Raw genomic sequence first — 56,584 nt, 5'->3', positions numbered from 1 at the left:
CCGCAGATGTGCGAGGCTAGGCTTGGAAGCATTAGGTATAGTCAAACATCGATACCCTGATGTGAAAATTTATCTTTATGGGTCAGAGGAGAAAGATAATGTCTGGTTTGATCATGAGAATCTGGGGTTATTGGACTTAGAAAAATGCAATGAGCTCTATAATAAATGTAAAGTTGGTTTGTGCTTAAGCTCTTCCAATCCATCTCGAATACCCTTTGAGATGATGGCTTCTGGATTGCCAGTAGTTGAATTATGGCGTGATAATAATTTTTACGATCTACCTAATGGTGCAGTATCTTTAGCTAAACAAACACCAGAAAGCCTTGCAAAAGCAATTATCCAGATTTTGGTAAATGATGAACTGGGCGAAAGAATGTCCCGATTTGGTCTGGAATTCATGTCGCAGAGAGATCTAAAAATAGAAACCAATCAATTTTATAATGCTATAAACAACATACTCGTTGATGGTGAATATAAAGAACTGCAAATTTCTAAGATCTATAGCGGTGAAATTATAGAAGAAGAGTTTACCCGTGAGGCAACTCTTTCAGCATTACATATTGCTTCACCATCTCGATTAAAAAGAATTGCCATGTTGCTTCCGTTAGGCGTCAGAGAGCCTTTGAGAAAGGTTTATAGAATTATTAAAGGTATGTGATTAAATGTCCGTAAAAATTAAAACTGTTGATGTATGGGATACTTTGCTCAGAAGAAAATGTCATCCTGATGTCATTAAAATAGCTTCTGCCAGATATTTCTATTTCAAATACTATGATCTCCATAAACAATCAGATTTAAAACAGCTTTTCCTAAAGCGAGTCGATATTGAAAGGCAAATAGGGAAGCGTAATGTCGAGCAGGGGTTTGACGACGAATATCTTTTTGAAGATGTCATTTTTGAATGGTGCAGTTCTTTATTAGTTAATTGCTCACAAGAACAGGTTGCAGCCATTCGAGATGAGCTATGTGAGTATGAATTCAATTTAGAGATTGCATTAACGGAAGCAGATTCTGATATTGCCTCGTTACTTGAGGATAATCCCTCTGAAATGACATATTTTTTATCCGACTTTTATATGTCTGATGTACGATTGAAGAAACTGATAGACAAAAATGGGCTCGGTCATTTGGTTTCAGAAGGTTTTTCTTCCGCAGATATAAAATTAAATAAAAGGTCCGGCCGTCTCTTTGACTTTTTAAAAGAAAAATACCAAATTAATAGTAATGAATGGTTACATATAGGTGACAATGAATGGTCTGATAAAATTCAGCCTGAAAAGCGTGGCATCAAAACTATTCATTTTATGCCTGCAAAAGCTCATCAAACCAGACAAGAACATGAATTGCAATTTAACGATAGTAATATTCTTTATGAGAATATCCTTTTAAAGATAGAGTCTGAACTGACAAGCTTTGAAAAGGGTAGCTCGGATGATGTGTTTAAGCTTGGTGTTAAGTGTTCACCATTTATATTAGGTTACGTTCTCTTTATTCTTGAAAAGGCAATTGAAAACAAATGTGATAAAATCTTCTTTTTTACTAGGGAAGGTGAGTTTTTTATAAAAGCATTCAAAATAATCCTTGCTAAATTACAAGTGGATTTACCGGGTATTAAATTTCCGGAATATAACCTCCTCGAGGTTAGCCGATTAGCTACATTTTCAGCATCTGTTACTACGGTTAGTATCAATGAAATGATGCGAATATGGAATCTTTATAGTTCACAATCGATGAACGCTCTGTTCAAGACGCTGGACATTGAGCCTGACCTATTCAGGAATCTATTGAGTAAGTATTCCATACAGCCAGAAGAAATTATTCGTTATCCATGGCAGGATGAGAGAGTACAAAATTTATTTAAAGACAACGATTTTATTCAAATAGTAGCCAGCCATTGTTCAGATAAAAGGGAACAACTAATTTCATATTTGTCTTCCAAAGGCTTACGCAATGAGATGCAGAATGTTTGTGTCGTAGATGTTGGCTGGAGAGGGACTATTCAGGATAATATTGCTCTAGTTCTACCTAACGTTAATTTGCATGGTATATATTTAGGTTTGGCAAAGTTCTTAAATGACCAACCATCCAATAGCATCAAATACGCATATGGCCCCGATCTTAACATTTCTAATGAAATGCCACATTTCCTTGATTCAGTTGCACCAATAGAGATGATAACTAATTCACCTTCAGGTAGCGTTATTGGTTATAAATCTAAAGATGGAGTAACTGAAGCTATCAGGAAGGTTGACAATGAGGAAAATAAGGCTTGGGAAAACTTTACTGAAAGTTTCCAGCTCGGTATTCTCTCATCTCTCGAACACTGGAAAGAAGCTGTTGCTATAAATGTTATCACCAGTAAAGATCTAAGACCTTTAGCTATGAAAATCTGGGAAGATCTTATTACTGGTACAAGCGATAAGCTTAATGACACGTTCAGTAATCTTACTCATAACGAAACTTTTGGTCTCGGCGGTTATGTTAACAAGAAGCTTGCGCCTTCAGTTTCTGATATTGCCAGAGCTGTATTTAACTGGCAAAAAAGGCGCGAGCTAATTAGTTTTATTATTGCAAATCAATGGAGTGATGGGGTCAGGAAGAGAAAAGATTTATCTTTTTTAAATCGAAATTTTCTTGCTCTTATTATTGATATAGCAATGATTTATAAACGGCATTTTATGCGTAGATAATATATGTCGATGCAGGTGATGTTTTTTTGTGCTCTTAGAAATCCTTTCATTGAGGTTTTTATATCTTAATGTTAGAAAAGGTATATCAGTTTCCATTAGACAGGAGTATGTAATGTCCAAGCAACAGATCGGCGTTGTAGGTATGGCAGTGATGGGCCGCAATTTGGCTCTTAACATTGAGAGCCGCGGTTACACTGTTTCCATTTTCAACCGTTCTCGTGAAAAAACGGATGAAGTGATTGCTGAGAATCCAGGCAAGAAACTGGCCCCTTTTTATACTGTTGAAGAGTTTGTTGAATCCCTGGAAAAACCACGTCGTATCCTGCTGATGGTGCAGGCCGGTGAAGCAACAGATAAGACGATCGCTTCCCTGACGCCACATCTTGATAAAGGCGACATCCTGATTGACGGTGGTAACACCTTCTACAAAGACACGATTCGTCGTAACAAAGAACTGTCCGATCAGGGCTTCAACTTCATCGGTACCGGCGTTTCCGGCGGTGAAGAGGGCGCACTGAAAGGCCCATCCATCATGCCTGGCGGCCAGAAAGAAGCCTATGAGCTGGTTGCTCCGATCCTCGATCAGATCGCCGCACGTGCTGAAGACGGTGAAGCCTGCGTTACCTACATCGGTCCGGACGGCGCGGGTCACTACGTCAAGATGGTGCACAACGGGATTGAATACGGCGATATGCAACTGATTGCAGAAGCCTACGCTTTACTGAAAGGTGCGCTGGGTCTGAACAATGAAGAGCTGGCCAAAACGTTCACCGACTGGAACAACGGTGAGCTGAGCAGCTATCTGATTGACATCACTAAAGATATCTTCACCAAAAAAGATGAAGAGGGTAATTATCTGGTCGATGTCATCCTGGATGAAGCCGCCAACAAAGGTACCGGTAAATGGACCAGCCAGAGTTCGCTGGACCTCGGTGAGCCGCTATCGCTGATCACAGAATCCGTATTTGCCCGTTACCTCTCTTCTCTGAAATCGCAGCGTGTAGCCGCGTCTAAAGTGCTGAGCGGCCCTCAGGCACAGGCCTTTAGCGGCGACAAAGCGGAATTTATTGAGAAAGTCCGCCGCGCGCTGTACCTCGGCAAGATTGTCTCTTATGCGCAGGGCTTCTCGCAGCTGCGTGCGGCTTCTGAAGAGAACAAATGGGATCTGCACTACGGTGAAATCGCCAAGATCTTCCGCGCCGGCTGCATTATCCGCGCCCAGTTCCTGCAGAAGATTACCGATGCCTATGCCAAAGACGCCAACATTGCGAACCTGCTGCTGGATCCTTACTTCAAGAACATTGCAGACGAATACCAGCAGGCACTGCGTGATGTCGTGTCTTACGCTATTCAGAATGGTATCCCAACGCCAACCTTCTCTGCCGCTATCGCTTACTACGACAGCTATCGCTCAGAAGTGCTGCCTGCCAACCTGATTCAGGCGCAGCGTGACTACTTCGGTGCGCATACGTACAAGCGCATTGATAAAGACGGTGTGTTCCACACTGAGTGGCTGGACTAAGTGTAAAAAGGCTTCCTTCGGGAAGCCTTTTTTCTTACATCACCAGCAACTCACCCTTACGCCCCGCGTTCTCTCCCGCCAGTCGCACCACCAGCATCCCGGCCGTGACAAACTTAGTCAGGTTTCTGGCGTACAGCACCCCGCCATACTCAGCCACCAGCGGCGTAACGTAGTCCGTAATCGGATCGACGACTTCGGCGACCACTTCACCGGCATTAATCCACTCTCCTAACGCCCTGCGGTTGAACAGTAAGCCGGAATAGGGCGCATGAATATATTCGCAGCCCGAGAGCGCCGTTGGCGGATGGATCAGGGCAGGAGATTCACCCACTTCACCGGCCACGTAGCCGCCTTCAATCAGCGCGTTGATAATATTGTCGGCATCTTTCTCTGCCTGTTCAGGTGAAACGTCCGCCACACCGCGCAACTCCAGCGTCACCGGCAGCAGGCCGCGCGGCATTGGGTAGTCCTTGCCAAAACGCTCAGCCAGCGTCAGCCAGGGTTCGCAGCACGCTTCGTCGAAAGGCTCGCCGCCGGAGATTTGAGCCAGCAGCTGCACTTCACTGCCCAGCCAGCGCGCCAGCGGTTCAATGTCGGGCCACGCGTGCGGCGTGGTATAGAGATGTGGCAGCGCATCCCAGTCGCAGTGCAGGTCAATCATCAGGTCCGCCTGGCTGGCCATGCGCATCAGGGTGAAGCGCTGGGCTTCCAGTTCGCTCCGGGCGATGGTATCGCGATAGTAGCGATCGATGGCGTCACGGATCAGGCGTCTGTTTTCATATTCGCTCTGCGTCAGCGAGCCTGCCAGCTCGGCGGCCAGTTTGTCACCCAGCGCCGGGAAGCGGCGGTTGAAGTCCTGACCAGAGAGAGTATGAAAACGTCCCAGATGCGTACCGTGCCAGTGCTGGCCCAGCGCTAACGGATTGGCAACCGGCACCAGTGTCACCTTGGATTTGAGCCGGCCGGCGGATTCCAGCGCCAGCAGTTTCTGCTTCAGATACCAGGCCACCGCCATACCCGGCAGCTCATCGCCGTGCAGGCCCGCCTGGATGTAGACGCGCTGTTGAGAATCAGAACCAAAATGAAAGCTGACGATTTCGCGCTGGGTGCCTAGCGTGGCACTCAGCAGGGGATGATGTTGTTGTTGCATAACGCTGTCCTTGTCCTGTAGTACGGCACACGTTTTGTCGTGCCTGACGTGATGAAGAAAATTATAGTTGTCGTCAAAAAAAGAGCGACTTAACGATAAATACTCTCTCTCAAAGACCTGAAACGCATGCTGCGTGCCTGCTATCGGCGCAGCCTGGAGCACGCGATAAAGCGCGCCGCGCGGCAACAGACGCTATGCCAGTTCAGCGCGGGTCTGAACGGCATAACGTCCCTGAATCACTCACTGCCGGATGGAAATATCCGTGGCGAAGTATTTTTTCTGCAACTGATCGAAGGTGCCATTCTTTTTGATTTCTGCGAAGGCGTTATCCAGCGCGGTTTTCAGTTCGGTATCGCCTTTACGCAGTCCGATGGCGGTGCCGGGGCCGATAATCGGGTCCTGAACAATCGGGCCAGCCAGCTCAAACGCTTTGCCCTGCGGATGCTGCAGGAAGCCGATAGCAGCCTGCGCGGCATCGGTAAACACGGCGTCAAGACGGCCGGAAACCAGATCGCTCTCCACCTGTGCCTGGTCACCGTATGGCACCACGTTCACGCCGTGCGGCTGCCATTTCGCCAGCGCATAGCGCTCCTGCACCGTGCCCTGTTCCACGCCCACGGTTTTGCCTTTCAGCGATTCCGCAGTTGGCAGCAGGCCGGAACCCTTACGCGCAATCAGCTGCGTATGAGTGTCGTACAGCGGTACGGTGAAGTCGATCTGCTTCAGGCGCTCTTCGGTGATGCCCATGTCAGAAAGGATGGCGTCGAATTTACGCGCTTTCAGCGCCGGGATCATGCCGTCAAACTGGCTCTCCACCCAGACGCAGCGGGCCTGCATTTGTGCGCACAGCGCGTTGCCAAGGTCGATATCAAACCCCACCAGCTGGCCCTGCGGCGTTTTGGATTCAAAAGGGGGATAAGTGGGATCGACGGCAAAGCGCACCTGATCAATCTTTGCCTGTGCAGCAAAGGCGCAGCCAGCCAGCAAGGCCAGCGCCAGCGTGTGGCGCAGGCGGGTAGTCAACGGGGAAAGTGCCATAGTCTCGGTCTTCTTTTGTCATGATGTTGAATTCCGAGAGTACCGCTCAGTCTGGCGCAAGGCAATTAGAGGATTATTTTCATCACGTTACCATTATGCAGCCGCTGATAATCCGCCACGTTGAGCACCACCGATCGTTCCAGCAGCCCGGCATTAAAGGCGATGTCGTCGTAGCGCGTAAACAGCAGCGGGTCGACCACCAGCTGTAAATCCGCATGAAAGCTGAACGGCGGGATGGCACCGAACACGCAACCGGTCAGCGCAGCCACCTCCGCCGGGGAAGCCAGCGACGCGCGACGTCCGCCGACGGCGGCGGCCACTTTGCTCAGGTCCGCCTGCTGGTCAGCCGGCAGCACCGCCAGCACATGCTGTTTACTGCCGTTGCCCTTGACGTGACACACCAGCGCTTTGGCACCTTGTCCCACTTCCGTTCCCCGGATGGCGGCCACGGCTTCACATTTACCGATCGCTGCATGTTCCAGGATGCGATATCTGGCGTTGTGCTGGTCGAGCAGGGCAATGAGTTTTTCATGAGTGGTCATGTTTTTTTTCCATCCTGATTAAGCGCGATACATTGCGCAGCGATATAACAGGTACCGCGTGTGACAAGCGCAGAGAAGGGTAGCGACGCGTTTTCTCGCGTTCTTACGAGAAGTATGCTGCTCAAAATCGCGCGAAAAAACCCGTTTTGAGCAGCATGATGCACAACCGTTATTTATGGCGTGCGCGCAGGTTGTTGATGATGGTGCTGAGGTCCAGATCCTGATCCTGCAGCAGCACCAGCAGGTGATAGAGCAGGTCAGAGGCTTCGTTGGTCAGCTCATGGCGATCGTTCACGGTGGCAGCCAGTGCGGTCTCCACACCTTCTTCTCCCACCTTCTGTGCGATACGCTTGGTACCGCTGGCATACAGCTTCGCGGTGTAGGAGCTGGCCGGGTCGGCGCTTTTGCGCGAAGCCAGTAACTGCTCCAGCTGATACAGGAACGTCCAGTCCGGTGCCGCAGGCGAGAAGCAGCTGGAGGTGCCCAGATGGCAGGTCGGGCCAATCGGGTTAGCCAGAATCAGCAGCGTATCGTTATCGCAGTCCGGCGTGATGCTGACCACCTGCAAAAAGTGGCCGGAGGTTTCGCCTTTGGTCCACAGCCGGTTTTTTGTGCGCGAGAAAAAGGTGACATTGCCGTCCGCCAGCGTTTTCTGCAGCGCCTCCTCGTTCATATAGCCGTGCATCAGCACTTCGCCGGAGACGCTGTGCTGAATAATGGCGGGCATCATGCCCGCGGTTTTGGCCCAATCCAGGCTGGCCAGTTGTTCTGCAGTTAACACGCGCGAATCTCCACACCGTTGTCGATCAGGAAGTTTTTTAACGCCCCGATATTGATAATTTGTTTGTGAAACACCGAAGCGGCCAGCGCACCGTCAACGTTTGCCTGTTCAAAGGCCTCCAGGAAGTGCGGCAGGGTGCCCGCGCCACCAGAAGCGATCAGCGGCACGTGACACACTTCGCGCACCTTTTTCAGCTGCACCAGGTCGTAACCGTTACGTACGCCATCCTGGTTCATCATATTCAGTACGATTTCGCCGGCGCCCAGCTTCTGCACTTCCTGCACCCAGTCGAGGGTTTCCCACTGCGTCACCCGGGTACGCGCTTCATCACCGGTATACTGGTTGACGTGGTATTTCCCGCTGGCTTCGTCGAACCAGGTGTCAATGCCCACCACAATACACTGCACGCCAAAGCGATCGGCCAGCCGGGTGATCAGGGAAGGATCGGCCAGTGCAGGCGAGTTAATAGAGATCTTGTCCGCGCCGAACTGCAGAATGCGTGCCGCATCCTCTTCGCTTTTGATACCGCCCGCCACGCAGAAGGGAATGTCGATCACTTCTGCCACGCGTGACACCCAGCTTTTATCCACAACGCGACCATCCGACGAGGCGGTGATATCGTAAAACACCAGCTCATCGGCGCCTTCCTGCGCATAACGCTGCGCCAAGGGCACGATGTCACCGATGATTTCGTGATTGCGGAACTGCACGCCTTTGACCACCTGACCGTCGCGCACGTCCAGACAGGGAATTATCCGTTTTGCCAGCATGTGATTGCCTCCGCCACTGTAAATTTGCCTTCCAGCAGGGCGCGACCCACGATCACGCCCTGTGCACCACTGCCGCGCAGCGCGGCGATGTCCGCCAGCGAGCCAATGCCGCCGGAGGACTGAAACGCGATGGTCGGGAAGGCAGCGGACACCTCCTGATACAGCGCCACGTTGGAGCCGCTGAGGGTGCCATCGCGTGAGATATCCGTACACAGCACGTGTTTCAGCCCCACCGGCTGATACCAGCTAATCACCTCTTCCAGCGTCACGCCGGCCGCTTCCTGCCAGCCGCTGATCGCCACCTCTTTGCGGTTGCCGGCATCGATGCGCACATCCAGCGCCAGTACCATCGCGTCAGCGCCAAATTCGGTGAACCAGGCCTTTACGGCTTCCGGCTCTTTGACGGCCGTAGAGCCGACCACTACGCGCGTGGCGCCGGCTGCCAGCAGCGCCGCCACATCGTCACGGCTGCGGATGCCGCCGCCAACCTGCACCGGCACGCTGACGCCGCGCAGCAGCTGGGTCAGCAGCGGGATCTGGCGCAGCGCCGGGTCTTTTGCACCGGTTAAATCCACCAGATGCAGCAGCTCCGCGCCCTGACGTTCATAATCCTGCAGGCGCAGCAGGGGGGCGTTGCCGTAATCACGCTGCTGGCCATAGTCGCCCTGATGCAGGCGAACCACGTTGCCGTCAATTAAATCTAAAGCGGGGATAATCATCACATCTCCAGGAAGTTTTTCAGCAGCTGCGCGCCGGCTTTGCCTGAACGCTCCGGATGGAACTGCACGCCGAAGAAGTTATCTTTTTGCAGCGCGGCGGTGAACGGCAGGCCATAGTCGCACTGGGCGATGGTGGCGGCATTAACCGGCATAGCGTAGCTGTGCACGAAGTAGAAGTAGCTGCCGTCCGGAATATCGCGGAACAGATGGTGACCGGCCCGCGCGGTGATCTGGTTCCAGCCCATGTGCGGCAGCGGCAGACCCTGCGTATCCATCAGCGTCACCGGTTCATCGACAATGCCCAGCGTGGGCACGCCGCCGTTTTCATCGCTGCCGCGTCCCAGCAGCTGCATACCCAGGCAGATGCCCAGCACCGGCTGCGTACAGGCTTTGATCAGCTCGATCAGCGCGCGCTCCTGCAGCTGGTTCATGGCGGCCTGCGCGGTGCCCACGCCCGGCAGCAGCAGCTTATCGGCGCGCAGCACAACATCCGGATCGCGGCTTACGGTGGGCGTGTAGCCCAGGCGCTCAATCGCCCACTTCACGGAAGAGAGATTGGCGCAGCCGGTATCAAGGATCACCACATTCATCACAGCACTCCTTTCGAGCTCGGCAGGGTGTTGCCCTCAACGCGAATCGCCTGGCGCAGCGTGCGGCCAAAGGCTTTAAACAGGCTTTCCACGCGATGATGATCGTTGCGGCCTTTGGTTTTCAGGTGCAGCGTGCTCATCATGGCGTAAGAGAGCGAGCGGAAAAAGTGCTCGACCATCTCGGTGCTCAGATCGCCCACGCGCTGGTAGCTGAACTCCGCTTTGTACTCCAGGTGCGGCCGGCCGGAGATATCCAGCGCGCAGCGCGCCAGACACTCATCCATCGGCAGGACAAAACCAAAACGGCCAATGCCGCGCTTGTCACCCAGCGCTTTCAGCAGCGCTTCGCCCAGCGCCAGGCCGGTATCTTCCACGGTGTGGTGATCGTCAATGTAGAGATCGCCTTTAACATCAATGTTCATGCGGAAACCGCCGTGTACCGCAATCTGATCCAGCATATGGTCAAAGAAGCCGACGCCGGTGTTGATTTTGCTGCCGCCTTCGCGGTCCAGCCACACTTCAACCTGAATCTGCGTCTCTTTGGTGTTGCGGTTAACCCGGGCATAGCGGTCGCGCCGGGTCAGCTGGGTCTGAATAGCATCCCAGTCCAGGCCTTCTGCACCGTAGCGCAGGCCCTGAATGCCCATGTTCTCTGCCAGCTGCAGATCGGTCACGCGATCGCCAATCACATAGCTGTGCGCGCTGTCCAGCACGCCGTCTGCCAGCCAGGCTTCCACCATTTTGGTCTTCGGCTTGCGGCAGTCACAGTTATCTTCCGGCTTGTGCGGGCAGATCAGCACATCACTGAACTGCACGCCCTGCGAGGTCAGAATCTGCATCATCAGGTTGTGCGGACCGTCAAAATCAGCCTGCGGGAAACTGTCGGTGCCAAGGCCATCCTGATTGGTGATCATCACCAGCTGATAGCCGGCGTTTTGCAGCGCCAGCAGGGCCGGGATCGCGTTTTTTTCAAACGCCAGCTTCTCCATGCGGTCCACCTGGAAATCTTCCGGTGGCTCGGCGATGATCGTGCCGTCGCGATCGATGAAAAGGGTCTTCTGACTCATGCTTGCTCCACTGATAAGGCTTGCAGCGCGGCGATCAGGCGCTCGCACTCTTTACGGGTGCCGATAGAGATGCGCAGACATCCCGCCAGGCCAGGGTTTTTATTTTGGTCGCGCAGAATAATGCCCTGATCCCACAGGGATTTAAACACGGCGGGTGAATCCGTGAAGCGCGCGAGGATGTAGTTGGTCTCGCTCGGGAATACCTGCTGCACCACGCTCAGCTGCGGCAGCTGCGCGCATAACCAGTCGCGGCTGGCATTGAGCTTAGCGACGTGCTGACGCATCAGGGCGATACCCTGTTCGCTCAGCGCCTGGGCAGCCACATCGGCCACCGGCGTGGCCAGCGGATAGGGGGCAATCACCTTCATCAGCAGATCGATTACCGGCTTGTTCGCCAGGGTAAAACCGCAGCGCAGGCCGGCCAGCGCGAACGCTTTTGACAGCGTGCGCAGAATGACCAGGTGCGGATAGGTTGCTAACCAGCCGGCCAGCGTGGCCTGCGGGCAAAATTCAATATAGGCTTCATCCGCTACCACCAGCGCTTTGCCGGCCGTCAGCGTCAGCAGCTGGCGGATATCGTCCGGGTTAATCAGGTTGCCGGTCGGGTTATTCGGGCTGCACAGGTAGACCACTTTTACACCGTCAAGCTGCTCCGCAATCGCCGGCAGGTTGAGCTGCCAGTCATCGCGGGCCGGTACGGTACGGTATTCAATGCCGATGGTTTCCGCACTGACGCTGTACATGCCATAGGTCGGCGGACAGAACAGAATGGCGTCTTTGCCGGGCTCGCAGAAGGCGCGCATCAGCAGCTCGATGCCTTCATCGGCGCCGCGGCTGACCAGCACCTGCTCAGGTGTCACGCCGGCATAGGCCGCATAGCGTTCAATCACCTGTTTCGGCTGGCACTCCGGATAGCGATTCAGCGTCTGCTGCGACAGCTCAAACGGCACCGGCAGCGGAAATTCATTGGCGTTCAGCCAGACGTCGCCATTACCGCCGAGGCGACGCGCGGACTGATAAGGGGTCAGCGCGCGCACGTTAGCGCGGGCCAGATCTTCCACGTTGTTGCTCATGCTTGCTCCTTCAGTGCGGCGACGCGCAGCGTCACGGCGTTTTTGTGGGCATCCAGCTGTTCTGCCGCGGCCAGCGTCTCAATGGTCGCGGCCAGGTTCAGGAAGCCCTGCGGGCTCAGCTCCTGGACCGTCATACGCTTCTGGAAATCCGCCAGGCCGAGGCTGGAGCAGGTGGCGGTATAGCCATAGGTTGGCAGCACGTGGTTGGTGCCGGAGGCGTAATCACCGGCGGATTCCGGTGACCAGTCGCCAAGGAACACCGAGCCGGCGCTGGTGATATCGTCCACCAGCGCGCGCGGCTGGCGCGTCTGGATAATCAGGTGCTCCGGGCCGTACTGGTTGGAGATCGCCACGCACTGCGCGAGATCGTGCGCCACAATCAGGCGGCTGCTTGCCAGCGCCTGGCGGGCGGTTGCCGCGCGCGGCAGCTGTGCCAGCTGTTGTTCCACCGCCAGCGCCACCTCTTCGGCCAGCTGCGGGGAAGGCGTCAGCAGGATCACCTGCGAATCGGGGCCGTGCTCGGCCTGCGACAGGAGATCGGCGGCAACAAACGCCGGCGTGGCGCCGTCATCTGCGATCACCAGGACTTCTGACGGACCGGCCGGCATATCAATGGCGGCCCCGTCGAGACGCTGGCTGACCTGGCGCTTGGCTTCCGTCACCCAGGCGTTGCCCGGCCCGAAAATCTTGTCCACTTTCGGCACGGTTTCCGTGCCAAAGGCGAGGGCGGCAATGGCCTGCGCACCGCCCACCTGAAACACTTCTTCTATGCCGCACAACTGTGCCGCATAGAGAATTTCATCTGCCACCGGCGGGGGTGAGCAAAGCACCACTCGACGGCAGCCGGCAATGCGCGCCGGCGTAGCCAGCATCAGTACCGTAGAGAACAGCGGGGCGGATCCGCCGGGAATATACAGGCCAACCGAGTCTACCGGACGCGTGATTTGCTGGCAGCGGACGCCGGGCTGCGTTTCCACATCCACTGCTGGCAGAATCTGGGCGTTGTGGAAGGTTTCAATATTGCTGACGGCGACGGCCATTGCCTGCTTTAGTTCATCGCTGAGGCGATCTGCGGCCGCCTGCATCTCTGCGGCGGAGACGCGCAGGTTCTCTGGCTGGGCTTTATCAAAGCGCGCGCTGAACGCACGCAGCGCGGCATCGCCATCCTGCTTCACGCTAACCAGCACGTTTTGCACGGTTTCGCTGATGCTGGCGGAAGCGGAAATGGCCGGACGCTGCAGCAGCGCCTGCTGCTGTTCGGGGCTGCACGCCTGCCAGCTGATTGGTTTCATCAGAGTGCTCATCGGCTTACTCCAGCATTTTTTCGATTGGCAGTACGAGAATAGAGCTGGCACCCAGCGCCTTCAGTTTTTCCATGGTTTCCCAGAACAGGGTTTCACTGCTCACCATATGCATCGCCACGCGGCTGACTTCACCCGCCAGCGGCAGCACGGTTGGACGCTCTGCGCCGGGCAGCAGCGCAATCACCTCTTCCAGCCGTTCGCTCGGCGCGTGCAGCATGATGTATTTGGATTCACGCGCTTTAATGACGCCCTGAATACGCGTCATCATTTTGTCCACCAGCTCCTGTTTTGCCGCCGGCAGCTCGCCGTCACGCTGAATCAGCACCGCTTTGGAGCGGTAGATCACTTCAACTTCGCGCAGGCCGTTGGCTTCCAGCGTGGCGCCGGTGGAGACCAGATCACAAATCGCATCGGCCAGACCGGCACGCGGCGCGACCTCCACCGAGCCGTTAAGCAGGCAGGATTTGAAGGCGACGCCTTGTTTATCAAGATATTTCTTCAGCAGGTGTGGATAAGAGGTGGCGATACGGGCGTTATTCAGGCATTGCGGGCCGGTGTAGGTTTCGTCAACCGGCATCGCCAGTGACAAGCGGCAGCCGCCAAAATCCAGGCGACGCAGCGTGAAGTAGCGTGGGTCTTCGCCCTGGGCGCGGCGCGTCAGCAGCTCTTCTTCCAGCACGTTTTCACCGACAATCCCCAGATCAACCACGCCATCCATCACCAGGCCGGGAATATCGTCATCGCGCACGCGCAGGATGTCGATAGGCATGTTCTCCGCAAACGCAATCAGACGCTGCTGCTGAAGGTTAATTTTGATGCCGCAGCGCGCCAGCAGTTCGCGTGATTCATCACTCAAACGGCCGGATTTCTGCATAGCTATGCGTAAACGGGTGTTATCTAACATGGTTCCTGTCCTCTTATTCAATCCTGTCTGAAGCGTTTTGGGTTGCGTCAGCCTATAAAAAAACCCCCGGAAGACGATCTTCCGGGGGCTCTCTTTGCGCTCGCACCACTGGAAGATCCTGAACGTCTTCCAGCACACATCGCCTGAAAGACTAGTCAGGGTGATGGTGGTGATGATGGTTGAACTGAACGCGTGTCATAAAAAATTCCGTTGCTGAATGAGTATTCATTTGCGTGCTGATTAACCTAACGAATCTGGCGAAAGCTGGCAACCCTTTTTTAACGTCAGTTTCCGGAATTTTTCGCAACAGTTTGCGCTGGTCTGGCAATCCTGCCCGCACTAAGATGGGCTTAATAGCGCTGGAGAGCAGGAGTGAATATGAAGAGAGTCGCGATTGTGGGGCTGGGATGGCTGGGTATGCCGCTGGCGATGGCGCTGACGGCGCGCGGCTGGCAGGTATCGGGCAGTAAAACCACGCCGGACGGCGTTGACGCCGCACGCCGCTGCGGCATTGAGGCATTTCAGCTGGTATTAACACCCGAACTGGAGTGTGAAGCGGAAGATCTGGATGCGCTGATGGCGGTGGACGCGCTGGTGGTGACGCTGCCCGCCAGCCGCACCGTGCAGGGTGGTGAAGCCTATATGCAGGCGGTACAGAATGTGGTGGACACCGCGCTGGCGTATAAAATCCCGCGGATTCTCTTCACCAGTTCAACCTCGGTATACGGTGGTGGCGCCGGGACGATGAAAGAGAACAGTCCGCTGCAGCCGGAAACGGTCGCCGGCAAAACGCTGGTGGCGCTGGAGCACTGGCTGCATGACCTGCCCGGCACCAGCGTGGATATTGTGCGTCTGGCCGGTCTGGTCGGCCCGAACCGCCATCCGGGACGCTTTCTCGCCGGTAAAACTCAGCTGGAAAACGGCAGCCATGCGGTGAATCTGGTGCATCTGGATGATGTGGTAGAGGCCATCACGCTGCTGCTGCAGACGCCGAAAGGCGGCCATGTCTATAACCTCTGCGCTTCCAGGCACCCGACGCGCGGGGAGTTTTATCCGTTTGTCACGCGTAAACTTGGCCTGACACCGCCCACCTTCGCAGAAGAGACGGCCGCGACCGGCGGCAAGGTGATTGATGGCGCGAAAATCTGTCACGAACTGGGGTTTGAGTACAGCTACGATGACCCGATGAAGATGCCGCTGGCATAAAACCTGCCCTGGCCCTCCCGGCGTCGGAGGGCGGGCAGGGGTAACGGCTCAGACCCCCAGCCGATCCCTTAACGCATACCAGGCCGCACCCATTGCCGTTAGCGGCACTTTAAAGCGGCGACCGCCAGGGAAGGGCAGATGCGGCAGCTTCGCAAAAGCATCAAAACGCTCGGCATGGCCGCGCAGCACTTCCGCGATCAGCTTGCCGGCCAGATGCGTGCAGGTCACGCCGTGCCCGCTGTCACCCTGCATGAAAAAGGCATTTTTCTCCAGCTGGCCAAACTGCGGCATGCGCGACAGCGTCAGCAGGAAATTGCCGCTCCAGCAATGGCTGAACGTCACGTTGCGCAGCTGCGGAAAGGTGCGCAGCAGCTTCGGACGGATCAGCGCATCAATGTCCTCCGGTTCGCGCGCGCCATACACCACGCCACCGCCATACAGCAGGCGGTTATCCGCCGTCAGGCGGAAGTAGTCCAGCAGATAGTTACAGTCTTCAACACAGTAATTATTCGGCAGTAAGCCCAGCGCCTGATCGCGACTGAGCGGCTCGGTGGTAACGATCTGCGAGCCGCACGGCATACTTTTACGGCTCAGGCGCGGCTCCAGCTGCGCGGGCAGATAGGCGTTGCCGGCAAAAATCACAAACTGTGCCTGCACTTCGCCCTGCGCCGTAGTGATGCGATGCGGCGCGCCGTACTGCACCTTCAGCGCCGCCGACTGCTCATAGATGCGCCCGCCGTGACGTCGGATCGCTTCGGCTTCGCCCAGCGCCAGGTTAAGCGGATGCAGATGGCCGCCGCGCTTGTCCAGCAGCCCGCCGACATAGCGATCGGTTGCCACTTCGCGGCGGATGCCGCGTTCATCCAGCAGTTCAAGCGCGGTGTTGCCATAGCGCTCCCAGTTGGCCTGCTGGCTGCGCAGGTGGCCCATCTGGCGCTGATTCAGGGCGGCAAAGATACCGCCGGGACGGTAATCACAGGCGATTGCATAGCGATCGATGCGGTCGCGGATGATGTCCGCGCCTTCAAACATCATGCTGCCCAGCATACGCGCGGTCTCTTTGCCGTAGCGCTGCTCAATCACATCCACGTCGCGGCTGTAAGAGTTCACCACCTGACCGCCGTTACGGCCGCTGGCGCCAAAACCTATTTTCGCCGCTTCCAGCAGCACCACATCATAGCCGGCCTCGGTAAGAAACAGCGCCGAGGAGAGGCCGGTAAAACCGCCGCCGATGATGCAGACGTCACACTGAATCGCATCCTGCAACACGGGCCACGCCTCATGCGCGTTGGCCGTTGCAGCGTAATAGCTTCCCACGTGGTGCATCACAACCTCCTTAAGCGAGCCGTCAGAACGTCGCGGGCGTATGCGCGCTGACAATGCGACACGGCCGATCTGACGTATTAGTAAAACTGTGCGGCAGGCCGGTATCAATCACGTAGCTTTCGCCGCAGTTAAGGTGAAAACGCTGCCCGTTGACCACCAGCGTGATCTCACCTTCCAGCACCGTTCCGGTCTCTTCGCCCGGATGCCGCAGCTTCTCGCCGGTGCTGGCACCCGGCTCGTAACGCTCCAGCAGCATCGCCAGCGCCCGTTTGGCTGCGCCATTATCCACCAGCTGTAATGAGACGCCGAGGCTGCCGATTTCAACGCACTCTTCCGGACGAACGACAATGCGCGGCGTGGTGTCGGTTTTGGGCTCGGAGAAAAATTCCGACAGCGACAGCCCGTAAACCTTTAGCAGCTTCTGCAGAGTGCTGAGCGCCGGGCTGACTTTATCCTGCTCGATAGTGCTGATGGCGCTGTGGGTGATGCCGGATAACTCCGCGACGCGGCGCTGCGACAATCCCAGCGCCTGACGGATTTGCGATAAGCGTCGTCCGGGTGCCAGCGCGGCCTCATTCATGACTGTTTTTCCTTTTGATAAGCGACGGCGGCGTGGATAAACGCGGCGAACAGACGGCGGGACACCGGATCTTCCGCGGCGCGCCATTCCGGATGCCACTGCACCGCCAGCGCGAACGGGTGTTCCGGCAGGCTGACGGCTTCAATCAGGCCATCCGGCGCGCGTGCCTCGCAGCGCAGCCGCGGGCCGGTTTCGCGGATGCCCTGACCATGCAGAGAGTTCACCGCAAAAGCGGCGGAACTGTTTAACAGCTGGCTCAGCAGGCCTTCAGGCTCCGGCTGCACGCTGTGGGCGGGGGCGTACTGCTGCTCCAGTGGCTGCGTGTCATCTTCGCGATGCTCACCGAACTGTCCGGTGGTATGCAGCTGGCGGTAGAGTGCGCCGCCGTTGGCAACCACCAGCTCCTGCAGGCCGCGACAGATGCCGAACAGCGGCATTTTTTTACCCACAGCGTGAGTAATCAGAGCAAAGGAGAGGCGATCGCGTGCCGGATCGGCATGCGCTTCTTCCCCGGTTTCGCCGTAATGCCAGGGTTCAATATTGCTCGGGCTGCCGGTCAGCAAAATGCCATCCAGCAGCATCATACTGTTTTCTAATAGATGAGGAGCGTGCATCAATTGATGGGGTAACGGCAGCGGCAGCCCGCCGGCCAGGACAATGGCATCCAGATATTTATTATGCACCGTCTGCCCGGGATGATGGCCGATGTGATTCTGACACATCACTACGCCAATCAAGGGCTTGTCAAAAATAATGCCCATCCAGACCTCGCATCGCTGTTCAATATTTTCGCCAGTTATGCCCGCACAGAGGAAAAAGTGTGCAATATATTGTCAATCTAGCAACCCGCTGCGGCTTCTTCAAACAGATTTGTTACATTTGCACACTATTTGCGTTAGCGCTATGTTAGAACGGTGGCTGTTATTTTGAGCAATATCCGAACCTCATTAAACGGTAAAGGGTGGGTGGGAAAATGACGAACCTGGTGGAAGTAGAAGACTTCACGCGACACAGTGAAGAAAGACGAACCAGCGCGTTCCAGCTGGAGGTGAAAGCCTGGCTGGAACGCCATCCGGAAACGCAGTATGTCGATATTCTTCTTAACGATCTCAACGGTGTTTTTCGCGGTAAGCGCATTCCGGTCTCCGCGCTGATGAAACTGGAAAAAGGGTGTTATTTTCCGGCCTCTGTTTTTGCCATGGATATTCTGGGTAACACCGTCGAAGAAGCCGGCCTCGGACAGGCCTTAGGCGAACCTGATAACCTTTGTCTGCCAGTGCCTGGCACCTTAATTCCCTCTGCTGCTGACCCCCAGCGCATTGCCCAGCTGCTGCTGACGATGTGCGACCAAGATGGCACTCCCTTTGACGTTGAACCCCGAAATGTGCTGAACCGGCTGTGGCAACAGCTGCGCAATCGCGGCCTGTTTCCGGTGGTAGCGGTAGAGCTGGAGTTCTATCTGGTCGATAAAAAGCGTGATGCGGAGGGCTATATCCAGCCGCCGTGCGCACCGGGCAGCGATGAACGCAACATGCAGAGTCAGGTCTATTCGGTGGACAATCTTGACCACTTCGCCGACGTGCTGCGTGATATTGACGCGCTGGCGAAGCAACAAAATATTCCGGCCGACGGTGCGCTGGCGGAAGCCTCGCCCGGCCAGTTTGAGATCAACCTGCACCACTCACGCGATATTCTTAAAGCCTGCGACGATGCCATTCTGCTGAAGCGTCTGGTGCGCCAGGTGGCTGAAAACCACGGCATGACCGCGACCTTTATGGCGAAGCCTTATGAAGAGTACGCCGGCAGCGGCATGCACGTGCACATCAGTATGCTGGACGCCGCCGATCACAACGCCTTTGCGCTGGATGACGGCAGCGATTCGCCGCTGCTGAAACGGGCGCTGGCCGGCATGATCGATCTGATGCCCGCTTCAATGGCGCTGCTGGCGCCCAACGTGAATGCCTACCGCCGTTTTCTTCCGGAAGCCTTTGTGCCGCTGCATGCCTCATGGGGCCACAACAATCGCACGGTCGCGCTGCGCATTCCGTGTGGAGATAAGGAAAATCATCGCGTGGAGTATCGCGTTGCCGGGGCAGACGCCAATCCTTATCTGGTGGTGGCAACGATTCTTGCCGGAATTTTGCACGGTCTGGATAATCAGCTACCCTTACCTTATCCGGTGAAGGGCAACGGGCATGAAGCTGAAGGGTTAGCCTTGCCGATTCGTCAGAGCGATGCGCTGTACGAATTTGAGAACAGCTACCCTTTGCAAAAGCTGCTCGGTGAACGCTTCAGCAGCGTCTGGCACAGCTGTAAACAGTATGAGCTGCGCGAGTTTGAACGCCTGATTACCGCCACAGAAATTGACTGGATGCTGAAGAACGCCTGATCGACAGAAGAATTGCACTAACGTCTTGTGTCGATGGCCGGAGTTGGGGCAAAATACGCGCCCTGCAAAAGACAAAACATAACCGACGCTTATTACGTCGGTTATTTTTTTGCATGGTGCTTTCACTACATGAACGAGGCCGGACACGCATCCGGATAGATAGACACTGAAACACGCCTGGGCGTGAGAATTGAGGAACAAAGATGGGACTGTTTACAATTGCACCAGCACTGGCTGGTTCTCGCTTCCGTGATGATTATGGCGCGGCGACAATCGCAAACATCAATATCACTTCTCACTGCAGCACACTGCGCAGTATCCCTGTGGTACAACTGAATTCAGTTGCTGCTGTAGGGGGCCTGAACAATGTCGCTTAATACCTCTGCCGCACCACAGCGTGCACATCTGAAAAAATCACTGACCCTGATCCCGGTCGTCATGATGGGCCTGGCGTATATGCAGCCAATGACCCTGTTTGATACCTTTGGCATCGTGTCAGGTTTAACCGACGGCCACGTCGCCACCGCGTATGCTTTCGCGCTGATCGCGATACTGTTTACTGCCGTGAGCTACGGCAAGCTGGTACGCCGCTTCCCATCTGCGGGCTCCGCTTACACCTATGCTCAGAAGGCTATCAGTCCGCACGTCGGCTTTATGGTGGGCTGGTCATCGCTGCTGGACTATCTGTTCATGCCGATGATCAACATCCTGCTGGCAAAAAGCTACTTTGAGTCGCTGGTGCCGGGGATTCCGTCGTGGATTTTCGTGGTGCTGCTGGTGGCCTTTATGACCATCTCCAACCTGCGTGGCATTAAAACGGTTGCGAACTTCAACAGCGTCATCGTGGTGCTGCAGGTGGTCGTCATGGCGGTGATTACCGGCATGGTGGTCTACGGTGTGGCAAACGGTATTGGCGCAGGCACGCTGGCCAGCACGAAGCCGTTCTGGTCGCCGGACGCGCACGTGGTGCCGATGATTACCGGTGCGACCATTCTGTGCTTCTCGTTCCTGGGCTTTGACGGTATCAGTTCACTGTCGGAAGAGACCAAAGATGCAGAGCGCACCATTCCGCGCGCGATTTTCCTGACCGCGCTGATTGGTGGGGTGATCTTTATCGCCGTGTCTTACTTCCTGCAGCTGTACTTCCCGGATATCTCGCGTTTCCAGAATCCGGACTCGTCGCAGCCGGAGATCATGCTGTTTGTGGCCGGTAAAGCCCTGCAGATTGGCATCCTGATCTTCTCGGTGGTGACGGTACTGGCAAGCGGTATGGCGGCACACGCGGGCGTATCTCGTCTGATGTATGTGATGGGCCGCGATGGCGTGTTCCCGCAGCGTTTCTTTGGCTTCGTGCATCCTAAATACCGCACGCCGTCGCTGAACGTGCTGCTGGTCGGTGCGGTTGCGCTGCTGGCGATTAACTTTGACCTGGTGACCGCAACGGCGCTGATTAACTTCGGTGCGCTGGTGGCGTTCACCTTTGTGAACCTGTCGGTTATCGCGCAGTTCTGGATCCGCGAAAAGCGTAACAAGACGCTGAAAGACCATCTGCACTATCTGGTGCTGCCTGTCATGGGCGCGCTGACGGTGGGTGCACTGTGGATCAACCTGGAAGAGACCTCCATGGTGCTCGGTCTGGTGTGGGCGGCAATTGGTATTGTCTACCTCGCCTTTGTGACCCGCACCTTCCGTAATCCGGTGCCGCAGTTCAGCGAAGAAGTATAAGGGGTTTCCCCTGAGCGTCACCCTCTCCCGCACGCGGGGGAGGGATGGCCTCCGGCGAGGACGGAGAGATCACCGTTTTTCCACCCGCTGTGCGTCGTTTAGATAAAAAAGGCAGACCCTTGTGGTCTGCCTTTTTTATGGGGTGCTTGCCCGCGTGGCTGCGGCACACTGTTTTTCATACGCCCGCTGCGCGGCAGCGTGCCACCTGACTGGCTGTACAGAACGGCAGGGCCTGTCAGCGGACAGGCAGGCCGCCGGACGGTCGGGCGGCAAGCGGCCTCAGTTTATGACACCAGCGCCTGCGCATAGAGATACAGCGCTTTGAGCTGCGCCATTTTCTCTGCATCCCCTTCATGCAGGCTGGCCAGCGACTCCAGCTCCAGCAAAAAGGCCTGCACGCGCTCCGGGTTCAGCATCTCGCGGCGATGCTGCAGCCAGCGCTGCTGTTCGCGGTCGTCCAGCGTGCCCGGGAAGTTACGCGCGCGATAGCGGAACAGCAACTTCGCGATGCGTTTATCCTCAAAGGTCAAATCCAGCGCCGGTAAATTCTGCGGCGGGGTCTGACGGATAATGTTCATGCCCGCGCGGTCGGCATCGCTGAAGAAACCGTCATAGAGCTGTGCATCCACGTCGTCAGACGGCGTAAACGGCTCAGCTTCCGCGAACAGCGCCACCACCTTTTCACGCACCTCCACATGCTGACGCAGCAGGGCCAGATTATCCAGGCAGTGCTGACGGTCGATATTCAGCCGTGCCGCGTCTTCCGGACGCAGCGTACTGGCGGGCGCCAGCACCGGACACTTATTGATATGCACCAGCTTCACCGGCACCGCTGCCGCGCCGGCCAGATCGGCATGGCGGGTATACAGCCGCTCGCGCAGCGCATCGGCTTCCAGCGTCAGCAGCGGTGACATATCCCCGGCCAGATCCACCACAATCAGGGCGTTTTTGTTATCCGGATGCCAGGCCAGCGGCACAATCCAGCTGGTGTTGCCGCGCGCCGCGCCAAACATGCCGGAGACGTGCACCAGCGGTTTCATCTGCGGAATATCAATCAGCGTCATCAGCTTCTGCTTGTGACGGTGACTGAACAGAAAGTCAAACAGCTTTGGCTGCTTCTCTTTCACCAGTTTTGCCATGGCCAGCGTCGCGTACACATCGGACATGGCGTCGTGCGCCTGTTCGTGCGCCACGCCGTTGGCTTTGGTCAGGTGCTCCAGCCGGAAGCTGGGAAAGCCGTCGTCGTTTTCCGGCCAGACAATGCCCTCCGGACGCAGCGCGTAGCAGGCCCGCATGACGTCCAGCAGGTCCCATCGTGAATTGCCGTTTTGCCAGCTCCAGCCGTAGGGATCAAAGAAGTTGCGATAGAAAATATTGCGCGTCACTTCATCGTCAAAGCGCACGTTGTTATAGCCAACCACGCAGGTCTGCGGCTCGCTGAACAGGCCGTGGATGCGTTCCGCAAACGCCGCCTCGCTGACGCCGCGCGCCTGCGCGGTTTGCGGCGTAATCCCGGTGATCATTACCGCTTCCGGCTGAGGCAGATAATCGTCCGCAGGCTGGCAATAGAACACCTGCGGTTCACCCACGGCATTGAAATCTTTATCGGTACGCAGGCCAGCAAACTGCGCCGGGCGATCCAGCGAAGGGCTTTTGCCGAAGGTCTCATAATCATGGAACAAAAAGGTGAACTCAGAGGCGGGCACGGCATTATCCTGGCAGTGAAAATTCAACGCACAGAATAGTCGCGCCGCGCAGGCAGTACAACCCTGATTGCCCGCGCTGCGAGCAGACGCGCAGCATTCCGGCGCAGTTCATACTTTTTTTCAATTTATTCAGATATGAAAGCGCTATTTGCCGTAAAACGTGCGGCGGTAAATTCATTTTTTGATTTCGAGGAAGAAGTGTTGAAAAGGCGTCTGTGGGTAACTGTTTCTGGAATGATTGTTTGGGCGTCGCTGGCGCAGGCTGACGACAGCATGCCATTTCCCATGACGGCGCCGGCGATTGACGCCGCGTCATGGGTGCTGATGGACGCGACCACCGGGCAAATCCTCACCGCCGGCAATCCGGACGAAGAGCGTAACCCGGCCAGCCTGACCAAACTGATGACCGGCTATGTGGTGGATCGCGCGGTTGATCAGAAGAAAATCACCCGCGACGATGTGGTCACCGTTGGCAAAGACGCCTGGGCCGCAGGCAATCCGGTATTTAAAGGCTCTTCACTGATGTTCCTCAAGCCGGGCGACAAAGTCACGGTGCGCGACCTGATGCGCGGCGTCATCATTGATTCCGGCAATGATGCCTGCGTGGCGCTGGCAGACTATGTGGCCGGCAGTCAGGAGAGCTTCGTCAATATGATGAACAGCTATGTGCAGAAGCTCGGCCTGACCCATACCCATTTTGAAACCGTTCACGGCCTGGATGCGCCGGGGCAGCACACCACCGCACGCGATCTGGCGGTGCTGTCACGCGCCATCATCAACGGCGAGCAGGATTTCTACGCGATGTACAGCGAGAAAACCCTCAGCTTCAATGGCATCACGCAGAACAACCGTAACGGCCTGCTGTGGGATCAGAATCTGCACGTCGACGGCATGAAAACCGGGCATACCGAAAGCGCGGGCTTTAACATTGTGGCGTCGAACGTGGTTGGCCGGCACCGCCTGATTGCGGTGATCATGGGCGGCAAGAGTTCAAAAGGGCGTGAAGAGCAGGCACGTAAGCTGCTGGTGTGGGGCCAGAATAACTTCGATACCGTGCAGCTGTTCCACGCCGGTAAGAAAATCGGCAGTGAAAATGTCTGGTACGGCAATCCGCACAAGGTGGATGTCGGCACCACGCAGGATATCTATCTGTCCCTGCCGCGCAGTGAAGTCGCGAATGTCATGGCGAAATACGTGATTGATCGTAAGGATCTGGAAGCCCCACTGAAAGCCGGTGAACAGATCGGTGAGATTCAGGTCCTGGATAAGGATAAGACGCTGGCAACCTATCCGCTGTATGCACTGCAGGCCGTTGACCAGGCGGGCATCTTTACCCGCCTCAGCGACTATGTGAAACAGAAGCTGTAATCCGCGCGGGTGCGTTACATAATTGTTTTCATGGCTGAAAATGTTTGTAGCGCACCTGTTATAACGGGCCCTCTGCGGCAAAAAAATCTGCAAAAACCTGCGGCGGGCGCTAAAGGTTCCGCTGGCGCCAGGGTAACATAACGCGCAAATTTTTACCGTCTCCGGATCATCATGTTACGCGCTGACAAGCCCATCTCACCGATTGAATTCTGGTTTTATCGTCACTATCGCGCCGTGCATGGCGTGCGCATCGCCATCGCGTTTGTGCTCTGTTTTCTGTTTGTCCGGCTCACGGAAATTCCGGAAGGCACCTGGCCGCTGATTACGCTGGTGGTGGTGATGGGGCCGATCTCCACCTGGGGCAACGTGCTGCCCCGCGTCATTCAGCGCATCAGCGGCACCTTTGCCGGGCTGCTCTCCGGGCTGATTGCCCTGAAGCTGGAGCTGTACTCGCTGCCGCTGATGCTGGGCTGGTGCTTTATTGTCATGATCGTCTGCGGCTATCTGACGCTGGGCAGGCACCCTTACATGGCGCTGCTGATTGGCATCACGCTGGGCGTGGTGGTGGGGGCGCCAGCGGGCGATTTCACCGTGGCGCTGTGGCGCGGGGGTGATGTGATTCTCGGCTCGCTGATGGCGCTGCTGTTCAGCGCTATCTGGGCACAGCGCGCCTATACGCACTGGCGTATTCAGCTGTCCGATGCGTTCATCAACATGGCGAAGATTCACCATGCCGGCTTCTCACCCAACCTGGTGGAAAAACCGCGGCTGAATCCGCGGTTTCAGAAGCTGCTCAGCAGCGTGATCAAAATGCGCGCGCTGCTGGAGCCGGCCAGCAAGGAGACGCGTATTCCGAAATCGGTGTTTGAAGCCATTCAGACCATTAACCGTAATATGGTTAACACCATGCAGATGCAGATTGAAGCATGGTGGTCGTCACGCGAAAGTCACCTGATTCTGCTTAACGCGCCGGCGCTGCGCCGTACGCAGCAGATGACGGAAAACACCCTGAATGCGCTGGCTACGCTGATGGTGAAAGGGGAGACTGAGCGGGTCACTGCCAACAGCCACGAGCTGGAGACCATCGTGCAGGAGTTGGAGGCGCTGATCGCCGGCGGCAGCGAACGTCTGGCGACCACGGCCATTTACGGCTACGTCTGGCTGAGCCTGGAACAGGCGCGGCAGCTGGAGCGCATGACCGACCTGGTGCGTCTGGCGCTGCGCAAATAGTTTTCTCTGGCAACGACTTATCTACGAATTGCCCTTTCTTTGCGCTAAGATAAGTGCCAGTCCGAATTTAGCTGTGAGAATTGCGAATCCGGCGCATTAGCCGCTAAGCTGAAACTCTTTTCGCTTTATGACTATTCCGCCTGCTGCGGCAGGCCTCAAGAAAGGTGCCAACATGGAAAATGCCAAGCAATCATTTCAGGACGTTCTGGAGTTTGTGCGTATGTTTCGTCGTAAAAACAAGCTGCAGCGCGAAATCACGGACAACGAGAAGAAAATCCGCGATAACCAGAAACGTGTGTTGCTGCTGGATAACCTGAGCGAGTACATCAAACCCGGCATGAGCATTGAGGCGGTGCAGGAAATTATCGCGTCAATGCGCGTGGATTATGAAGACCGCGTTGATGAGTACATCATTAAAAACGCTGATCTGTCGAAAGAGCGCCGCGAGCTATCGAAAAAGCTGAAGGCGATGGGCGAACCAAAAGCCCACTAAGCGCTGCTCCCTCTGAGGTCGCCATTATGGCGACCTTTTTAATGCCCGCGCCAGCTGCTGCAGCTGCTGCGCAATCTCTGCCACGTCCGGCTGCTGCTGCAGCGGCGGCGCGGTGGTCTCGCGCAGCACCAGCGCGGTCTCCAGCGGTGGCGTTGCCGGCGTTTCTCCGGCCAGCTGCGCCAGCAGACGGTCCACGCTTACCGCCCCCAATTGCTGTAAATCCTGCCGTACCGTGGTCAGCGGCGGCTGATACCACGCGCTCTCGGCCGTATCGTCATAACCAATGATCGACATCTCTGCCGGAATGCGCACGCCATGCTGATGCAGGGCGCGCATTGCGCCCAGCGCCATCTGATCGTTGGCGACCAGCAGCGCCTGCGGCAGATGGTCGGGCAGCAGCGTCAGCAGCGCCTGATAGCCGGCTGCCGCGCTCCAGTCGCCGCTCAGCACACACGCGGGCGCCAGCTGGTGCGCTGCCAGCGCCTGCTGCCATGCGCTAAAGCGCGCACGCGCCGAGGCGGAGCTGGCCGGACCGTTCAGCACGCCAATCCGGCGATGACCCAGCGCCACCAGATGATCCACCGCCTGACGCGCTCCGCTGGCGCTCTGATACTGACACTGGGCGACCGCCGCGCTGCTTTCCACATCCAGAAACAGCGTGGGCTTACTGCCGCACTGCTGCTGAATCTGCGCCGCCTGCGCGGCATCCAGCGGCAGGTTAATCAGCAGGCCATCCACGCGCTGCGCCAGCAGCTCGTTAACGGTATCCTGCGGGGCGGATGCGGCGCTGGCCATCGCAATCACCAGATGATAATCCTGTGCCGCCGCGCGCTGCTGAATGGCAGAGGCGATCTGCGCCGGCGCCATCAGTGCCAGATCGCTGGTCGCCAGCCCCAGCGTGCGCGTCGCTTTGCCCGCCAGCTGCTGGGCAACGCGGTTTGGCACATAATTGAGCTGCTGCATCGCCGCTTCCACTCTGGCGCGCGTGCTGCCGGATACCTGAGCGGAGTGATTGAGCACCCGCGACACGGTCTGATAAGAGACGCCGGCCAGCCGGGCGACGTCATCAAGGGTTACAGATCGCGCTGTCATTGATCTCTCCTGAATAAGCTGCGGCGAGTGTAACAAATTTTTCCCTGCCATCGCGCGATTACGCCAGCCTGCGGCAGCATCCGGGGCGGTCAGCCGCAGGTGACGTCAGGCGCTCAGCGCGTCTGCTGATAAACCTGCAGATTGACATACACCGCATTCAGCAGCGGGGTGGCCAGCGCATGGCGCGCCGCGCGCACCCGCAAATCGCCGATGATCTGATCAGCTTCAATGGCATATCCCTGCATCAGATCGCGATACAGCGAGGAGGTCATGGCGGTTCGTTCATCACTCAGCGTGGCCAGAATCTTCGCCGTCACGGCCGGGCGCGGCTGATAACCTTCCGCAGTGATAACCGCCAGCACTTCGGCAAACACGCCCTGCAGCAGCGCCTCGCCGCCCTGCGAGCGCAGCACCTGCTGCGTATTGCCGCGCGCCAGGCAGCAGACCGCGCCGAGCGTGCTCAGCAGCAGCCACTTTTCCCACAGCTCGCTCAGAATGTCAGGGGTAAACACTGCCTCAAAGCCTGCATCGCGCAGCACGTTATCGATCTGCTGCAGAGAAGGCACGTTATTGCCGTCCAGTGCGCCGTAGCACAGCACGTGCAGCGGCGACATCTGCTGCACCTCGCCGTGTTCACCCAGCGTGGCGTGAATTTTACACAGGCCCCCGATCACCCTGTCGCCGAAGCGCGCCCGCAGGGTATCGATATGGCGCATACCGTTCAGAAGCGGCAGGATGCGGGTCTCCGCGCCGGTCACCGGCGCAATATCCTGCAGGGCCTGCTCCAGCGCAAAGCTTTTCACCGCAAGAATAATCAGGTCATAGTGTCCGCTCAGCGATTCAGCCTGCACCAGCTGTGGCGCGATCGCCGTGGTCCCGCTCGGTGATTGCAGCACCAGGCCGGTCTGCTGCAGCTGCTGGAAGCGGCGTTCACGTACCAGAAAGGTCACATCTCGCCCGGCCTGTGCCAGACGTCCGCCAAAATAGCCGCCGGTTGCGCCGGCGCCAACTACCAGAATGCGCATAGTGTGTTCCCTGCAGATGAAAGCCTTTTACCTTAAAGCGCGCGGCAGCGCGCCGCAATGGCAAAACGCGCGGCAGCGGGCGGGGGGGTGATGAAAAAAAGCTCAAACTGTTCGTATTTATTCGTACAATAATGACAGGATGTGGGCAGCGGCAGGCAATGGTGCCTGCCGGTCAGCCGTCATTATGACTAAGGATCCCGCATGCCCCGAACCCTGCCAGCCGAACGTTATCGCAACATCGGCATCTCCGCGCACATTGATGCCGGGAAAACCACCACCACTGAGCGCATCCTGTTTTATACCGGCATGAGCCACAAGCTGGGTGAAGTGCACGATGGTGCGGCAACCACCGACTGGATGGCGCAGGAGCAAGAGCGCGGTATTACCATTACTTCGGCCGCCGTCAGCTGCTTCTGGCCCGGTATGGATGGCAGCTTTGCGCCGCACCGCATCAATATCATTGATACCCCTGGCCACGTGGATTTCACCATTGAAGTGGAACGCGCAATGCGCGTGCTGGATGGCGCGGTTATGGTTTACGACGCCGTCGGAGGCGTGCAGCCGCAGTCAGAAACGGTGTGGCGGCAGGCCAACAAATACCACGTGCCGCGCATTGCGTTTGTGAACAAGATGGATCGGCAGGGCGCTGACTTTTTCCGCGTCGTGCAGATGATGAAAGATCGTCTGCAGGCGCATCCGGTGCCGGTGGTGATACCCATCGGGGCCGAGTCGCGCTTCAGCGGCGTGGTCGATCTCAACCGGATGCACGCCATTTACTGGGATGATGCCACCCAGGGCATGACGTTCCGCTATGCGCCGGTGCCGGACGATCTGCAGGCGCTGGCCGCGGAGTGGCGCGAGCACATGGTGGCGGCAGCGGCGGAAGCCAGTGATGCGCTGATGGATCGCTACCTGACGCAGGGCGATCTCAGCGAGGCAGAGGTCACCGCCGGGCTGCGGCAGCGCACACTGGCCGGTGAAATTCAGCCGGTGCTGTGCGGCAGCGCGTTTAAAAACAAAGGGGTGCAGCGCATGCTGGACGCGGTGATCGAACTGATGCCTTCGCCGCTGGACGTGCCGCCGGTGACCGGTATCGATGCGCACGGAGAGCAGGCGGTGCGTTACGCCGATGATGACGCCCCCTTTGCCGCGCTGGCGTTCAAACTGATGAGCGATCCTTACGTCGGCCAGCTGACCTTTGTGCGGGTTTACGCTGGCGTGCTGCGCAAAGGCGACAGCGTATGGAATGCGGTAAAGGGGCGCAAAGAGCGCATCGGGCGCATCGTGCAGATGCAGGCTAACGCGCGTATTGATCTTGAGGCGATCCGCGCCGGTGACATTGCTGCCTGCGTCGGGCTGAAAGAGGTCACCACCGGAGAAACCCTGTGCGATCCCAACGCGGTGATTACGCTGGAGCGCATGGTATTCCCTGAGCCGGTGATTTCCCTGTCGATTGAGCCGAAAACTGCTGGCGATCAGGAGAAGATGGGGCTCGCGCTGCAGCGACTGGCCGCCGAAGATCCGTCGTTCCGGCTGCACACCGATGCGGAGTCCGGCCAGATGCTTATCTCCGGCATGGGAGAGCTGCATCTGGAGATCATTGTGGATCGCCTGCAGCGTGAATATGGCGTGGAAGCGCGTATCGGTCGTCCGCAGGTAACCTACCGGGAAACCCTGCGCAGCACGGCGCACGACGTGGAAGGCAAATTTGTCCGTCAGTCCGGCGGCAAGGGGCAGTACGGGCACGTTGTGCTGACGCTGGAGCCGCAGGCGGCGGGCGCGGGAGTGGCTTTTACCGACGCCACCAAAGGCGGTGTGGTGCCGCGTGAGTTTATCCCGGCGATTGAGAAAGGGATTCGCGAAGCGCTGAACGGCGGCGTGCTGGCGGGCTATCCGCTGGTGGATATCCGGGCAACGCTGACCTTTGGTTCGTACCACGAAGTGGACTCTTCGGAGATGGCGTTTCGGATGGCGGCAATACTGGCCGTTAAAGCGGCGGCAAAACAGGCTGACCCGGTGCTGCTGGAACCGGTGATGCAGGTTGAAGTGGAAACGCCCGAAGCCTATGCCGGCAGCATTATGGGCGATCTGTCCGCGCGGCGCGGCACGCTGCAGGGGATGGAGGAGCGCGCGGGTATGCAACTTATTCGCGCCGGCGTGCCGCTGGCGGAGATGTTTGGCTATGCGACCACGCTGCGCTCGCTGTCGCAGGGCCGCGCCACCTTCAGCATGACGTTCGCCCGTTACGCTGCGGTGCCGTCCCACGTGGCGCAGACGATTGTGGCGTCGCGCGCGTCATAAGCCTCATGCGGCAGGGAAGCCGCATCTTTTACAGCCGGGTCACGCCGTAAGCCGCGGCCTGTGCTTCCCATTTTTTCACTTCATCAAAGAAACTGCGCTGCGGCACGGCAAATCCGCCGATCAGGCAGGCATCCAGCAGCGGCCGGTATTTGTCATCCATCGTCAGTTCAAACAGGACGCTGCGCAGTTTCTCCATCAGCAGCGCATCGGTCTTGCGCGAGGTGATCAGCGGCAGGGCGGCGCACAGCGGCGTTTCGCCGATTATCTCCAGCCCGGCCAGCGCCTGCGGCGCATAGCGTCGCAGCAGCGCCCACGTAATACAGTCTATGGCGGCGATATCCGCCTGCTGCTCGCGCAGGGCCGTCAGCGACGCGCGGTGGCTGCCGCTGAACAGGGTTTCGCGGAAAAAGCGCCCCTGCACGGCCAGCGGGGCGATGACATAGCGCAGCGCGTTATAGCCGGAGTGCGAATCGGCGCTGTTACACACCGCACGACGATCGTAAAAGTCCGCCAGCGTCCGGTGAGCCTCCTCGCCGCGCACCACCAGCCAGCTGCGATAGCGCAGATCTTTACACCCGGGCGCGACAGAGTGAAACGCCCCCACCAGCTGCACCTCCGGCAGCAGTTCCGCCAGCGGATAGCCGCAGGTCTGGCTCAGCAGCAGGTTGTCGTCACGCCAGTGCGGCAGCAGATCGTCATGCCACTCCACGTCAGCCTGCACGTCGCGCTGCGCCAGCAGCGTGGTAAGCGTGGCGGTCAGACGCCGGGTGCTGGCATGATCGATATCGTACATCGGTAACGAAAGGATAGGCATAGGTGCGTCCTTGTGTCAGTCCTGTCAGTGTCCGTAGCCAGTCGGGCACTGACGCAAAACAGAAGCCTTAAGCGTAACCAATAATAAGCGACACGGCTACGCCGCGCTGTGATTTACCCGTCAGCCTGCTGCAGCGGATGTTGTGCAAAAAAGTTGAAGAAGCGCACGAAAACTATTGGCTATCAGTGGCATCGCGGCTGGCGTAACCTTTGGGTATCGAATCCAGATTATTACGTCCGGGCCGGCCAGGCCCGCGAGGAGCACACACGATGAAAAAGATTGGCTTTTTATCCTTTGGTCACTGGACCCCGTCACCGCACTCCGCCACCCGTTCGGCGCAGGACGTGCTGCTGCAGTCGATTGACCTTGCCGTTGCCGCAGAGGAGCTGGGGGCAGATGGCGCCTATTTTCGCGTTCATCACTTTGCGCGCCAGCTGAGTTCACCGTTCCCGCTGCTGGCTGCGGTCGGCGCAAAAACGCAGCGGATTGAAATCGGTACCGGCGTGATCGACATGCGCTATGAGAACCCGCTGTATATGGCGGAAGATGCCGGCGCGGCGGATCTGATCGCCAACGGACGCCTGCAGCTGGGGCTCAGCCGCGGCTCGCCGGAACAGGTCATTGAAGGCTACCGCTATTTCGGCTTTGACCCGCGCGACGGGGAGAGCGACGCCGATATGGGGCGTCGTCATACCGAAGAGCTGCTGGAGGTGCTGCGCGGCGAAGGTTTTGCGAAACCCAATCCGCAGCCGATGTTCCCGAACCCGCCGGGCCTGCTGCGGCTGGAGCCCTTCTCCGAAGGATTGCGTGAGCGCATCTGGTGGGGTTCCGGCTCCAACGCCACCTCGGTGTGGGCGGCGCAGCAGGGCATGAACCTGCAAAGCTCTACCCTGAAAGATGACGAAACCGGCGAACCGTTCCACGTGCAGCAGGCGAAGCAGATCCGGGCCTATCGTGAAGCCTGGGCAGCCGCCGGCCACGCGCGCACGCCGCGTGTTTCCGTCAGCCGCAGTATTTTTGCGCTGATGAACGACACCGACCGCGCCTATTTCGGCCGCAGCGGTCAGGAGCGCGATTCGGTCGGTTTCCTCGACGAGAAAACCCGCGCCATCTTTGGCCGCAGCTACGCCGCGGAACCGGATCAGCTGATCAAACAGCTGGCGCAGGATGAGGGGATTGCGGAAGCGGATACGCTGCTGCTGACCATTCCGAATCAGCTTGGGGTGGATTACTGTGCGCACGTGATCGAAAGCATCCTGACGCACGTGGCGCCGGAACTCGGCTGGCGCTGATGCGCAGTGGGTCTCGCTCAATCTGGCGGCCGGATGGCCGCCATTTTTTTTGCCCGCGGGCGGGATTATCCGGCGGAAACCGTCCCGGCCCCCAGTTCCCACCACAGCTTATCCAGCGCATAGTAGCGGTCGCGTTCCGCTTCCGGCTGGCGGAGATCGCGCTTCCACGGCTTGGCGAGGATGTAATGCAGATTTTTGACCTCCTCCTGCCGCCATAGCGCGGGGTGCTGGAAGGGCAGGGTCTTCAGCGCATTATAGATATAGGGTAGCGGCAGCCAGCGTCCGGCAAACACTTCATTCAGCAGATCCTGCTCCGAGAACGGGTAACGGCGCAGATCGTCGATCTCCAGCACCTTCTGCTGCAGCCAGTCAAACACCGCCCGATCCGGCTTCAGCACCAGGAAACCGCCGTTAAGGTAGTTATCCAGCGTGGCCGGCGCGGCTTCACCGCGCGCCTGCCAGGTGTAATGACAGTTTTCCGGCTGCCAGCTGGCCGGGTAACTGGCAATCTGGTTCGGGTTACAGCGGCAGGCGTGACAGGCGGCCAGCGCGTGTTTACCCAGATCCAGCGTAAACAGCTCGTCCATGTTGCGCAGCACCAGCATATCCGCATCCAGGAACACCACCCGTTCGCAGTCGGTCAGCTCCCAGGCGCGCAGCTTACTCCAGACTTCGCCAAACTGTGCAGAGGCGTAGTGCTGCTCCAGCTGCGTGTCCGGCATCAGCGGCTCAACCGGATGCACCACGCAGCCGGCCTGCTGCAGCGCTTCCCGCGTTGCGGTGTCAATTGCGTCAGTCACCATCACAATCAGCGGCCAGCGCGTGCCGCTGCGCTTCAGTGAGTGGTGCAGCGCTTTCACGCCAGTGGTGTAATCCGGCTGCGTCAGCAGCGTTACCCAGGCAAACATAATTTCTCCCTGTCAGGCTTTAATCGAACAATGCAGTGACGTAGTCATTGCTGAAACGGTGATGCGGATCGAGCTGCTCACGCACCGCGCGGAAGGCATCCCACTGCGGATAGATTTCCCGCCAGGCGTAACGCTGCGGGTCATAATATTTCCCCCAGTGCGGGCGTCCGCCTTCTGCGGCCAGCAGTTTTTCCACTTCGCTAAGGAAATGCAGACCCTCCTGCGACAGCGAACCATCGTCGGCGTAATACACCACAAAGCCAAAGAAACAGGTGGGCTGCTGGTGAGAGGGACTGAGCCAGGCCTCAGACGCGCCGGTGCAGCGCAGGATAATGGGGTAGTGCATATGCGGTTTATTCTCCGCATACCAGGCTTTGATTTTGCGGATAATCTGCGGCGTCTGCGCCAGCGGCACGCCGATTTCGACGTTGATTTGCGGCACGGCGATCCCGCGGCAAAACAGTTGATAAATATCGCCGCTGATGTCGGTAAAATCGCGAAAACGCGTTACCGTGCGAAACTGCTTGCCGCCTTTACCGTGAATTTGGGTGTCACGATGCATGTGCGCCAGCGTCTGATCGATGGTGTCGTTCAGACTGCTGTCCGCGTTGTCGCCATGTTCAATCACTTCCCGCTGGTTGGCATACCAGGCCTGCGTGTCCTCTGCGCTGGCTTCGTCGGCATTCCAGACGTGCATCAGATTGTCATCCACAAACCACCAGGCTTTGCTCATGGCATGCTGCGTGTTCCACGCCGGCAGATCCTGCTCCAGCGTATCGGCGCTGGCGGCAAACTTATGGCAGCTGAACAGGCGGAACGGCCCGGTGCGCAGGGTGACAGCGGTGACAATCCCCAGCGAGCCCAGTGAAACCTGCGCCGCCGGGAAATCCGCCTCGCCGCGCACAAATTCGCGCACGCTGCCGTCGGCAAGCACCATACGGATGCGTAGCGCTTCGTCAGCCAGCGAACTCTGCTGCAGGCCCTGACCGTGCGTTCCGGTGGCCATGGCACCGGCCAGGGTTTGAATGGCGATAACTCCCGGCGCCGAAGCCAGCATGCGATCCATGCCGGTCAGGGTGTCGTAGACCTCCTGCATCGGCGTACCGGCCGCGAAGGTGACGCTCGCTGCATCCTGTGCCAGCACCCCGCGCAGCGCGCTGAGGTCCAGCGGCACGTCGTCCGGCTGAACACACAGCATCCGCCCGGGTGACAGCCGGCTGCCCAGCACGCGCACTTTGCCATGTGAATCACGCAGTAACTGCTGCAGCGCCGCTTCATTCTGCGGCTGATGCAGCTGCTGTCGTTGCCCGACCACGCTGTTCTGCGCCCAGTTCAACAGGCTGGCATCGGCTTCAGTATGGCTGGTGTTGCGTAAGGGATAGAGCAGGGTGTCTCTGTTCACTGCGGCAGTCCTTAATCTGTGGTCGGTGACGGTCCCGGTTATTTATTCAAGCGTAGACCATCATAGCGAACCCGCAGATTACGGGGCTTTGCGCACGTAACGCAGCGTTGCCGTCACCGCCAGCTGACGATTGCGGCGTATGCTGTCCTCTTCGCTATCCCCGGGGGTAAACAGCGTATGGAAGGTGTAGCGATTGGAAACATGGTGAACGCAGATACTGCTCAGCAGGCGGTGCACGTCCACGGTGTTGAGATCGTCGAGGAACAGGCCCTGCTGCTGGCCGCGGGTGAGGATATTCTCCAGCAGATCAAGGGTGCTTTTGTTCATGGCTTTGATGCGTGCCGACTGCATGATATAGCGTCCGCGCAGCAGGTTTTCGCTGCACACCAGACGCATAAAATCCGGATGCGAGACGTGATAGTCAAAGCTGGCTTCCACCAGTTTTATCAGCGCTTCCTCCGGTGGCAGCGTGGTCAGGTTCAGACCGGTTTCATGCTGACGGATTGCCTGGTACACCTGCTCCAGCACTTCAATGTAAAGCTTTTCTTTGTTCACAAAGTGATAGACCACCATGCGTTTGGTGGTGTTCGCCAGCTCGGCGATCTGCTCCATGCGGGCTCCTTGCATACCGTGTTCGGCAAAGGTTTGCAGCGCCCCGGCAAGAATGCGTTTTTTCAGCCCTTCCGGGTCATTTTTCCGTTTTGGTGTGGTTTCCGACATAGTGCTCAGTCATGGTCAGTCAAACAGGCAGGGTAACACAGACGATGTTATCCGGTGGCGCGGCGGGAGGCGATCAGGGCCAGGTTCCGGCCGCCGCGCTCTCTGGCGCGTCCTGGCGCAGTTTGCGCCGCGCGTCAGCATAGCATTCCGCCGCGGCACGCGCACCGATCGCGGCTTGTTCCGTCATCTTCAGCGGCTATGGTTAAAGGGCGGTTTTTTTCCTCATGGAGATGCACATGAATGAGCAAGTGAAAGCCCTGATTGCTTCCCGGCTGGCGCTCACCGCCGGCCAGCGCCAGCAGACGCACGCCGCCCTGCGTGCAGGGCAGCAGGCGGAGCCGGATGCGCGCCGCGCACAGCGTTATGCGTTTCAGGCGCGGCTGCGGCAGGGGGTGCTGATCGGCAGAAACGATTTACTGCCGGTGGCGTTTCTGCAGCAGGGGATGAACGCCGCGCGCGGCGTGGCGCTGATCCGGGAAGACGGCGTGCCGAAAGGCAGCGGCTTTCTCACGCACGGCAACCTGCTGGTGACCAATCACCATTTGCTGCCGGATGCGGAGGCGGCCGGGCGCGTCACCGTGGAGTTTGGCTATCAGCAGAACGCGGCGGGTGAGATCGTCAGCGGGCCGCGTTTCCGGCTGGATGCGGCGCGCTTCTGGATCACCAGTCCCACCGGGGAGCTGGATTGCACGCTGGTGGCGCTGGGTGACGCGGCTGGCGGCAGCGGCGACGCACCGCGACCGCTGACGCTGGACGATCGTCACGATAAACATGCGCTGGGTATCAGCCTGAACCTGATTCACCATCCGGCGGGCGCACCGCAGCAGGTGACGCTGCGCAACAATGCGTTACTGGCGCGGCATGAGCAGTTTCTGCATTACGAGGCGGACAGCGAGGGGGGATCGTCCGGTGCACCGGTGTTCAATGACGCCTGGCAGCTGGTGGCGTTGCATCACGGCGCCACGGAAGAGAACGGCAGCCTGGTGAATGAGGGCATTCGCCTCAGCGCCATTACCGACTGGCTGAAAGCGACACTGCCGTCCCTGCCGCTGCCGCAGCAGTCCCTGCTGATGCAGGCGCTGACGGCACAGGCACCGCCGCTGACCTCTGCCGCCCGCGCCGCGCCGCCGGACACCGATTACGGCAACCGCAGCGGTTTCCAGGCCGGTTTTCTCAGCGGCACCCATATTGAACTCGCTGATATCATCGCACCGCGCGTCAGCGAAGTGGCGCCGCTGCTTGATGGCCGTCAGGGCGCGGCTGCCCGGCTGGATTATGAGCACTTCTCGCTGCTGATGAGCGCAGAGCGGCAGCTGGCCTTTTTCACCGCCACCAATATCGACGGCGCGCGGTACATCACCATCGATCGCGACAGCGGCCAGCCCGCTTTGCTGCCGGAAGGCGACCGCTGGTATGAAGACAGCCGTATCGATCGCCGCTACGTGACCGGTCAGTCATTTTACAGCGAGTTCAGCCGCTGGTTTGATCGCGGCCATCTGACCCGCCGCAGCGACCCCACCTGGGGCAGCGCAGCAGAGGCGGTGCGCGCCAACAAAGACACCTTTCACTTTACTAACTGCTCGCCGCAGCACTTCCGCTTTAACCAGAGCATCCAGTACTGGCAGGGCGTGGAGCGCTACATCCTCGAATCGGGCGTGTTACAGACTAAGCAGCAGATCAGCGTGCTCACCGGGCCGGTGCTCAACGATCAGCACCGGCAATATGGCACGCTGCAGGTGCCGCTGATGTTCTGGAAAGTGGTGCTGCGCATCGGGCCACAGGGCAGGCCGCAGGCGACAGCCCTGCTGGTGAGTCAGGATAAATTGCTGGACGAACCCCGGCGCGTTCTGCCGCCGGTGCAGCCACAGGCAGTGCCGCAGGTGGATGAGTACCGCGTGGCGGTCAGCGCGCTGGAGAGCCTGACCGGGCTGAATTTCAGCGCCTTTCGTGACTGGGACAGCTGGCAGCCGGAGCCGGCTTTGCGGGCCGAACCCCTGCCGGCGAAGCTCATCATGACGTGGGAGGATTTGCTGTAACCGCCGGCCCGCCAGCGTAAAAAACAAAAAAGCAAAAAGCCCGCTCGGGTTTCCCTGAGCGGGCTTTTCTGAATCTGGCTCCTCTGACTGGACTCGAACCAGTGACATACGGATTAACAGTCCGCCGTTCTACCGACTGAACTACAGAGGAATCGTGTGAACGAGGCGCATATTAACGATGCCGATCCCCGTTGTCAAAGCCCGACTGCACACTTCTGGTTTAAGTGCGCGGAAAAGCAGCGGATTGCTGCTTTTCTGGCGCGGGCGTACAGATTTCAAACTGCCAGCAAGATCTCACTTTAAACGCATTTCCTTTGAGATGTTAGATGCGTGTCAAAGTTTTGTTATTTGCTGATTTTAAAACAGGCGTTTCAGTGCTTTTATGATGAAAATTTCAAATGAAGTATTTATGAAACAAATAAACTGCTTATCGTCACGCACGAAATCAGTTTCGCAGTCTGAATACGTCACCTGGAATTAACCTGTTGATTAGAAATAAATTGCACGATGCCGTTGCCGTAAACCAGAAGAGCTGAAGCTGTACCTCTACAGAGCAAAAAAAAGCGCCAGCGACGTTGAGTGAATGTAAAAGATATTTTTCATTCGTCGTATCAGCCAACCTGAGCACGTTAACAAATAAGAAGGGTTACCTATGAAATTCAAAAAAGCGTTAGTGACTTCCCTGTTAGCTTGCATGTTACCTGCCGCCGTGATGGCAAAAGATATTCAGGTGGGCGTTTCTATGGCGCTGTTTGATGACAATTTCCTCACCATCCTGCGCACCGCAATGCAAAAAGAGATGCAAAAAGACAACGTCAAAGGGCAGGTGGAAGATGCCAAAGGCGACGTCTCCCAGCAGCTGCAACAGGTTCAGAACTTTATTGGCCAGGGCGTGGACGCCATCATCGTCAACCCGGTGGACACCAACGCGGTGAAACCGGTGATGGATGCCGCCAGTAAAGCCGGTATCCCGCTGGTGTTCGTTAACCGTAAACCGGCGGGCGAGCTGACGGCGAAAATGGCGTATGTCGGTTCCGATTCCGAACTGGCCGGCCGTCTGCAGATGGAAGCGCTGGCAAAAGCCATGAACGGCAAAGGCAACGTGGCGATTCTGATGGGTGACCTCGCCAACGAATCCACCCGTGATCGTACCAAAGGGGTGGAAGCCGTGGTGGCCAAATATCCGGGCATCAAAGTGGTTCAGAAACAGACCGCGAAGTTCACGCGTAACGACGCCGTCGACGTGGTGAGCAACTGGATGACCGCCGGTGACGACATTCAGGCCATCGCCTCCAACAACGATGAGATGGCGATTGGTGCACTGCAGGCGCTGGGTAAAAACCCCAATCACATCCTGATTGCCGGCGTCGATGGCACGCCTGATGCGCTGCAGATGCTGAAAAACGGCAAGATGGTGGCCACCGTGTTCCAGGATGCGAAAGGGCAGGGTGAAGGCGCGGTTCAGACGGCACTGAAACTGGTGAACGGCGAGAAAGTGGAAAAAATCATCAATATCCCTTACCAGCTGATCACCAAAGACAACATGGCGCAGTTCGAGAACCGTAACCAGAAATAACCGAACCCGATAAAGCCGTACGGAGGTGATGTATGACCGCTTTTGCGCTTGAAGCCGAAGGCATCAGCAAGTTCTTCCCCGGGGTGAAGGCACTCGACAATGTCTCACTGCGTATTAAACCGGGGTCGGTACATGCCCTGATGGGCGAAAATGGCGCGGGCAAATCCACTTTAATGAAGTGCCTTATCGGGATGTATCGTCCCGATAAGGGCACCATCCGCATTAAAGGGGAGCCAGTGCAGTTTCAGGACACCATGGACGCGCTGCGTTCCGGCATCTCCATGATTCACCAGGAGCTGAATCTGGTGCCGTACATGACCGTCGCCGAGAACATCTGGCTCGGCCGCGAACCGATGAAGTACGGCTTTGTCGACCACGGTAAACTCAACCGGCAGACGCAGGAGCTGCTGAACAACCTGAATATCCGGCTGAAAGCGGATCGCCTGGTCGGCGATCTCAGCATTGCCGCCCAGCAGATGGTGGAAATTGCCAAAGCCGTGTCGTGGAACTCCGACGTTGTGATAATGGATGAGCCGACCTCCGCCCTGACCGAGACCGAAGTCGCCCACCTGTTCAATATCATTCGCGATCTGCGGGCGCAGGGCAAAGCCATCATCTATATCAGCCATAAAATGGATGAGATCTTCGCCATCACCGACGAGATCAGTATTTTCCGTGACGGCACCTGGGTAGGCAGCGACAGTACCACCGCCTTTACCCGCCAGTCGCTGATCACCCAAATGGTGGGCCGCGAACTGACGCAGCTGTTCCCGAAATTCAACAGCGCCATCGGCGACGAAGTGCTGACGGTGCGCAACCTGACCTGTAAAGATCGCTTTACCGATGTCAGCTTCAGCGTGCGCAAAGGCGAGATCCTTGGCGTGGCCGGGCTGGTGGGCGCCGGACGCAGCGAAGTCATGGAAAGTCTGTTCGGCATGGAGCGGTTCGACAGCGGGGAAATCCTCATTGACGGCGTGCCGGTCAACATTGATTCGCCCTCCACCGCCATTGAGAAGGGCATGGCGTTTCTGACCGAAGACCGGAAAAAGTCCGGCCTGTTCCTCGTGCTGTCCGTGCTGGAGAACATGAGCATCGTCAATATGCCTGACTACATCGGCAAAAGTGGATTTGTCAGCCATGTGAAGATGGCGCAGGACTGTATGGAGCAGATCCGCAAACTCAATATCAAAACGCCAACCATGGATCAGATCATCAACAACCTCAGCGGCGGCAACCAGCAGAAGGTGCTGATCGCACGCTGGCTGCTGGCGCAGCCAAAGATCCTGATTCTCGACGAACCGACGCGCGGCATCGACGTCGGCGCCAAAGCCGAAATCTACCGCCTGATCAGTGAACTGGCTAACCGTGGTGTCGCCATCATTATGGTCTCTTCGGAGCTGCCGGAAATTCTCGGCATGAGTGACCGCGTGATGGTGATGCACGGCGGACGTATTACCGGCATCCTCGATAAAGAAGACGCCGACCAGGAAACCATTTTGTCGCTGGCATCAGAGTGAGGCGCGAACCCTTATGAACAATGTAAAAGCTACGGCTCCCCAGGCTACCGAACCGACGTCGTTTTTTGCCAGTCTGCGGCATAAGCTGCCCAAAGACACCGGCATTTTTGTGGTGATGGTCGGTATCGCCCTGATTTTTGAAATTGCTGGCTGGTACGTGCGTGACCAGTCTTTTCTGCTCAACACCAACCGTTTAGTGCTGATTGTGCTGCAGGTGGCCATCATCGGCATCATCGCCGTCGGCGTTACCCAGGTGATCATCACCACCGGCATTGACCTCTCTTCCGGCTCGGTCATTGCCCTGACCGCCGTCGTGGCCGCCAGTCTGGCGCAAACCTCTGACAGCCTGACGCCGATGTTCCCGTCGCTGGTGAACCTGCCGGCGGCCATTCCAATTGGTGCCGGTATCGGCGTCGGTCTGCTGTGCGGCCTGATCAACGGCGTGCTAATTACCCGAACCGGGATTCCGCCCTTCATTGCCACGCTGGGTATGATGGTCTCCGCGCGCGGCCTGGCGCAGTACTATACGCAGGGTAACCCGATCAGCTTCCTCTCCGACGGCTTTACCGCCATCGGCCAGGGCGCGATGCCGGTTATCATCTTCCTGGTGGTGGCTTTCCTGTTCCACATTGCCCTGAAGCACACGCGCTACGGTAAATACGTGTATGCCATCGGCGGCAACATGACCTCGGCCAAAGTTTCCGGCATTAACGTCAACAAATATCTGGTCATTGTGTACACCATCGCCGGTGCGCTCTCCGGTCTGGCGGGTGTGGTGCTGGCGGCGCGCGTCAGCAGCGGACAGTCCAGCATGGGGATGGCCTACGAGCTGGATGCCATCGCCGCGGCGGTGATTGGCGGCAGCAGCCTGATGGGCGGCGTCGGCCGCATCACCGGCACGCTGATTGGTGCGGTGATCCTTGGCCTGATCAAAAGCGGTTTCACCTTTGTCGGCGTGGATGCCTACGTGCAGGACATCATTAAAGGGATGATCATTGTGGCCGCGGTTTCTATCGACATGCATCGCAACCGCAAAAAACGCTAAGCCTGACCCGTCCGTTTTCGCTGCGCAGAGTACGCTGTGCGCAGCGTTAAACGGATGGCCGCACCCGCCTCACCGGCTGATAAGTTTTCCCACTGGCTGAGCCACTGCCGTTACCCCGCTGACGCTGTCGTTTGCCCGCTCTTCCGCCTGTCTGCCGCCGCCGCGCCCGCAGCGTCATCACTTTTTTGCACATCAGCCTTGCGCGGTTGCACCATCGGAGTGCGTAACGGCGCTGCCGGGCGGGTAAAAGCGCCTGTCTGCCGCGCCATAACGCTTCCGGGGTAATCAGAAAGGCTTATTTTCCCGCCTGTTAGGAAAAACCGTATGCAGCGACCGCGTCGGCGATATAAAACTGGCCTGCATATTGCAATTTACTCTGCACAAGCCAGCAGGCTGAACACTCAATCCTGGGCATTCAGGGAATCCTTACCGGAGGCAATATGAACTTAAGACGACTGAAATACTTCGTGAAAATCGTCGATATTGGCAGCCTGACTCAGGCAGCAGAAGTGCTGCACATTGCACAGCCGGCACTCAGCCAGCAGGTGGCAACGCTGGAGAACGAACTCGACCAGCAGCTGTTAATCCGCACCAAACGCGGCGTGACGCCAACCGAAGCCGGCAAAATTCTTTACTCACATGCCCGTACCATTCTGCGCCAGTGCGAACAGGCGCAGACCGCGGTCATCAACGCCGGGCAGGCGCTGAACGGTCAGGTGTCGATAGGGCTGGCGCCGGGAACGGCGGCCTCTTCGCTGACCATGCCGCTGCTGCAGACGGTGCGTGAGCAGTATCCGGACGTGCTGGTCTATTTGCATGAAAACAGCGGCACCACCCTTAATGAAAAGGTGCTCAGCGGTCAGCTGGATATGGCCGTGCTGTACGATCGCGCCCCGACGGCGGGCATCAACAGCATTCCGCTGTTAAAAGAGGAGCTGTATCTGGTGGGGGCGACCGCCTGTCTGGGCGCAGCGGTGGATCTGGCGGACGTGGCAGAGATGAACCTGTTCCTGCCGCGTGATTACAGCGCCGTGCGCAAGCGTGTCGATGAAGCCTTTTCACTGCGTCGTCTCAGCGCAAAAATCATCGGTGAGATTGAATCGATCGCCACGCTCACGGCCGCCGTTTCCAGCGGCATGGGCGTGACGGTGCTGCCGGAGTCGGCCGCCCGCGCGCTCGTCAGCTCAACGCACGCGTGGATGGCGCGCATCAACAGCCCGTCACTCAACCTGCCGCTGTCGCTGAATGTTGCCACGCGCCTGCCGCTGTCACCCTCAGCCCAGGCAGTGAAAAATATTCTGCTGTCGCTGCTGAATAAACCGCTGGTGGAGGAGCGTCCGCTGATGCTGGTGAGCTGACCGCGCCCGGGTTCCTGCCCGCCGCGTGCCTTGCGTTCTTCATCCCTTTTGCCTGTCATGCTCTCCCGCCTGCGGGAGAGTCTTCCCTGATCCTGTCGTTATCCCGACGCAATAGCGGATTGCGTCGTCCTGCCGCCGTGGCTGCCATCCGCAAGCCCGCCTCTGCGCCGCTTCTTATTACTATTACGCATAACAAGCGGTTTTTTATTATTTGTTGCAGGGGTAGCAACTTCATAACATGGCGTAAACAGGGGCAGGAAACAGGAGAAAGGGTGTGAATTTCCAGCAACTTAAAATAATACGTGAAGCGGCCCGTTGCGAATTCAACCTGACCGAAGTCGCCAATACGCTGTTCACGTCACAATCCGGTGTCAGCCGTCATATCCGCGATCTGGAAGATGAACTGGGCGTGGAGATTTTTATCCGGCGTGGCAAACGTCTGCTGGGCATGACCGAGCCGGGCAAAGCCCTGCTGACCATTGCTGAACGCATCCTTGACGAAGCCGGTAAGGTGCGGCGTCTGGCGGATGTGTTTACCAATGAGACCAGCGGCGTACTGACGGTTGCCACTACCCATACGCAGGCACGCTACAGCCTGCCGCGCGTGATCAAAGCGTTTCGCCAGCTCTATCCCAACGTGCGACTGGAGCTGAACCAGGGCTCACCGCAGGAGATCGTCACCATGCTGCTGGCCGGCGAAGCGGACATCGGCATTGCATCAGAGCAGCTGGTCAATCACAGCAGTCTCGCCGCGTTCCCGTGGTTCAGCTGGCACCATTCGCTGCTGGTACCGCACGGCCACGATCTGCTGCAAAACCAGCCGGTCACGCTGGCCAGCCTGAGCCGCTATCCGCTTATTACCTATCGTCAGGGCATTACCGGGCGTTCGCGCGTCGATCGCGCCTTCCAGGCCGCAGGTCTCAAGCCGGATATCGTGCTCAGCGCACAGGACTCCGATGTGGTGAAAACCTACGTTGAGCTGGGGCTGGGCGTGGGCGTGCTGGCCGATCAGGCCTGCGACACCGGTGAAGGCGACGATCTGGTGAAAATGGATGCGCGTCACCTGTTTGAAGCCAGCACGGTGTGGCTCGGGCTGAAACGCGGTCAGCTGCAGCGCAATTATGTCTGGCAGTTTCTGGAGCTGTGTAACGCGAATCTGTCGCTGGAAGAGATCAAGCGCCAGGCGCTTTCGTACGAAACCGAGGATGAACCGGCGATCGATTTTCAGATTTGAGTTGCTCTCTGGCCCGTATCGGGCCTTTTTTATTTGCATCCCGCCCGCGCCATGTCACTCTGATTGCCCTCACAGCCGCAGGGAGAACAGGATGAGCATACAGATACGGGCCATGACGCCGGCCGACAGCGCCGCCGGCCTGGCACTCACGCGCCAGCTGGGCTGGCCACATCGCCTTGAGGACTGGCAGCAGCTGATTGCGCTGGGCGAAGGCGTGGTGGCGGAAGAGCAGGGGCAGCATCTTGGTGGCGCGCTGGGCTGGCGCTGGGGCGAGCACGCCGCCACCATCGGTTTGGTGATTGTGGCAGAAAGCGCGCGCGGGCGCGGCGTGGGCCAGCAGCTGATGCGTGCGCTGCTGGCCGCCTTTCCTGGCTGCCGGGTGCTGCTGCACGCCACGCCGTTGGGCAGGCCGGTTTATGAAAAGCTGGGCTTCCGCGTCTGCGGACGCGTCTGGCAGCATCAGGTGCGCGCGCTGCCCGCTGCACCGCCGGTTGAGGTGCCTGCCGGCCTGCAGCTGCGCGCGGCCACGCCGCAGGACAGTGCGGTGCTGAACGCGCTGGATTACCGCGCCAGCGGCATGCAGCGCGATCGCCTGCTGCAGACGCTGCTGAGCGAGACGGTTGTGCTGACCGATCGCACCGGCACGGTCACCGGCTTTGCCAGCGTGCGCCGCTTTGGTCATGGCTATACCATCGGTCCGCTGGTGGCAGCGGATCGGGCCGCGGCGCAGGCGCTGATGGCACACCGCATGCAGGGGCTGCAGGGCCAGTTTGTGCGCATTGATACACCCGACGCGGCGCTGGCAGCGTGGGCTCAGCAGCAGGGGCTGCCACAGGTTGACGATCCGGTGGTCATGGTGCACGGCACGCCGTGGCAGGCCGCCGCCGGTGACGCGCGCACCTGGCTGCTGGTGTCACCGGCGCTGGGCTAAACTAAGCCAGACGGCGGGGAAAGTCCGCCAGCGGCGGTGATTGTCGGCAAACAGGCCGATTTCTGTCAGTTCCCCATTCGTCGGCTACCCTTAACATCTGCAAATTGCATTTAAGGGAGAGCCCGGCATGAGTAAAAAAACCAGTGATTTCTTCGTCGAACGCCTGCAGGCCTGGGGCGTTACGCGTATTTATGGCTATCCCGGCGATGGCATCAACGGCGTGCTGGGCGCGATCCAGCGCGCCAATAAAGCGGGCGCGGGCATCGAATTTATTCAGGTGCGCCACGAAGAGATGGCGGCCTTCATGGCGGCCGGGCACGCCAAATTTACCGGTGAGCTTGGGGTCTGTCTCTCCACCGGCGGGCCGGGAGCCACCCATCTGCTGACCGGGCTGTACGATGCCAAAATGGATCATGCCCCGGTGCTGGCCATTGCCGGCCAGGCGGAAGTGACGGCGCGCGGCGCCAGCTATCAGCAGGAGATGAACCTTGACCGCATTTTTGCGGACGTGGCGAACTTTGTGCAGGAAGCGGCCGCCCCGGCGCAGATCCAGCATCTGGTGGACCGCGGCGTGCGTATCGCCAAAGCGCAAAACGGCGTAGCGGTACTGATTCTGCCCAAAGACATTCAGGATGAAACCTGGCAACCGCCGCAGCACGCGCACGGTTTTACCCACTCCGGACCGGGCTATCAGCGGCCTAAAATCGTGCCGTATGAAGAGGATCTGCGTCGGGCGGCCGATGTGCTCAATGCCGGCAACAAGGTGGCGATCCTGATTGGTTCCGGCGCGCGCGGCGCGGCGGTGGAAGTGGTACAGGCCGCGAACGTGCTGGGCGCGGGCGTGGCGAAAGCGCTGCTCGGCAAAGATGTGCTGCCGGATGATGCGCCCTTTGTCACCGGCTCAATCGGCCTGCTGGGCACCAAACCCTCGTGGGATCTGATGCAGCACTGCGACACCCTGTTGATGATTGGCAGCGGCTTCCCGTGGACCGAGTTCCTGCCACCGGAAGGCAAAGTGCGGGCGGTGCAGATTGATATCGACCCGGCGATGCTCGGTCTGCGCTATCCGTGTGAAGTCAATCTGCACGGTGATGCCGCCGAAACGCTGCGCGCGCTGCTGCTCCTGCTGACGCACAAAGCGGATCGCCAGTGGCAGGAGCAAATTGCCGTCGGGGTGCGTGACTGGTGGCAACTGATGGAAGAGCGCGCCATGGCACCGGCGAACCCGATCAACCCGCAGCGCGTGGTATGGGAGATGTCGCCGCAGCTGCCGGATAACGCCATTGTTACCTCCGATTCCGGCTCCTGCGCCAACTGGTTTGCGCGTGATTACCGCGTCAAACAGGGCCAGCGCGCCACTCTCTCTGGCGGCCTGGCCTGTATGGGCGCAGCGGTGCCCTTTGCCATTGCGGCCAAGTTCGCCTGGCCGGATCGGCCGGTGGTGGCGCTGGTCGGCGATGGCGCGATGCAGATGAACAATATGGCAGAGCTGATTACTATCCAGAAATACTGGCAGCAGTGGCCTGATGCGCGCCTGATCGTCTGCGTGTTCAATAACCAGGATCTCAACCAGGTCACCTGGGAACAGCGCGTCATGGAGGGCAATCCGCGCTTTGAAGCCAGCCAGCAGCTGCCGGATGTGCAGTATGCGCGCTTTGCCGAAAGCCTGGGCCTGCAGGGCATTTTTGTCGATCGTCCGGACGATCTGGCGGCCGCCTGGCAGCAGGCGCTGAATGCCACGCGGCCCGTGGTGCTGGAGGTGAAAACCGATCCGGAAGTGGCGCCGCTGCCGCCGCATATCACCTTCAAGCAGGCCAAAGCCTTTATGTCGTCGATGGTGAAAGGCGATCGCGGCATGGCACAGGTGATCGGCGACACCGCCAGCCAGCTGCTGCGACCCAAACGCTAGCACAAAGTGCCAATTGCACCGGGAAGCGATCAACCAGGCTTGCCGGTGCGGCGCACAGAGTGCCCGCGTTTTCGCCGGGCCCGGGAGTCCGGACCGGCAGAACCTTTCTTTTCACAGACAGGAGTACTCCCATGGCTGACAGCCCGGTGTGGTTTATTTCAGGTTGCTCTACCGGTTTCGGGCGCGAGCTGGCGCAGCAGGCGATTGCGCGTGGCTTTCGCACCGTGGTGACCGCACGCGATCCGGCCAGCGTGCAGGATCTGGTGAACGGACAGGATCATGCCGTGGCGCTGCGGCTCGACGTGACCGATCAGCGCAGCATTGACGATGCGGTGCAGGCGGCGCTGGAAAAATTTGGCGGCATTGATGTGCTGGTGAATAACGCCGGTTACGGCTATCAAAGCTCGGTGGAAGAGGGCGAGGACGCTGAGATCCGGGCCCAGTTCGATGCTAATGCGTTCGGCCTGTTCGCGCTGACCCGGGCGGTGCTGCCCGCCATGCGTCAGGCGCGCCGGGGGCATATCATCAATATCACCTCGGTGGCGGGCTTTATTGGTTTCGCCAGCTCCGGTTATTATTCGGCGAGCAAACATGCCGTGGAGGGCTGGTCTGATTCACTGGCCGCAGAAACCGCCCCGCTGGGTATTCACGTTACCTGTGTTGAACCGGGTCCTTTCCGCACCGACTGGGCCGGCCGTTCGCTGCATCAGACACCCAGCAGGCTGCCGGAGTATGCTGAAACCGCTGCCGCACGCATGAAGGCCACGGCGGAATACAGCGGCACGCAGGCTGGCGATCCCGCCCGCGCCGCACGGGCCATGATCGCCGTGACTGAACAGGATAACCCGCCACGTCATCTGGTGATGGGAGCATGGGGATTTGATGCGGTGACCAGCAAACTCAAAGCGCGTCTGACCGAAATAGAAGCCTGGAAACAGACGTCGCTGGATACGGATTTCCCGGCGTAGCGGCGACGGGTGCTGACCGTGTGATGCCCGGGCGGTTAACGCTGCGCTTCACAGCGTTATCCGTTCAGGGCCGATCAGGGCCGTTAACACCGGCGCTGCCGTGTCATGCGGGGTTCACTGCCGGCAGGCAATCCCAACCCCGCTCATACCATTTTCAGGATCTCACTCAGCGGCACGGCCTGACTGAATAAATACCCCTGCAGCTGATTGCAGCCCGCGTCGGCCAGTGCATTTTTCTGGCATTCGGTCTCCACCCCTTCGGCGGTCACCGTCAGGCCCATGGCATGGCCCAGCCGCACCACCGATTCCACAATTGCAGCAGAGTTCTGCGCCACGCCCAGCGACTGGGTAAACGAACGGTCAATTTTAATTTTGTCCACCGGGAAGCTGCTGAGATAGTTCAGGCTGGAGTAGCCGGTGCCAAAATCATCCAGCGCAATGCGGAACCCTGCAGCGCGCAGCGCAACAATGCTGTCGCGCGCCGCATGCTCATCTTCAATCAGCACCCCTTCGGTGATCTCCAGCTCCATACGCTGCGGATCGGCGCCTTCCTGCTGCACAATCTCAATAATGCGATCCACCACGCCGGCGGTGCGGAACTGCACCGGCGACACATTTACCGCCACAATCACCTGCGGCAGCGCGATTGCGGTGCGGCAGGCTTCCCGCAGCACCCACTCTCCCAGCGGAATGATCAGGCCGGTCTCTTCGGCGATGGCGATAAAATCGGCCGGTGACACGCTGCCGCGCACCGGATGCTGCCAGCGCAGCAGCGCTTCCAGCCCGACCACGCGCTGACCGCTGATCTCCATCAGCGGCTGATACCACACTGCCAGCCCGGCAAAATTCACCAGCGCCTGGCGCAAATCGGCCGCCATCTGCTGGCGCGAACGCAGCGATTCATCCATCGCCTGTTCAAACTGGCGGTACTGACCGCGCCCGTTGTTTTTCGCCTCATACAGGGCGATGTCCGCTTTGCGCATCAGCTCCTGGCGATCCAGGCCATCCGCCGGGGCCAGCGTCAGCCCGATGCTGACGCCAACCCACAGCTCATTCTCCGCCAGCAGATAGGGCTCGCTCAGGCGGCTGATAATGCGCTTTGCCAGCGCCTGCACCGCGTCGAGGGTTCCGGCATCCGGCAGCACAATAATAAATTCATCGCCGCCGAGGCGTCCGACGGTGTCGCTGGCGCGCACCATCTCGCTCAGGCGGCGCGCCACCTCAATGATCAGCGCATCACCGGCATGGTGGCCGTAGGTGTCATTGATATTTTTGAACCGATCCAGATCGAGCAGCAGCGCCACGCGCTGATCGTGCCGCACCGCCGCGGCCAGCGCCTGAGTGAGGCGATCGTCCACCAGCGCCCGATTGGGCAGACCGGTCAGCACATCATGAAAAGCCAGATGCTGCGCCTGCGCTTCGCTGGCCTCCAGCTTCAGCAGCGACTGAGACAGACTGAGAGAAGAGGTCCAGATACGCCGCACCATAAACAGACACAGCAGGGTAATCAGGGCGACGGAAAGCAGGGTGAAAGGGCCAAGCGTGTGCAGCATCTGGCCGCCGGGCTTATCGGCGTCCCAGCTGACATATCCCAGCCTGTCACCCTGTCGGGAGGTCAGTGCATACCAGGACTGGCGATCGGAAGGCGGTGCGTCAGCGCTGAACAACAGCTGCCGCAGCTGGCTGCGTTCAGAGAGGCTGCGCAGATAACCATCGTCGAGAAAGGTAATGCTCACCAGCCGCCAGCGCCCGGCGGCACTGGCGATCTCGCCAACAGCCAGCGCGGCAACACGCTGGCCGATGCGGACGAAATCGGCGCGTTCGCGGGCATCGGCCGCCTCCGCACGGCGGCGCACCAGCGGCCCCTGCAGCAGCCGTTCCAGCGCCGGGTCCACGTGCCGATCCGCCACCGACTGGCCGTTACGCCATACCGCCACCCGCCGGTCACTGTCGTCCAGCAGCACCACCAGCGGATGGCGGAACATCTCGTACAGCCAGCCGCCGGTATTGCGGTCCAGCCACTCCCGATCGGGCGTGGCGCTCAGCTGCTCCGCCAGCGGTGTCCAGCGCGTCAGGCTGCGCAGCTGGCGCAGGTGTTCGTTCAGGCTCTGCGTAAACGAGGCTTCAATCATGCGCTGCTGCTGCTCGCGTGCGCCGCTGTTGGTGACCGCGCTGCCCCAGTAGAGGCCAACGCCTGCGCCGGCAAACGTCAGTAGCAGAATCGCCAGCAGGGGCAAAATCACTTCCCGCACAAAAGTACGCCGAAAACCGGCGGACAGTTTGATGCTGTTAATCATTTTATGGGTCCGCGTAACGTGAAGGGCGTACAGATTACGTTAGCAGATTTTGCTCAGGCTGCACGGCGCAAGGCAAGCGGTAAGGCGATGAAAAGCCGTGACAATTTTATGCGCCGTATCACACGAAAAAACCCTTTAGCCTTTTTTATTGAATGTGGCCGGCTGCGCTGCACGCGCGCTGGCGCATCAAATTCATGCTTACGTCACCCCGTCGTCACGGCGCTGTCATCTGGCGCGCGCACTGTAGTCGCCATGCCGCAGCGCCCCGTGCTGCGTCCCCACTCAGATAAGCATGAGGTATTGCGCGTGATGGAGATATCCAGACATCCGACCACTGTCTACCAGGCCGTTGCCGCTCAGCTGGAGCAGGCGCTGCAGGAGCGTTACCGCTGCGGTGACTATCTGCCGCCCGAGCAACAGCTGGCCGATCACTATGCGGTGAATCGCCACACCCTGCGCCGTGCGGTGGATGAACTGGTCAACAAAGGGCTGCTGCAGCGCCGGCACGGCGTGGGCATTCTGGTGCTGATGCGTCCGTATGACTACCCGCTGCATGCACAGGCCCGTTTCAGCCAGAACCTGCTGGAGCAGGGCAGCCATCCCACCAGCGAGCGGCTGCTGGCCGTGCTGCGTCCGGCCAGCAGCGATGTTGCCAGCGCGCTGGGCCTGGGCGAAGGCGAGAGCGTGATTCACCTGCGCACGCTGCGCCGGGTTAACGGCGTGCCGGTGTGCGTGATTAACCACTACCTGCCGGATCTCAGCGTCTGGCCGCAGCTGCAGCAGTTTCACAGTGGATCGCTGCATGATTTTTTGCAGCAGCAGCTGGGCATGACCCTGACCCGCAGCCAGACCCGTATCAGCACGCGCCGGGCGCAGGCGAAAGAGTGCCGGCAGCTGGAGATCGCGCTGCATGCGCCTCTGCTGTGCGTGCGTACCCTGAACAAACAGCACAACGGCCAGGTGGCGGAATACTCCGTCAGCCTGACGCGTGGCGACATGATTGAACTGACCCTGGAGCATGAATGAAACAGCAAACTGCCCGACAGCACTGGCTTTCGGTGCTGGCGCACAGCGAGGCCAGCACGCTGGAGGCCCACTGGCAGCCGCTGCAGCTGCAGCCGGCGTTTGAACGCCTTCGCCCGGCGGAAACCGGCCTGACCCGACTGCAGGCGCGCATGGGGGGCAACGGCAGGCGCTTCGTGATGGGCGATGCCACCGTCACCCGCGCCGTGGTGCGTTTGTCCGACGGCACGCTGGGGTTCAGCTATGTGCTGGGACGCGATAAAGCCCACGCCGAACGCTGTGCCCTGATTGATGCGCTGTTGCAGCAGCCGGAAACCCAGGCGCTGCTGCAGGAAAAGATCATTATCCCGCTGGCGGCCCTGCGTGAGGAGCAGCAACAGCTGCGCGCGCGCGAGATCGCCAGCTCAAAAGTCGATTTCTTTACGCTGGTCCGCGGAGATAACGCATGACATTACTGGCAAGTTTTAACCATCCGGTGGCCGATGCGCAGCGCGCGTTCCGCCGCATTCTCAAAGCCATGAGCGAACCGGGGGTCATGGTTTCGCTGCCGCTGGCTCAGGGCTGGGGTGAACTCTCCCCGGCTGCCACCGCCGTGCTGCTGACGCTGGTCGATCAGGAGAGCGCACTGTGGCTGGATCCGCGCGTGGACAGCGCGCTCCTGCGCAGCAATCTGCGTTTTCATACCGGCGTGCCGGTGGTCGAGGTGCCGCAGGCCCCTTTTGCGCTGACCCACGCTGCAGCCAATCCCGATCCGGCGCAGTTCGCGGCCGGTGACGATCTGGCGCCGGAAAAAAGCACCACGCTGATTGTCGAGGTGCCGGCGCTGAATGGCGGCCTGACGCTGCGCCTCTCCGGCCCCGGCCTGCGTGAGCCGCGCGCCATCGCGCCCCAGTTGCCCCAGGCGATTCTGACTTACCTGCGTGACCGTCCGCATCCGTTCCCGCAGGGTGTGGATCTGATCTTTACCTGCGGCGAAGCCATGATGGCGCTGCCGCGCACCACCGTCGTGGAGGTGTGCTGATGTACGTTGCCGTGAAGGGGGGCGAGAAGGCCATCGCCAGCGCCCATCAGCTGCAGGCGGATTTGCGCCGCGGCGATCGCCGCGTGGCAGAGCTGGGTTGCGATCAGGTGGCAGAGCAGCTCGGCCTTGCCGTGGACCGCGTGATGACCGAGGGCGGCATCTGCGATCCCCAGCTGGCGGCGCTGGCAATCAAACAGGCGAGCGGCGACCTGGTGGAAGCCATTTTTCTGCTGCGCGCCTACCGCACCACGCTGCCGCGCCTGGCCGACAGCCTGCCGCTTGACACTGACAGCATGCGCATCGAGCGCCGTATTTCGGCGGTATATAAAGATCTGCCCGGCGGGCAGGTACTGGGGCCGACCTATGACTACAGCCATCGCCTGCTGGATTTCACCCTGCTGGCTAACGGTGAAACGCCGGCAGCCCCGCGTGACGACCAGGCGCTGCCGGCGCACTGCCCGCACGTGTTCAGCATGATGAGCGCCGAAGGGCTGGCGGCAGCGGAAGAGGACGATGGCAGTGAACCCAGCGATATCACCCGTGAGCCGCCAGGCTATCCGGCGTCGCGCGCAGCGCGTCTGCAGCAGCTGGTGCGCGGGGATGAGGGGTTTCTGCTGGCGCTGGGTTACTCAACGCAGCGCGGCTATGGCCGCAACCATCCGTTTGCCGGCGAGATCCGCACCGGCTGGCTCAGCGTCAGCATCTGTCCGGAAGAGCTGGGTTTTGAGATTGAGATCGGCGAAATCCTGCTGACTGAATGTGAAATGGTCAACGGTTTCACCACCCAGGGAGACACCCCGCCGCACTTTACCCGGGGCTATGGTCTGGTGTTCGGACGCGCTGAGCGCAAAGCGATGGCGATGGCGCTGGTTGACCGCGCGTTACAGGCGCCGCAGTACCAGGAGCGGATAACCGGGCCGGCACAGGACGAAGAGTTCGTGCTGGCGCATGCCGATAACGTAGAAGCCGCGGGCTTTGTCTCCCATCTGAAGCTGCCGCACTACGTCGATTTTCAGGCCGAACTGGCGCTGCTGAAGCAGCTGCGCCAGCAGCATCAGGAGCAGCGCGATGAGTGAGTTAAGCGGCTACAACAACGGATATCTGGATGAGCAAACCAAGCGCACGCTGCGCCGCGCCATCCTTAAGGCCGTGGCGATTCCCGGCTATCAGGTGCCGTTTGCCGGACGCGAGATGCCGATGCCCTATGGCTGGGGCACCGGCGGCATTCAGCTCACCGCCAGCCTGATTGGCGATAGCGATGTGCTGAAGGTGATCGATCAGGGGGCAGATGACACTACCAATGCCGTCTCCATCCGGCGCTTTTTCCAGCGCGTCAGTGGGGCGGCCACCACCGAATCCACCCGCGATGCCACGCTGATTCAGACGCGCCACCGCATCCCGGAGACGCCGCTGGTGGAGGATCAGGTGCTGATTTTCCAGGTGCCGATCCCCGAGCCGCTGCGCTTTATTGAGCCGCGCGAAACCGAGACGCGCACCATGCATGCGCTGGAGGAGTACGGCATCATGCAGGTGAAGCTGTATGAAGATATCGCCCGCTATGGCCATATCGCCACCACTTACGCCTATCCGGTGAAAGTCAACGATCGCTATGTGATGGATCCCTCACCGATCCCCAAGTTCGACAATCCGAAAATGCACATGATGCCGGCACTGCAGCTGTTTGGCGCCGGGCGAGAAAAACGCATTTATGCGCTGCCGCCTTATACCAAAGTCGAGAGCCTCGATTTTGACGACCATCCGTTCAGCGTGCAGCGCTGGGAGCAGCCCTGTGCGCTGTGCGGCTCACACCATAGCTACCTCGATGAAGTGGTGATGGATGACGCCGGTACGCGCCTGTTTGTCTGCTCCGATACCGATTTTTGCCACCAGCAGCAGGAACAACAGCATGCACAGTGAACAGCCGCTGCTTGCGGTCAGCCAGCTGACGCACCTTTATGCGCCAGGCAAAGGCTTTGAAGCGGTCAGCTTTGACCTCTATCCCGGCGAAGTGCTGGGCATCGTCGGAGAATCCGGCTCCGGTAAAACCACGCTGCTGCGCAGCCTGTCAGCACGGCTGGCACCCCAGCAGGGGCAGATTTGCTATCGCGGGCAGGATCTTTATCAGCTGAGCGAAAGCGCGCGCCGCCGGCTGTTGCGCACCGAGTGGGGCGTGGTGCACCAGCATCCGCTGGAAGGGTTGCGTCCGCAGGTTACCGCCGGCGGCAACATCGGCGAACGCCTGATGGCGGTGGGCCAGCGTCACTATGGCGATATCCGCCAGCAGGCAATGCGCTGGCTGCAGGATGTGGAGATTCCCGCCAGCCGCATTGACGATCTGCCCACCACTTTTTCCGGCGGTATGCAGCAGCGGTTGCAGATTGCCCGCAACCTGGTCACGCAGCCGACGCTGGTGTTTATGGATGAGCCTACCGGCGGTCTGGACGTGTCGGTACAGGCGCGCCTGCTTGATCTGCTGCGTACGCTGGTACGCGAGCTGAATCTGGCGGTGGTGATTGTCACGCACGATCTCGGCGTGGCGCGTCTGCTTGCGCACCGGCTGCTGGTCATGAAGGAGGGCCGGGTGGTGGAGAGCGGGCTGACCGATCGGGTGCTGGACGATCCGCACCATCCTTACACCCAGCTGCTGGTGTCGTCGGTACTGAGTTAATCGCCGGCGCTAAAGCGTGAGGCACGGCGCCGCCTGCTGCGCCCGAACGGAACGCAGCGGCGCTCGCCCGGCTGAAAACAGGTCCGGTGAACTCAGGCGCGCGGTTGCGCGGTGAGACGGCCGGACAGCGGTTTGGATCACTTTCAGGATATCCCCATGCAACCTTTACTGCGGGTAGAAAATCTCAGCAAAACTTTTGTGCTGCACAACCAGGGCAGCGCGGCGCTGCCGGTGCTGGAAAACGCCAGCCTCACCGTCTGCGCCGGTGAATGCGTGGTGCTGCACGGGCGCTCCGGCAGTGGCAAATCCACGCTGCTGCGCGCGCTGTACGGTAACTATCAGGCCAACAGCGGCCATATCTGGCTGCAGCATCAGGGGGCGTGGATGGATCTGGCGCAGGCGCCGGCGCGGCAGATCATTGCCGTGCGCCGTGACACCCTTGGCTGGGTCAGCCAGTTTCTGCGCGTGATCCCCCGCGTGCCGACGCTGGAGATCGTCATGCAGCCGTTGCTGGAGCGCGGTGTGGCACGAGCCTTCTGCGAAAAGCGCGCCCGGGATCTGCTGACGCGTCTCAACGTGCCTGAACGCCTCTGGTCGCTGGCGCCGTCAACCTTCTCGGGGGGTGAACAGCAGCGCGTCAATATCGCGCGTGGTTTTATCGCGGACTATCCGGTGCTGCTGCTGGATGAGCCGACGGCGTCACTCGACAGCGCGAACAGCGCGGCGGTGGTGGAGCTGATTGAACAGGCGCGCGCGCGGGGCGCTGCCATCGTGGGCATTTTCCATGACGCGGCGGTGCGCGAACGCGTGGCCGATCGCCTGCACGTCATGCAACCGGTCAACACAGGAGCAGAAGCATGATCGTGAATAATGTCCGGCTGGTGCTGGAAAATGAGGTGGTCAGCGGGTCGCTGGAGATGCGTGACGGCCGGATTGCCAGCTTCAGCGACAGCGGCAGCCAGCTGCCCGGTGCGCTGGAGGGGGAAGGCGCTTTTCTGCTGCCGGGGCTGGTGGAGCTGCACACCGATAATCTGGATAAATTCTTTACGCCGCGCCCGAAAGTGGACTGGCCGGCCCATTCGGCGATGAGCAGTCACGATGCGCTGATGGTTGCCAGCGGCATCACCACCGTGCTGGATGCGATTGGCGTCGGCGATGTGCGTGACGGCGGCCACCGGCTGGACAACCTGAGCAAAATGATCGGCGCGATTCAGCAGAGCAACCGCAAAGGCGTTAACCGCGCCGATCACCAGCTGCATCTGCGCTGCGAGCTT

The 56,584-nt window shown here is 58.9% G+C and carries 52 protein-coding genes, 1 tRNA gene and 1 other annotated feature (2 of these 54 only partly in view); of the genes, 29 read left to right on the top strand and 24 right to left on the bottom strand.

Features of this window, described 5'->3' with window-relative positions; all coding sequences use genetic code 11:
- The 3 genes from D8B20_RS11020 to gnd form a co-directional block, all read left to right on the top strand.
- Window positions 1–658, top strand: the 3' portion of a protein-coding gene (locus tag D8B20_RS11020; protein WP_145888916.1) for a rhamnosyltransferase WsaF family glycosyltransferase. The gene continues 536 nt to the left of window position 1, outside the view; 658 of the gene's 1,194 nt are visible here — the last part of the coding sequence; its start codon lies off the left edge, out of view; the stop codon is at window positions 656–658.
- A gap of 4 nt (window positions 659–662) precedes the next feature.
- On the top strand, window positions 663–2,690 hold the full coding sequence (locus tag D8B20_RS11015) for an HAD family hydrolase (protein ID WP_145888915.1): 2,028 nt from the start codon (window positions 663–665) through the stop codon (window positions 2,688–2,690).
- A 112-nt stretch (window positions 2,691–2,802) separates the two neighbouring features.
- Entirely contained in the window at window positions 2,803–4,212 is a 1,410-nt protein-coding gene (gnd, locus tag D8B20_RS11010; RefSeq protein WP_145888914.1) for an NADP-dependent phosphogluconate dehydrogenase, read from the top strand.
- 34 nt (window positions 4,213–4,246) lie between these two features.
- On the opposite strand, the gene D8B20_RS11005 is transcribed toward gnd, so the two are convergent.
- The 12 genes from D8B20_RS11005 to hisL all read right to left on the bottom strand — a co-directional run bounded on the left by D8B20_RS11005 (window position 4,247) and on the right by hisL (window position 14,349).
- Window positions 4,247–5,362, bottom strand: a complete 1,116-nt coding sequence (locus D8B20_RS11005) for a succinylglutamate desuccinylase/aspartoacylase family protein (RefSeq protein ID WP_145888913.1) — start codon at window positions 5,360–5,362, stop codon at window positions 4,247–4,249.
- Window positions 5,363–5,602: 240 nt separating this feature from the next.
- On the bottom strand, window positions 5,603–6,400 hold the full coding sequence (locus D8B20_RS11000; protein ID WP_145888912.1) for an ABC transporter substrate-binding protein: 798 nt from the start codon (window positions 6,398–6,400) through the stop codon (window positions 5,603–5,605).
- 65 nt (window positions 6,401–6,465) lie between these two features.
- Window positions 6,466–6,942, bottom strand: coding sequence for a YbaK/prolyl-tRNA synthetase associated domain-containing protein (locus D8B20_RS10995; RefSeq protein WP_145888911.1), 477 nt, complete (start codon window positions 6,940–6,942; stop codon window positions 6,466–6,468).
- Window positions 6,943–7,111: 169 nt separating this feature from the next.
- Window positions 7,112–7,723, bottom strand: coding sequence for a bifunctional phosphoribosyl-AMP cyclohydrolase/phosphoribosyl-ATP diphosphatase HisIE (gene hisIE / locus D8B20_RS10990; RefSeq protein WP_145888910.1), 612 nt, complete (start codon window positions 7,721–7,723; stop codon window positions 7,112–7,114).
- Complete coding sequence (hisF, locus tag D8B20_RS10985) at window positions 7,717–8,493, bottom strand: imidazole glycerol phosphate synthase subunit HisF (RefSeq protein ID WP_145888909.1); 777 nt, start codon at window positions 8,491–8,493, stop codon at window positions 7,717–7,719. Before hisF ends, hisIE begins: the two co-directional genes overlap by 7 nt.
- Window positions 8,475–9,212 carry a 1-(5-phosphoribosyl)-5-[(5-phosphoribosylamino)methylideneamino]imidazole-4-carboxamide isomerase gene (hisA, locus tag D8B20_RS10980; protein WP_145888908.1) on the bottom strand — a complete coding sequence of 246 codons (738 nt, stop codon included), beginning with the start codon at window positions 9,210–9,212 and terminating at the stop codon, window positions 8,475–8,477. The genes hisF and hisA overlap by 19 nt, the downstream gene beginning before the upstream one ends.
- The gene (gene hisH / locus D8B20_RS10975; protein WP_145888907.1) at window positions 9,212–9,802 is read right to left on the bottom strand and encodes an imidazole glycerol phosphate synthase subunit HisH; all 591 of its coding nucleotides are present in this window, start codon (window positions 9,800–9,802) and stop codon (window positions 9,212–9,214) included. Before hisH ends, hisA begins: the two co-directional genes overlap by 1 nt.
- A complete protein-coding gene (gene hisB / locus D8B20_RS10970) occupies window positions 9,802–10,869 on the bottom strand; it encodes a bifunctional histidinol-phosphatase/imidazoleglycerol-phosphate dehydratase HisB (RefSeq protein ID WP_145888906.1) in 1,068 nt (355 codons plus the stop codon). The genes hisH and hisB overlap by 1 nt, the downstream gene beginning before the upstream one ends.
- Window positions 10,866–11,942 carry a histidinol-phosphate transaminase gene (gene hisC / locus D8B20_RS10965; RefSeq protein WP_145888905.1) on the bottom strand — a complete coding sequence of 359 codons (1,077 nt, stop codon included), beginning with the start codon at window positions 11,940–11,942 and terminating at the stop codon, window positions 10,866–10,868. Before hisC ends, hisB begins: the two co-directional genes overlap by 4 nt.
- Window positions 11,939–13,246: a histidinol dehydrogenase gene (gene hisD / locus D8B20_RS10960; RefSeq protein WP_145888904.1), complete on the bottom strand. Its 1,308-nt coding sequence runs from the start codon at window positions 13,244–13,246 to the stop codon at window positions 11,939–11,941. The genes hisC and hisD overlap by 4 nt, the downstream gene beginning before the upstream one ends.
- 4 nt (window positions 13,247–13,250) lie before the next feature.
- Complete coding sequence (hisG, locus tag D8B20_RS10955) at window positions 13,251–14,150, bottom strand: ATP phosphoribosyltransferase (protein ID WP_145888903.1); 900 nt, start codon at window positions 14,148–14,150, stop codon at window positions 13,251–13,253.
- 54 nt (window positions 14,151–14,204) lie between these two features.
- Window positions 14,205–14,326 (bottom strand) — a sequence feature (His leader region).
- Entirely contained in the window at window positions 14,302–14,349 is a 48-nt protein-coding gene (hisL, locus tag D8B20_RS21730; protein WP_100396937.1) for a his operon leader peptide, read from the bottom strand. Its footprint overlaps the feature before it by 25 nt.
- Before the next feature lie 179 nt (window positions 14,350–14,528).
- On the opposite strand from hisL, the gene D8B20_RS10945 reads away from it, so the two are divergent.
- Window positions 14,529–15,356, top strand: a complete 828-nt coding sequence (locus tag D8B20_RS10945) for an SDR family oxidoreductase (RefSeq protein ID WP_145888901.1) — start codon at window positions 14,529–14,531, stop codon at window positions 15,354–15,356.
- A gap of 48 nt (window positions 15,357–15,404) precedes the next feature.
- On the opposite strand, the gene D8B20_RS10940 is transcribed toward D8B20_RS10945, so the two are convergent.
- From D8B20_RS10940 to puuD, 3 genes are read right to left on the bottom strand one after another with little or no spacing between them, the layout of a single operon-like run.
- Window positions 15,405–16,682 carry an NAD(P)/FAD-dependent oxidoreductase gene (locus tag D8B20_RS10940; RefSeq protein ID WP_145888900.1) on the bottom strand — a complete coding sequence of 426 codons (1,278 nt, stop codon included), beginning with the start codon at window positions 16,680–16,682 and terminating at the stop codon, window positions 15,405–15,407.
- A 22-nt stretch (window positions 16,683–16,704) separates the two neighbouring features.
- Window positions 16,705–17,262, bottom strand: coding sequence for an HTH-type transcriptional regulator PuuR (puuR, locus tag D8B20_RS10935; protein WP_145888899.1), 558 nt, complete (start codon window positions 17,260–17,262; stop codon window positions 16,705–16,707).
- A complete protein-coding gene (puuD, locus tag D8B20_RS10930) occupies window positions 17,259–18,023 on the bottom strand; it encodes a gamma-glutamyl-gamma-aminobutyrate hydrolase (RefSeq protein WP_145888898.1) in 765 nt (254 codons plus the stop codon). Before puuD ends, puuR begins: the two co-directional genes overlap by 4 nt.
- A gap of 212 nt (window positions 18,024–18,235) precedes the next feature.
- On the opposite strand from puuD, the gene D8B20_RS10925 reads away from it, so the two are divergent.
- From D8B20_RS10925 to D8B20_RS10920, 3 genes are all read left to right on the top strand, one after another.
- On the top strand, window positions 18,236–19,651 hold the full coding sequence (locus D8B20_RS10925; protein WP_145888897.1) for a glutamine synthetase family protein: 1,416 nt from the start codon (window positions 18,236–18,238) through the stop codon (window positions 19,649–19,651).
- Window positions 19,652–19,854: 203 nt separating this feature from the next.
- Window positions 19,855–20,028 carry a hypothetical protein gene (locus D8B20_RS21625; protein ID WP_186454365.1) on the top strand — a complete coding sequence of 58 codons (174 nt, stop codon included), beginning with the start codon at window positions 19,855–19,857 and terminating at the stop codon, window positions 20,026–20,028.
- Window positions 20,018–21,376 carry an APC family permease gene (locus D8B20_RS10920; protein WP_145888896.1) on the top strand — a complete coding sequence of 453 codons (1,359 nt, stop codon included), beginning with the start codon at window positions 20,018–20,020 and terminating at the stop codon, window positions 21,374–21,376. The genes D8B20_RS21625 and D8B20_RS10920 overlap by 11 nt, the downstream gene beginning before the upstream one ends.
- A 284-nt stretch (window positions 21,377–21,660) precedes the next feature.
- Here the strand turns inward: D8B20_RS10920 and sbcB are convergent, their stop codons facing one another.
- Window positions 21,661–23,082 carry an exodeoxyribonuclease I gene (gene sbcB / locus D8B20_RS10915; RefSeq protein ID WP_145888895.1) on the bottom strand — a complete coding sequence of 474 codons (1,422 nt, stop codon included), beginning with the start codon at window positions 23,080–23,082 and terminating at the stop codon, window positions 21,661–21,663.
- 201 nt (window positions 23,083–23,283) lie between these two features.
- On the opposite strand from sbcB, the gene dacD reads away from it, so the two are divergent.
- From dacD to tmaR, 3 genes are all read left to right on the top strand, one after another.
- Complete coding sequence (gene dacD / locus D8B20_RS10910; protein WP_186454364.1) at window positions 23,284–24,450, top strand: serine-type D-Ala-D-Ala carboxypeptidase DacD; 1,167 nt, start codon at window positions 23,284–23,286, stop codon at window positions 24,448–24,450.
- A 171-nt stretch (window positions 24,451–24,621) separates the two neighbouring features.
- Window positions 24,622–25,680 (top strand): FUSC family protein, encoded by a 1,059-nt coding sequence (locus D8B20_RS10905; protein ID WP_145888893.1) that lies wholly within the window; start codon window positions 24,622–24,624, stop codon window positions 25,678–25,680.
- Window positions 25,681–25,852: 172 nt separating this feature from the next.
- Entirely contained in the window at window positions 25,853–26,173 is a 321-nt protein-coding gene (tmaR, locus tag D8B20_RS10900; protein WP_145888892.1) for a PTS system regulator TmaR, read from the top strand.
- Window positions 26,174–26,197: 24 nt separating this feature from the next.
- On the opposite strand, the gene D8B20_RS10895 is transcribed toward tmaR, so the two are convergent.
- Window positions 26,198–27,265, bottom strand: coding sequence for a LacI family DNA-binding transcriptional regulator (locus tag D8B20_RS10895; protein WP_145888891.1), 1,068 nt, complete (start codon window positions 27,263–27,265; stop codon window positions 26,198–26,200).
- Between the two features lie 113 nt (window positions 27,266–27,378).
- Window positions 27,379–28,290: a ketopantoate reductase family protein gene (locus D8B20_RS10890; RefSeq protein ID WP_145888890.1), complete on the bottom strand. Its 912-nt coding sequence runs from the start codon at window positions 28,288–28,290 to the stop codon at window positions 27,379–27,381.
- 201 nt (window positions 28,291–28,491) lie between these two features.
- Here D8B20_RS10890 and fusA point away from each other — a divergent pair, with 201 nt between their 5' ends.
- Window positions 28,492–30,591 (top strand): elongation factor G, encoded by a 2,100-nt coding sequence (gene fusA / locus D8B20_RS10885; protein ID WP_145888889.1) that lies wholly within the window; start codon window positions 28,492–28,494, stop codon window positions 30,589–30,591.
- A 28-nt stretch (window positions 30,592–30,619) separates the two neighbouring features.
- On the opposite strand, the gene D8B20_RS10880 is transcribed toward fusA, so the two are convergent.
- Window positions 30,620–31,405, bottom strand: a complete 786-nt coding sequence (locus tag D8B20_RS10880; protein ID WP_145888888.1) for a phosphate/phosphite/phosphonate ABC transporter substrate-binding protein — start codon at window positions 31,403–31,405, stop codon at window positions 30,620–30,622.
- Window positions 31,406–31,674: 269 nt separating this feature from the next.
- Between D8B20_RS10880 and D8B20_RS10875 the strand changes: the two genes are divergently transcribed.
- A complete protein-coding gene (locus D8B20_RS10875) occupies window positions 31,675–32,697 on the top strand; it encodes an LLM class flavin-dependent oxidoreductase (RefSeq protein WP_145888887.1) in 1,023 nt (340 codons plus the stop codon).
- Between the two features lie 65 nt (window positions 32,698–32,762).
- On the opposite strand, the gene D8B20_RS10870 is transcribed toward D8B20_RS10875, so the two are convergent.
- The 3 genes from D8B20_RS10870 to D8B20_RS10860 all read right to left on the bottom strand — a co-directional run bounded on the left by D8B20_RS10870 (window position 32,763) and on the right by D8B20_RS10860 (window position 35,727).
- Entirely contained in the window at window positions 32,763–33,605 is an 843-nt protein-coding gene (locus tag D8B20_RS10870; RefSeq protein WP_145888886.1) for a glycosyltransferase family 8 protein, read from the bottom strand.
- 19 nt (window positions 33,606–33,624) lie between these two features.
- Complete coding sequence (locus D8B20_RS10865) at window positions 33,625–35,007, bottom strand: D-arabinono-1,4-lactone oxidase (protein WP_145888885.1); 1,383 nt, start codon at window positions 35,005–35,007, stop codon at window positions 33,625–33,627.
- Between the two features lie 78 nt (window positions 35,008–35,085).
- On the bottom strand, window positions 35,086–35,727 hold the full coding sequence (locus D8B20_RS10860) for a TetR/AcrR family transcriptional regulator (protein ID WP_145888884.1): 642 nt from the start codon (window positions 35,725–35,727) through the stop codon (window positions 35,086–35,088).
- Between the two features lie 236 nt (window positions 35,728–35,963).
- On the opposite strand from D8B20_RS10860, the gene D8B20_RS10855 reads away from it, so the two are divergent.
- A complete protein-coding gene (locus tag D8B20_RS10855; protein ID WP_145888883.1) occupies window positions 35,964–37,763 on the top strand; it encodes a DNA/RNA non-specific endonuclease in 1,800 nt (599 codons plus the stop codon).
- Between the two features lie 75 nt (window positions 37,764–37,838).
- Here the strand turns inward: D8B20_RS10855 and D8B20_RS10850 are convergent.
- Window positions 37,839–37,914, bottom strand: a tRNA-Asn gene (locus D8B20_RS10850).
- A 501-nt stretch (window positions 37,915–38,415) separates the two neighbouring features.
- On the opposite strand from D8B20_RS10850, the gene D8B20_RS10845 reads away from it, so the two are divergent.
- From D8B20_RS10845 to D8B20_RS10810, 8 genes are all read left to right on the top strand, one after another.
- Window positions 38,416–39,339, top strand: a complete 924-nt coding sequence (locus D8B20_RS10845; RefSeq protein WP_145888882.1) for a sugar ABC transporter substrate-binding protein — start codon at window positions 38,416–38,418, stop codon at window positions 39,337–39,339.
- 32 nt (window positions 39,340–39,371) lie between these two features.
- A complete protein-coding gene (locus tag D8B20_RS10840) occupies window positions 39,372–40,856 on the top strand; it encodes a sugar ABC transporter ATP-binding protein (RefSeq protein WP_145888881.1) in 1,485 nt (494 codons plus the stop codon).
- A 13-nt stretch (window positions 40,857–40,869) separates the two neighbouring features.
- Window positions 40,870–41,901: an ABC transporter permease gene (locus tag D8B20_RS10835; protein WP_145888880.1), complete on the top strand. Its 1,032-nt coding sequence runs from the start codon at window positions 40,870–40,872 to the stop codon at window positions 41,899–41,901.
- Between the two features lie 440 nt (window positions 41,902–42,341).
- Window positions 42,342–43,259 carry a nitrogen assimilation transcriptional regulator NAC gene (gene nac, locus D8B20_RS10830; protein WP_145888879.1) on the top strand — a complete coding sequence of 306 codons (918 nt, stop codon included), beginning with the start codon at window positions 42,342–42,344 and terminating at the stop codon, window positions 43,257–43,259.
- Between the two features lie 274 nt (window positions 43,260–43,533).
- The gene (cbl, locus tag D8B20_RS10825) at window positions 43,534–44,493 is read left to right on the top strand and encodes an HTH-type transcriptional regulator Cbl (RefSeq protein ID WP_145888878.1); all 960 of its coding nucleotides are present in this window, start codon (window positions 43,534–43,536) and stop codon (window positions 44,491–44,493) included.
- A 91-nt stretch (window positions 44,494–44,584) separates the two neighbouring features.
- Window positions 44,585–45,424 (top strand): GNAT family N-acetyltransferase, encoded by an 840-nt coding sequence (locus D8B20_RS10820; RefSeq protein WP_145888877.1) that lies wholly within the window; start codon window positions 44,585–44,587, stop codon window positions 45,422–45,424.
- Window positions 45,425–45,551: 127 nt separating this feature from the next.
- Window positions 45,552–47,333: a thiamine pyrophosphate-requiring protein gene (locus tag D8B20_RS10815; protein ID WP_145888876.1), complete on the top strand. Its 1,782-nt coding sequence runs from the start codon at window positions 45,552–45,554 to the stop codon at window positions 47,331–47,333.
- Between the two features lie 131 nt (window positions 47,334–47,464).
- Window positions 47,465–48,301, top strand: coding sequence for an oxidoreductase (locus D8B20_RS10810; RefSeq protein ID WP_145888875.1), 837 nt, complete (start codon window positions 47,465–47,467; stop codon window positions 48,299–48,301).
- A 143-nt stretch (window positions 48,302–48,444) separates the two neighbouring features.
- On the opposite strand, the gene D8B20_RS10805 is transcribed toward D8B20_RS10810, so the two are convergent.
- Window positions 48,445–50,598, bottom strand: a complete 2,154-nt coding sequence (locus tag D8B20_RS10805; RefSeq protein WP_145888874.1) for a putative bifunctional diguanylate cyclase/phosphodiesterase — start codon at window positions 50,596–50,598, stop codon at window positions 48,445–48,447.
- A 309-nt stretch (window positions 50,599–50,907) separates the two neighbouring features.
- Here D8B20_RS10805 and phnF point away from each other — a divergent pair, with 309 nt between their 5' ends.
- The 8 genes from phnF to phnM all read left to right on the top strand — a co-directional run.
- Entirely contained in the window at window positions 50,908–51,624 is a 717-nt protein-coding gene (phnF, locus tag D8B20_RS10800; protein ID WP_145888873.1) for a phosphonate metabolism transcriptional regulator PhnF, read from the top strand.
- Window positions 51,621–52,070 (top strand): phosphonate C-P lyase system protein PhnG, encoded by a 450-nt coding sequence (gene phnG / locus D8B20_RS10795; RefSeq protein ID WP_145888872.1) that lies wholly within the window; start codon window positions 51,621–51,623, stop codon window positions 52,068–52,070. The genes phnF and phnG overlap by 4 nt, the downstream gene beginning before the upstream one ends.
- On the top strand, window positions 52,067–52,642 hold the full coding sequence (phnH, locus tag D8B20_RS10790; protein WP_145888871.1) for a phosphonate C-P lyase system protein PhnH: 576 nt from the start codon (window positions 52,067–52,069) through the stop codon (window positions 52,640–52,642). Before phnG ends, phnH begins: the two co-directional genes overlap by 4 nt.
- Window positions 52,642–53,718 (top strand): carbon-phosphorus lyase complex subunit, encoded by a 1,077-nt coding sequence (locus tag D8B20_RS10785; RefSeq protein ID WP_145888870.1) that lies wholly within the window; start codon window positions 52,642–52,644, stop codon window positions 53,716–53,718. The genes phnH and D8B20_RS10785 overlap by 1 nt, the downstream gene beginning before the upstream one ends.
- On the top strand, window positions 53,711–54,559 hold the full coding sequence (locus tag D8B20_RS10780; protein ID WP_145888869.1) for an alpha-D-ribose 1-methylphosphonate 5-phosphate C-P-lyase PhnJ: 849 nt from the start codon (window positions 53,711–53,713) through the stop codon (window positions 54,557–54,559). The genes D8B20_RS10785 and D8B20_RS10780 overlap by 8 nt, the downstream gene beginning before the upstream one ends.
- Window positions 54,549–55,310: a phosphonate C-P lyase system protein PhnK gene (gene phnK / locus D8B20_RS10775; protein ID WP_145888868.1), complete on the top strand. Its 762-nt coding sequence runs from the start codon at window positions 54,549–54,551 to the stop codon at window positions 55,308–55,310. Before D8B20_RS10780 ends, phnK begins: the two co-directional genes overlap by 11 nt.
- Before the next feature lie 156 nt (window positions 55,311–55,466).
- Entirely contained in the window at window positions 55,467–56,171 is a 705-nt protein-coding gene (phnL, locus tag D8B20_RS10770; protein WP_145888867.1) for a phosphonate C-P lyase system protein PhnL, read from the top strand.
- Window positions 56,168–56,584, top strand: partial view of an alpha-D-ribose 1-methylphosphonate 5-triphosphate diphosphatase gene (phnM, locus tag D8B20_RS10765; RefSeq protein WP_145888866.1) — the 5' end (the start) only. Its footprint extends 720 nt past the window's final position; only the first 417 of its 1,137 coding nucleotides appear in the window; the start codon lies at window positions 56,168–56,170; its stop codon lies beyond the right edge, outside the window. The genes phnL and phnM overlap by 4 nt, the downstream gene beginning before the upstream one ends.

The sequence above is a fragment of the Candidatus Pantoea soli genome (assembly GCF_007833795.1).
In the GTDB taxonomy this organism is placed as follows: Bacteria; Pseudomonadota; Gammaproteobacteria; order Enterobacterales; family Enterobacteriaceae; genus Pantoea; species Pantoea soli.
The sequence above is the reverse complement of the archived record's forward strand: the minus strand, read 5'-3'. Positions and strand labels throughout refer to the sequence as shown.

What these genes read in the sequence shown, in the direction of transcription:
- puuR (WP_145888899.1), bottom strand. Translation starts at nt 17,262, where the DNA reads ATGAATGAGGCCGCGCTGGCACCCGGACGACGCTTATCGCAAATCCGT.
- D8B20_RS10920 (WP_145888896.1), top strand. Translation starts at nt 20,018, where the DNA reads ATGTCGCTTAATACCTCTGCCGCACCACAGCGTGCACATCTGAAAAAA.
- hisA (WP_145888908.1), bottom strand. Translation starts at nt 9,212, where the DNA reads ATGATTATCCCCGCTTTAGATTTAATTGACGGCAACGTGGTTCGCCTG.
- D8B20_RS10890 (WP_145888890.1), bottom strand. Translation starts at nt 28,290, where the DNA reads ATGCGCATTCTGGTAGTTGGCGCCGGCGCAACCGGCGGCTATTTTGGC.
- D8B20_RS10940 (WP_145888900.1), bottom strand. Translation starts at nt 16,682, where the DNA reads ATGCACCACGTGGGAAGCTATTACGCTGCAACGGCCAACGCGCATGAG.
- D8B20_RS10870 (WP_145888886.1), bottom strand. Translation starts at nt 33,605, where the DNA reads ATGTTTGCCTGGGTAACGCTGCTGACGCAGCCGGATTACACCACTGGC.
- D8B20_RS10845 (WP_145888882.1), top strand. Translation starts at nt 38,416, where the DNA reads ATGAAATTCAAAAAAGCGTTAGTGACTTCCCTGTTAGCTTGCATGTTA.
- nac (WP_145888879.1), top strand. Translation starts at nt 42,342, where the DNA reads ATGAACTTAAGACGACTGAAATACTTCGTGAAAATCGTCGATATTGGC.
- puuD (WP_145888898.1), bottom strand. Translation starts at nt 18,023, where the DNA reads ATGGGCATTATTTTTGACAAGCCCTTGATTGGCGTAGTGATGTGTCAG.
- D8B20_RS10835 (WP_145888880.1), top strand. Translation starts at nt 40,870, where the DNA reads ATGAACAATGTAAAAGCTACGGCTCCCCAGGCTACCGAACCGACGTCG.
- D8B20_RS10855 (WP_145888883.1), top strand. Translation starts at nt 35,964, where the DNA reads ATGAATGAGCAAGTGAAAGCCCTGATTGCTTCCCGGCTGGCGCTCACC.
- gnd (WP_145888914.1), top strand. Translation starts at nt 2,803, where the DNA reads ATGTCCAAGCAACAGATCGGCGTTGTAGGTATGGCAGTGATGGGCCGC.
- D8B20_RS10875 (WP_145888887.1), top strand. Translation starts at nt 31,675, where the DNA reads ATGAAAAAGATTGGCTTTTTATCCTTTGGTCACTGGACCCCGTCACCG.
- phnK (WP_145888868.1), top strand. Translation starts at nt 54,549, where the DNA reads ATGCACAGTGAACAGCCGCTGCTTGCGGTCAGCCAGCTGACGCACCTT.
- hisD (WP_145888904.1), bottom strand. Translation starts at nt 13,246, where the DNA reads ATGAGCACTCTGATGAAACCAATCAGCTGGCAGGCGTGCAGCCCCGAA.
- fusA (WP_145888889.1), top strand. Translation starts at nt 28,492, where the DNA reads ATGCCCCGAACCCTGCCAGCCGAACGTTATCGCAACATCGGCATCTCC.
- D8B20_RS10785 (WP_145888870.1), top strand. Translation starts at nt 52,642, where the DNA reads ATGTACGTTGCCGTGAAGGGGGGCGAGAAGGCCATCGCCAGCGCCCAT.
- D8B20_RS10995 (WP_145888911.1), bottom strand. Translation starts at nt 6,942, where the DNA reads ATGACCACTCATGAAAAACTCATTGCCCTGCTCGACCAGCACAACGCC.
- D8B20_RS10860 (WP_145888884.1), bottom strand. Translation starts at nt 35,727, where the DNA reads ATGTCGGAAACCACACCAAAACGGAAAAATGACCCGGAAGGGCTGAAA.
- D8B20_RS11015 (WP_145888915.1), top strand. Translation starts at nt 663, where the DNA reads ATGTCCGTAAAAATTAAAACTGTTGATGTATGGGATACTTTGCTCAGA.
- D8B20_RS10880 (WP_145888888.1), bottom strand. Translation starts at nt 31,405, where the DNA reads ATGCCTATCCTTTCGTTACCGATGTACGATATCGATCATGCCAGCACC.
- D8B20_RS21625 (WP_186454365.1), top strand. Translation starts at nt 19,855, where the DNA reads ATGGGACTGTTTACAATTGCACCAGCACTGGCTGGTTCTCGCTTCCGT.
- D8B20_RS10780 (WP_145888869.1), top strand. Translation starts at nt 53,711, where the DNA reads ATGAGTGAGTTAAGCGGCTACAACAACGGATATCTGGATGAGCAAACC.
- hisC (WP_145888905.1), bottom strand. Translation starts at nt 11,942, where the DNA reads ATGAGCAACAACGTGGAAGATCTGGCCCGCGCTAACGTGCGCGCGCTG.
- hisG (WP_145888903.1), bottom strand. Translation starts at nt 14,150, where the DNA reads ATGTTAGATAACACCCGTTTACGCATAGCTATGCAGAAATCCGGCCGT.
- D8B20_RS10945 (WP_145888901.1), top strand. Translation starts at nt 14,529, where the DNA reads ATGAAGAGAGTCGCGATTGTGGGGCTGGGATGGCTGGGTATGCCGCTG.
- hisH (WP_145888907.1), bottom strand. Translation starts at nt 9,802, where the DNA reads ATGAATGTGGTGATCCTTGATACCGGCTGCGCCAATCTCTCTTCCGTG.
- phnH (WP_145888871.1), top strand. Translation starts at nt 52,067, where the DNA reads ATGACATTACTGGCAAGTTTTAACCATCCGGTGGCCGATGCGCAGCGC.
- phnF (WP_145888873.1), top strand. Translation starts at nt 50,908, where the DNA reads ATGGAGATATCCAGACATCCGACCACTGTCTACCAGGCCGTTGCCGCT.
- D8B20_RS10810 (WP_145888875.1), top strand. Translation starts at nt 47,465, where the DNA reads ATGGCTGACAGCCCGGTGTGGTTTATTTCAGGTTGCTCTACCGGTTTC.
- D8B20_RS10925 (WP_145888897.1), top strand. Translation starts at nt 18,236, where the DNA reads ATGACGAACCTGGTGGAAGTAGAAGACTTCACGCGACACAGTGAAGAA.
- hisF (WP_145888909.1), bottom strand. Translation starts at nt 8,493, where the DNA reads ATGCTGGCAAAACGGATAATTCCCTGTCTGGACGTGCGCGACGGTCAG.
- D8B20_RS10840 (WP_145888881.1), top strand. Translation starts at nt 39,372, where the DNA reads ATGACCGCTTTTGCGCTTGAAGCCGAAGGCATCAGCAAGTTCTTCCCC.
- D8B20_RS11000 (WP_145888912.1), bottom strand. Translation starts at nt 6,400, where the DNA reads ATGGCACTTTCCCCGTTGACTACCCGCCTGCGCCACACGCTGGCGCTG.
- D8B20_RS10905 (WP_145888893.1), top strand. Translation starts at nt 24,622, where the DNA reads ATGTTACGCGCTGACAAGCCCATCTCACCGATTGAATTCTGGTTTTAT.
- D8B20_RS10805 (WP_145888874.1), bottom strand. Translation starts at nt 50,598, where the DNA reads ATGATTAACAGCATCAAACTGTCCGCCGGTTTTCGGCGTACTTTTGTG.
- D8B20_RS11005 (WP_145888913.1), bottom strand. Translation starts at nt 5,362, where the DNA reads ATGCAACAACAACATCATCCCCTGCTGAGTGCCACGCTAGGCACCCAG.
- phnG (WP_145888872.1), top strand. Translation starts at nt 51,621, where the DNA reads ATGAAACAGCAAACTGCCCGACAGCACTGGCTTTCGGTGCTGGCGCAC.
- hisB (WP_145888906.1), bottom strand. Translation starts at nt 10,869, where the DNA reads ATGAGTCAGAAGACCCTTTTCATCGATCGCGACGGCACGATCATCGCC.
- D8B20_RS10820 (WP_145888877.1), top strand. Translation starts at nt 44,585, where the DNA reads ATGAGCATACAGATACGGGCCATGACGCCGGCCGACAGCGCCGCCGGC.
- phnL (WP_145888867.1), top strand. Translation starts at nt 55,467, where the DNA reads ATGCAACCTTTACTGCGGGTAGAAAATCTCAGCAAAACTTTTGTGCTG.
- D8B20_RS10815 (WP_145888876.1), top strand. Translation starts at nt 45,552, where the DNA reads ATGAGTAAAAAAACCAGTGATTTCTTCGTCGAACGCCTGCAGGCCTGG.
- D8B20_RS10895 (WP_145888891.1), bottom strand. Translation starts at nt 27,265, where the DNA reads ATGACAGCGCGATCTGTAACCCTTGATGACGTCGCCCGGCTGGCCGGC.
- tmaR (WP_145888892.1), top strand. Translation starts at nt 25,853, where the DNA reads ATGGAAAATGCCAAGCAATCATTTCAGGACGTTCTGGAGTTTGTGCGT.